A 48,629-nucleotide genomic window follows, 5' to 3' on the forward strand; every position below is an offset into this window, starting at 1 on the left:
TAGTCATTGGAACTGGTTGATGACCAATCCCGTTTTTGATTGGATTGGTTCCAGAAGTTATGAAATTTATGTCTATCAGCTGCCTGTCTTTATCCTTTTCGAGGATAAATTCAAAAATGTTGCCAATCATCAGTTGTTATATGCCGTTATTGAAATTCTACTGATTATTGGTATTTCCGAGATATCGTATCGCTTTGTTGAAGTTCCATTTGGCAAATATGACTACAAAATCCTTTTTAGTAAACTAATTGAATTCATGAGTCACACTAAAATACGTGAAATCATTCTCAGTGTACTTGCAATAATCGGTGGAATTGGTATTCTTCAATCCACTACCATTAATCCTAAACAGGCTAATCACACTCAGCTTGCCAATAAAATTCAAAAGAACGCCAAAACCGAAAAAGAAAATAACAAAAATCTCGCTAAAGAAATCAAGAGTGGTAAAAAGGTTAAACGATCTACCAAAGACCAAAGCCAATTAGAAAAAAATGGCTTAACTGCCGCACAGGTAAAAGAAGCTCAAAATCTGTCCGGAACTGCAGTGGGTGACTCAGTTATGTTAGCTGGTCATGACGATTTACAGAAGATTTTCCCGCGTTTCTACATTGATGCCCAAGTTTCACGCCAACCAGCCGCTGCCGTCCCTGATATTAAAAGTTTAGCCAATCAAGGACTACTAGGCAAAAACGTTGTCATTGGACTGGGGACAAACGGTAACATTTCACCGGAAACGATGAAACAAATTATGGAGATTGCTGGTCCTAAGCGTCACGTTTTCTGGATTAACGTCCACATTCCAACTGAAACTTGGCAAAATTCCGTGAATGCCATGCTGAAAGACTCACAAAAGAAGTATAAAAACTTGTACATCATTGATTGGAATGACTATATCAACAAGCATCCGAACTGGTTATACTCCGATCAAGCCCATCCAAATAATCAAGGAGCCCCAAAATACGCAACTTTTGTAGCTCAAAATGTTTTAAAGAACGCCATAAAATAAATATAACTAAAAAGGAACTCCCAAATCTTTCGACTTGGGAGTCCTTTTTGGATACCTAACGTTAGAGTGTCTTACATATAATGTGACTTATTAGTTTTCGACTTATTTCGTTAGATACCACTATTCAGTAGAACTACGTAATCGTGACTTAATTTGCTTCTGACTACTTTCGTTTCTTCTTTTGCATACCAGCACCATTGACTAACCTGTCAATTCGCTCAAATGTCTCGCAGATTCCACCTGTTACTGGGAGTGTTATTGGCCGTGAAACCTGCTTAAGCAATGCATTTCCCACCACCCCGCGCAAACCGAAAAAACTCCAACAATCGCTACCAAACTAATCAGTGACAGCAATCCTACTATTAAAACAATCAGGCCATAAATGCCCAATTGTCGGTGATTGATATACATCTTCCACAAGTATTAATTCCGAAATGGCCCACCCGAAAATTAACTCATTTGATATTAAAGAAACCGCCAGGATCTTTTTATCATTATGTGTTTAATATTTATTTATGTTTATATCCCTCAATACTTGTGGCCTGACATGTATACATACGACAATCTAAGTTGTTGTTATTAGTTATTTTTGATTAATATGAAATACTTTTCTCACATTCAAAATTACCGCAAACGAAACTTGATTTATCTTTAATTATAGAGATGAAACCACCTTCTCAATCTTTAATTCCACAAGTTATTTCATAAATAACGGCCTTTTATGGCGTAAAAATCTGATTAATTAAGTGGTTAAGCGTTTGCGCAAATTGTTTAAATTAAGTTGATCAATTACAGCTAAAGTCACTCAAACTTCTTGACCCCTTCTACAAGCGATACATGTTATTCAAACTGTAAACAATCCCACTAATCTTTAAGAACGGTTAAAAATAATGGCCCCGTTGCCTGTCATACCAGCCCTTCAATTGATTTCATGTTTATTTTTTAAAATAAACATGTTTCTCATTAATCCTCATACAGGCATGCTCGGTTAACCGTTTTCTCAATTTTATAACAACAATAACCTTAATTTCAATCTTAATTGAGATCGTTTTGCTTTTTATAATTTTATTAGATATGATAATTCCATGCAGTTAGCAGTTATGAAATAAAATTTGAGGAAATGAGAAATGAACAAAAAACGAGTCACCATTAGAGAAGTTGCCAAACACGCCAAAGTTTCAACGGCCACCGTGTCACGGTTCTTAAACAACCATTTGAACTCAATGTCCAAGAACACGGCGAATCGCATTAAACGATCAATCAAACACCTCGGGTACGTTCCTAACTCAATGGCACGTGGCTTAAGCCGCCAAAATGACAGTGGGAGCATCATTGCGGTGGGAGTATCAGACATCGAGGATCCCTTTTCAATCAGAATGTTTGAGGGAATCCAGGACCAACTGTCCATTTACAAGTACATCCCCTTACTGATTAATTCCGCCAGTAAGTACAAAAACGAACGCGACCTCTTTCTAGCCTTAGATACTAGCCTCATCAGGGGCGCCATCATTCATCCCGTCAACAGCCACATCAAGGACATTGCCGAACTTTTAAAACCGCGTTTCCCCGTTATTTTGACCGATAAATCCATTAACGATGGCTTTTTTTATAATATCGTCATCAACAACTTTGCGATTTCTCAGAAAGCCGCCGCCTACTTTAAAAACAACCTGGGGCTTTCCAAGTTAATCTTAGTTACTAACGCCGAAAGCGAGATGAAGGTCGTCAGAGAGCGCGTTGCCGGGATTAAATACGTCTACCCCGAACCTGATATTACAATTGTCAAGCCCGGTTATTCCAAAACGTCACTTCATCGTGCCTATCATGAAATCGTTCGCCAATTAAAAAAGCAACCCAACAGTTTGATTTTCTGTCTAACGGAAAAGTGGCTGTTAAGCTTTTTGCCCCGGTTGTTGCGTAACAACATTATTGACCGCGACAAGATTCCAAACATCACTGGATTTGTGAGTTCCAACATCGTTAACCTAATTCAGCCAAAAACGAAGTGTATCAGGACAGACGCATACACCATGGGAAAATACGCCGCGCAACTCATGTACGACATCTTAAACAAAAAAGTGGACCCAAGTAAAAAACGCTACATGGTCCACGCCAAATTTGAATAATATCTGTAACCGACTAAGTCCATGCTTAGCCGGTTTTTGTCTAATAAATAAAAAGTGCCACTTCTGAGAAGCAGCATTTTTTGGAGTTTGAAGCTATGTGTGCTCCAGAAGTAGGAAGCATTGTGAAAGTATCTTTTTTGGAGCGACTAAAGAATAACACGGCCAAATGCCTTACCAGATGTCGTTTAAAACCCACTCAAAGTAATAATGAAAGATTTACTGCCAAAACGCCACCCATCACGTTTAGTTAATCGTTTACGAAACTTATCTTAAGCCTAATTTTGGCTCAAAAAAACTTTAGACCAGCGCCAAGCTCATCCGCGCCAATCACTTCCGCTATCCTAACTCTTGTTTAATGATTATTTCAAAATCATAATTAGTCTCTTTTTATTATTTTGGTGATATACTCCTCTCATCGACTAGTTAAGAAACATTTTTATCGGACTCCCTAACTAATATAGATACTTTTTAAACCTCGATAACTCACAAGCGTCAGGCATCCACAAACTAATGTACTGTCAACTTAACTAGCCGAATCTTCCTAATTGCTCTGACTTCTTCAGCGAAGCCAGGGTTTTTTCTTTTGGATTTTTGGTAATACTTAGATTATTCTATTTAAGGGAGGAAATTAAATGATAAATTGGTTTGATTTATTCTTTATGATTGGTACTTTGTTGTTAACAGTACTTCTAATTTTACTAGTTATCTTAGTACTATACTTGTGTATCCGCTTAGGAATAAAACTAAATAGGTTCTTAAATAGAGCGAAAGAGAATCATGGAAAAAAACATTAAATTATTAGTCACTAGTGTTATGCCCTTAGCTTCTGAATCAAAACTAGCAAATTATTTATAAATATAATTTGCTAGTTTTTTTGTTTATTTAAAATACTCTTCAGCGAACGCCCTGGTCTTATTAACGTAGACCTGTCCCTCTTTGTTCAAAGAATCGGCGTGTGTCGCGTGGTTCACAATCCACAATTTCTTAGGACCGTGGTCGTTTTTATAATTGATATAGGCGTCCTTTACGGGAACAAACTTGTCGGCATTGCCATGAATGATAAATAGCGGAATCCTGTTGTGTGCCAGGGTCTGCTTCGTGTCGGCATCGTAGAAGTCGTACTTAGCAAAAATATCACCGTAGATGCGGGCAATGGGCAGAATTGGGAAGGTCGGCAGGTGAAACAACGTTCCCAGTTCATATTTCAACTCGTCATAAATACTGTTATAACCACAGTCGGTAATCGCAAAGTCAACGTTGTGCGGGACCTTTGGCAAGGTAAAGAGAACGGCAGCCGCTCCCATACTGACACCAAACATGCCAAGTCTTCCATTCGGTATTTTCTGGTTAATCATGTTCATCCAGGTCACAATGTCAGACCGATCTTTCCATCCATAACCAGCATATTCCCCCTGACTGCGCCCAAATGATTCGTCATCGGGTGCGAGAACATTATAACCATCGTCATGAAACATTCTAATGTAGTTATTCATCTTGTGCCCAGTACTTCCGTAACCGTGGATTACGATCACGGTCTTATTCGTCGCTTGCTTAGCTGGTAAGTAGTAGGCCGTGAGTTTTAGGCCACCCTTGTTCGTTTGGTCCCAAATCTGGGGCTTTTGTTCTTTAATCCAAGTGGTGTTAACCTTTTCGCCGACCTGCGTGCTGTATCCACCCCGCTTAAACGCGAAGTTAAACAGGAAGTAGGTTCCCACAAAGATTAAAATAATCACGGTAATTACGATGGCAATCGTAACTTTGTGCCAACGCTTCAGCTTTCCTTTTTTCATAATTTCGCTCCTTTTTGCAACACTTGCCATTATACGGGCAGAGCGATTCAAATCATGATTAATTTTTAAGCGTCGCGTGGTACCGGTAACTAGCCAGCTTCAGACGAGTTACAGATTAATTTGAATGTCATTATATTAATCACAAATCGTTTTAGTTTGCTTCAAGCTAACTTTCAACTAAAATGTAAGATATAACTAACTAATAATAAGTAGGGAGTAATTAAATTGAAAACAAGTCCAATAACTAAAATGCTTGGAATTAAGTATCCAATCATTCAGGCGTCACTCAACTGGCTAACTGACGCTAAGTTTGTCGCCGCGGTCTCAAATGCTGGTGGTCTGGGAACGTTCGGACCCAATGCCGGTAAGACCAGTCCCGATCAGGATGCCACGGAAACGCTGAAAAAACAGATTAAAGAAGCCAAACAGCTCACCGACAATCCCTTTGCCGTCAACATGATTGTCGGAAGTGAAGATGAGTTTGATTACCCAGATAAGACCTTTAGAGCTGCTTTTGACGCTGGGGTTAACATCTTCATCATTTCTGGTGTCATCAATTCAAAACTTTTTAAAGAAATCAAGGATTCAGGGAGTACCTTAATCTTTCGCGAACTTAATCCGTCCGTTAAGGGCGCTCAAAGAGCCGAAGAATTAGGCGTCGACATCTTGATTGCCACTGGTTACGATGAAGGTGGGATCATTCCAACGACCGGCCTTGGGACGTTTACCACCATTCCACGCATTGTGGATGCCGTCTCCATTCCTGTCGTTGGCGCTGGTGGTATCACGGACGTTCGTGGCGTGCGCGCTGCCTTTGCACTGGGTGCTCAGGGAGTCTACGTTGGAACTCGGTTCATTGTGACTGACGAAAACCGGACTTCAGACGCTGCCAAACAAAAAATCATCGACTCGACGGTTGATGACGTAGTACTAGTCTCTTCTAACCAACGTTCAATCAAGAATCCACTAGCTGATAAGTGGGCCAAGGAGTTTCAAAATGGCGTCAAAGACACCTACGAACAAACCCGCAAGGCCGGTGGCGTTCGTCCTGCCATGCTTGACGGCAAACTTGATGACGGTGTCATTTCAATTGACGTTGGTATCAACAACATTCACGACGTCAAGAGTGTTCAAGCAGTAGTGGATGAAATGATGCAGGATTTTCAAAAATAAATCTTAATAAAAAGCTTCAAGTGGCGTGTCTATCAGCCATTTGAAGCTTTTTTATTCTGCTTTGCTAATTCTTAATGTGATAAGATGTTTCCTATGTGATAAATTACATAAATTCTTACAAAGGAACGTTCAATTTGAAAATCATTAAGAAAATTCTCAACATCTTTAATACCCGCATCGGGTTCTTCTTGTTACTAGTGGCTCTGTTCTGGTTCAAGACCGTCTACGCTTACTACCACGTCTTTTACCTCATCCCAGCGAGTCGCATGCAGCACATCATTTTACTGATAAATCCGATGGCTGCGATTATCATCACGCTAAGTCTGGCGTTGTATTTCAAGCCCGCGAAGCTCTTTTATCCCTTTATCATCTTCATTGACTTCTTAAACACCGTTTTACTGTACATAAACATCGTCTACTTCCGGGGATTTCTGGGCTTTATGACTGCGGACACGATGACGACCGGTCATTCCAACTTAAACGGTGGATTAATTACCAGTGCGACCGCCCTTATCAACAAATGGGACGCCTTATACTGGATTGATTTAATCGTGATTATCCTGTTACTGGTATTTCGTGTTATTAAAATCGACAAAAAGCCTTTGAAGCTTAAGTTTAGCTTACTAACCACCCTGGTTGGCGTTCTCTTTTTGTTTCTCAACCTTTTTCTTACTCACATCGATAATCCCAACCTGTTCGCTCAGTCAAGTACGCAAAGCAAGCAGAATGACATCGTGAAATACATCGGAATTGACAACTACACCGTCTACGACTGGACCAAGTCCATTCAGACCAACATTGCGCGCTCGACCGCCAAGAAGTCCGATTTAAATGACATTTTAGGCTTTACGAGAAAACACTACGCTGCCCCTAATCCAGAAATGTACGGGAAAGCGCGCGGAAAAAACGTGATCGTCATTCACCTTGAAAGTTTCCAGCAATTCTTGATCGACAAAAAGGTCAATGGCAAGGAAGTGACGCCTTTCCTGAATAAAATCTACCATAGTCAGTCAACTGACTCGTTTGATAACTTCTACCACCAAGTGGGACAGGGACGAACGGCCGATGCCGAAAACATGCTTGAAACCAGCACATACGGTTTGCCGGAGGGCTCCTTGTTCTCTCAATATGGAAACGACAATACCTTTCAGGCGGCTCCCGCCATTTTGAAGCAACAGCAAAACTACACGTCCGCCGTTTTCCACGGTAACGACGCTAATTTCTACAACCGTAACAACACTTACAAACGGCTCGGCTTCCAGTACTTCTTCAGTTCCAAAGATTACAACATGAAGGGCGATCGGACCGAAGGCATGGGCTTAAAGGACAAGTATCTGTTTCAAGATTCCAACAAGTACTTAGAGAACCTTCAACAGCCCTTTTACGTCAAGTACTTGACGGTCACTAATCATTTGCCATACGTTCTGGACCAAAAAGACCAAAAGCAGATGCACTTTAAGACCACCAACACTGACAATCCGGAGGTCAATAACTACTTTGTCACCGCCCACTACCTCGACCAGTCCGTCAAAGAATTTTATGACTACCTGCATCAGACGGGTCTCGACAAAAACTCAATGATCATCATCTACGGTGACCACTATGGCTTAATGGACCAGGATGAACGTAGTCTGGCACCGCTTTTAGGCGTCAAACCAAACGATTGGAACACTTTTGACCACAGCCAAATCCAAAAAGTTCCGTTTATGATCAACATGCCAGGAACCACCGGTGGGAAAATCCACCACACGTACGGCGGTGAGATCGACGTGTTACCAACGGTTCTCCATCTTCTCGGAATTAATTCCAAACCATACGTTCAGTTTGGAACCGACCTCTTCTCCAAGCAACACGACCAGGTGGTGGCGTTTAGAAACCGTGACTGGGTCTCACCCAAGTACACCTCCACGAACGGCACGGTTTATGATAATCAGACCAAACGTCAGCTTCATCCAGATCAGAAGCAGCAAAACCAAATCAATCAGAATCAGCACCAGGTCAACCACGAACTGGAACTGTCGGACAAGTTAAACAAGGATAACCTGTTGCGTTTCTATCATCCCAAGGGCTTTAAGCCAGTTAATCCAAAAGATTACCACTATAATCATGAATTGAACCGGGAAAAACAACTTGAGAAGCAGTTGGGCCAAAAGTCAACAAGTCTAGCTTCCCTAGACAAATAACAATAGCACTTAACTCACATGAGTTAGGTGCTATTTTAGTCTTTTATTTATTTAATACCTGTGAAATGGCCGTTGCCATCCGTTTAATTCCTTCATCGATCTCATCGTCATTCATGTTGGAAAAGTTTAAACGGAAGGTCCCTGGTTTTACCTTACCCGCGTAAAAGGAGGACCCAGGAACAAACACCACGTTGTTTTTTAAACAAGTCTGATACAGTTCCTCCGTGTTCACTCCGGGAACTTCAACCCAGATGAACATCCCACCTTCAGGATGACTGTGGCGCACGTTCTTTGGGAAGTACTTATCAATGCGGTCCATCATCAGATTAGCCCGATGCTCGTAGGTATCGGTAATCTTCTTGATGTGGTCGTTAATATCCACGTCATCTAAGTACTGGGACACGATGTACTGGGTTAAGTTATCCGTATGTAAATCGGCATTTTGTTTAAACAAGATGAACTTGTCCATAAAGTTTAATGGTGCATCGATCCACCCCAACCGGAGTCCTGGTGCTAAAATCTTGGAAAAAGAGCTCAGATAGATTACCCCACCGTCGTGGTCAAAGTGTTTGAGTGGTGGTAAGTACTTTCCTGCGTAACGAATGGCACCGTATGGGTCGTCTTCTAGGATTGGAATCCCAGCCTCTTTACCAATCTGAACTAACTTCTTCCGCCGCTCTTCCGTCATGGTCCGTCCGGTTGGATTCTGGAAATTGGGAATCGTGTAGATAAACTTGGCCTGCGGGTATTTTTTGATTAACCGTTCTAAGGCATCTGTCTCCATCCCGTCCTCGTCCATGGGAATGCCAACGATTTTGGCACCATAGGACTTAAAAACGTCGATGGCTGAGAGGTAGGTTGGATCCTCGGTCAAAACCACGTCACCAGGATTAATCAACATCCTGGAAACAATGTCAATGGCCTGTTCCGAACCCGTCACGATCCCAACGTTAGCAACCGTTGTGTCAACGTGACGTTCTTTCATAATGGCCACAATCTGCTGTCTTAGTTTTTCGTAACCAAGCGACTGCGAGTACTGCAGAACCGTTTGCCCATACTGTTCAAAAACCTGGTTTGCGGCCTTTTGGATCTCTGAAACCGGGAATAACTCCGGAGCTGGCATTCCACCACCTAATGAAATCACCTTGGGATCGGAAGCCGCCTTAAAAAGATCTGAAGTTACCGTACTAACATGAGCTGGCACACCGCTTGCGTATCTAAATTCCATTTTAATCGCCTCACCGTACTAAACATTTGGTAGTTATTATTTAAAAGTTCACTGTAATTAAAGCATTACACTATTAGTATAGTACATTCAGCTTAAATGCGTCGCTATCACGTATCTAAATGACCTAATGCGTGCGGTGTCTCAAACCTTAGATTCGTTGGGATTTTTCACCCAATCATTTTCGTCATGGCCTACGCCGTTAATGAGAATTCCATTGGTAATGACCCGTTCCAGCCGAAATCCAGCACGTTTTGCAACAGCATTACTCCGCTTATTATCAACGGCCACTTTAACATGGATCTGATTCAACTGATAATCACGAAAACCTAAGCCAATCATGAAGTTAAGCGCCCGGTAAACGATCCCCTTCTCGGTAAATTGATTGCCCAGCCAGTAACCAATCTCCGTGCTTTTTTGGTCATGATCAAACGAATTAAAACTGATCATCCCAGCAATTTGATCCTGATAAATAATTAATAAGTTAACTGACTTTCCTAACCGATAATGGGTTAAAGTTTGGTGTAAAAATTGCTGCTCATGTGCAACTGATTGCATCGCATCCGCCCATGGCAACCACTTTGAAAGGGTTGTACGTGAGTCTTTTACTAACTGATAGACCAATTTTGCGTCTTCTGGCTGGTCAGGAAGGCGTAACTCAATCTCACTGTCAACACGTTCCGTCCTCATTTCATCACTTCCCTACTTTCCGGCCTTTGAAATTGAGCCGTTTAAATCGTCGTATTCATTCTGACTCAGTTGGCCGGTCTGCCTGGCGACTCGCAAGCAGTCCACTTCTTTTCCGTGGTCAACGTTTGTGAGGTAATTACTTTCACCACGAATCGTATGGTCGTATTTGGCAGCCGTCAGCTTTCGTTTTAAAATGGACTGCGTAAAATCGTAGACACGATCGTATCTGATGTGATGATAATCAAATTGGCACTGATTAATCTGAAACTTCAAGGCGCCATCTGGAACGCCGCTTACAAACGTCATCTTTTCAATCATGGCTTGAGAATAGCGACTGTCTGAGAAAGTACCAGCCACGTTTCTAAAAATCATCAATTCGTTCCCGGTGGTGACCAGAACGGTCGTCTCGGAATCTTCCTGATTAACCAGTAAGCCTCTGACCCGTTTTCTTGCCAAATGGTCCATTAAATATTGGTCAAACTCTGGGCCAATCACCGCTTTTAATCCATGAAACTGATTTAAACCAATCCGCATTTGCGTGTCCCTTCTATCCATACTTTTCTGTCACGCCTTTAACCATAAGGAGATCGTCATGAAAATCGAAGAACAACTCTTTACTAATCTAAAACCCGACGTTTCTAAACTAATTCGTTTTGGCTTTAGGAAACAAAACAACGTCCTAACGTACACCACTCACCTCCCACAAACCAACTTTTCGGTCACCATTACCGTTAAGCAAAATGGCGAGGTCAGTGGCAAAGTAATCGACGATGATTATCACGCCGAATACACTAACTTTCGGGTTGACAACCCAGAGGGCGGCTTCGCCAGCACCATCAAGCAGAGATACACTGCCATCTTAAAAAACATTGCACACCAATGTTTTGACTACGCCCCAGTTAAAACGGGAAAGAAGTGGCTCATCCCTGCCAATCCGAAATACTTTGACTTAGAAAAAGACTTCGCCCAAAACGGCACCATCATGTGGAAACAAACCACTCACATTCACGTTGGTGACCTAGTTTACATCTATGTGACGGCACCAATTTCAGCCATCACGTATAAATGTGTAGCCATCGAGGTGAATCAGCCGCACTACTACCACGATAAAAACATCACCATGCACTACGTTATGTTACTTCATTTACTTAGCAGATTTAATCCCAATGAATTTAACGTGGCCGTCCTAAAAAAGCACGGTGTCAAAGCCGTCAGAAGTCCGCGCCACGTTCCTCAATCTTTAAGTCGGATTCTCAAATAACCGCAACATTAATACTGAATATTTTGGTCTGCGACAATTGACTGGTAATTCATCTTTTCAAGCCATTTTGGTAAACTCAGGTTCTCCATGATGTTCATGTCAACGTCTGGAGTCAAAATCGAACCGCCAGGAACCGCATCAACTGGAATCGAAAAGTAGGGTCCAACGGTAATCGCGTTACCAATCTCACCCGGTTTCATCATGACGTGGGCAAAGCCAATCCACGAACTGGCAAACGAAGTGCCCGCATCTTGACCACACTGGGCAATCGAGCGCGCGATGGCTTCTCTTCTTCTGGCCAAGAATTCGCCGAGGTCGTCCTCGTTGGGCGTGTTCCAGGTTCCAGCATCCTCAATGAACATGGAGGAATTATGAACGGGATCCTTCGCAATTGAAATGGCAATGGCGGACCAAACGCCGTAACTTTCACCCGGTTTTAGCGGGCGGTCTTCAATTGGTCGTTCGGCAGTGACGCCCTTGTTAGCACAAATAATGAAACTCCCCGGAGCTGGATAGTGCCGACGATTGTCAGCCGTTCCAAAGAATTCTACCAGCGAATCCTGCAGTGGTTTCCCATCGTAAATTGGTAGTTTCGAACCATCCCACTGGGTCACCTTAAACAACGGTTGTGCCCGATCGACTTCTGGATTTCTCAGGAGATCATATCCCAGAATGTGGCCCTGAACGCCCGTAAAGCTGGACGCCGTCATCATGTTAATCTGGCCAATGTAGGCGTTCTTACACTCGGCTCGGTCGTAAGACACGATTCCATCCAAGACGCCATCGTCCGTCTTTTCGCGGGTCCCAGCGTCAACTTTTAGGCCAGTAACATAGCCTGTTCCGAGGTTCCCTGGCTCCATGTAACCCCGCGAATATTTTTGATAGGGACTAATCGCAATACGATCAACCCCCTCTTGATTTAAAATTTTGTCAATTTTAGCCATTTTTTGCCTCCTATAAGCGGAAAATTTATTTTGCTTTTGAGACTACGTTCATAATCGCCTAACTCAAAATTACTTGCAAGGAACATCACTTATTAATGCCCAAATGACGGTACTAAAACGATTTTATCTCCCTTTCTTATCAATCAATAAATATTTTATTAAAATTTCCTCATAAAAAGAGTGACACAATGTCAGCATTAGCGTTAAAATAATGTTAAGATTTACACAATAATAGGTGTGTATTGAAAGGAGATCCTAATAATGAAAAAAGTCTTAATACTAGGCGGTGGATTCGCTGGATTAAGGGCTTGCAAGCTTTTAGCTAAGAGTAAGACCAATCTAGACATTACCTTGGTTAATAAAAATGCTTATCATTATGACTCGACCGGCCTCTACAAGGTCGCATCAGGAGATGAAGCACCAGAACGACTCATGTTTAGAATTACCGACATGATCAATCCTAAGATTCATTTCATAGAGGATGAAGTTATTAAAGTAAATGGTAAAGATAACACGGTCCAAACGAAAAACAACGGAGATTTAAGTTACGACTACCTGTTCAATGCGCTTGGATTTGAACCCGAAACGTTTGGCACCCCGGGTGCAGACGAGTTTGGGCTTCAGATCAGTGACATTGATAACTCAGTCGCTGACTACAAGAAGATTCAAACCACCTTGGATGCCTACGATGAGTTTAAGGATGCTAAGCTCTTAAACCTTGTGGTTGTCGGTGGTGGTTTTACTGGCATCGAACTTTTAGGGGATCTCGTGCACATGGTGCCAAAATGGGCCAAAAAGTATGGTTTCAAAAAAGAAGAGTTCAAAATTACCTGTATCGCTCCGGGCTTTTTGCCAATGTTTAACAAAAAACTCGGTGACTACGCGCAACACTTCCTTGAAAAGAAGGGCGTTAAGTTCATCATGGGTGACACGGTGTCAAAGATTACGGCAGATGGTGCTTACTATGGTAAAGATAACAAGTTTATCCCATCTCACTTAGTCTTCTGGACTGCTGGAGTAAAGGGATCTGACGTTATTCCCGATTCACAGTATCCAAACGAGAAACGAAACCGGGTCGCCGTTAACACGAACATGAGCTTAGACGACTTTCCTAACCAGTACATCATTGGCGACGTCTCAGCCGTTAAAGATGACAAGTCCGGTCGGATGTTTCCAACGACTGGTCAGATTTCCATCTACGAAGCGGACGTTGCCGTTAATGATTTCTTAAACAAACTAAATGGTAAACCCGCCATTAAGTTCGACTACAAATCAATGGGAACCGTTTGTTCACTTGGCCCATACAGTGGAATTGCCGAAATTTACATGTTCGGCATGACCTTTAAGTTAAAGGGATGGATTGTCCCAATCTTTAAGAACATGATCTTCAAAAAGAACGGACTTGAACTCGGAAACATTCGGACCATGTTAGAAAGTTAAATTGATTTAAGGAGGAACTATTCACAATGCTTAATTTAGGTTTAAGTGTTTTGCCGCTAGCGCGGATTCAGTTCGCTGAAACCACGATTTTCCATTTCTTCTTCGTCCCAATGTCAATTGGATTGGCATTGATCGTTGCAATCATGGAAACCTTCTATGCGGTGACCAAAAAACCAGTCTATAAGACGATGACAAGATTCTGGAGTAAGATTTTCTTACTTAGTTTCGCGGTCGGAGTTGTAACTGGTTTGATTCAAGAATTCCAGTTCGGGATGAACTGGTCTGATTACTCAAGATTTATGGGTGACATCTTCGGGGCGCCGTTAGCCATTGAAGCTCTGTTGGCCTTCTTCTTGGAATCAACGTTTATCGGAGTTTGGATGTTCACCTGGGACAAATTAAAACCTGCTTGGCACGCCCTGATGATTTGGTTGGTCTTCTTTGGTTCAGCCATTTCAGCACTTTGGATTCTATCAGCCAACAGTTTCATGCAACATCCAGTTGGTTACCGGATTGACCCTAAAACCGGTCACGCTTTAATGACTAGTTTTAGTGCCATCCTTACTAACCAACAACTCTGGTACGAATTTCCCCACGTGATTTTCGGAGCTTGTGTTACCGGTGGTTTCATCGTCGCTGGTGCATCGGCTTGGATGATCTTTAGAAAGAAGTGGCCCGACTTCTTCAGAAAATCAATGCGAATTGGTTTAGTCGTTGGTTTGATTGCTGTCTGCGGTAGCTTCCTTAGTGGAGACCAACAGATGCTTTACTTAAGCCATCAACAACCAATGAAATTCGCCGCTGCTGAAGGTGAATTTGAAAACGTTAAAAGTCCAGCTGCTTGGACGGCCGTTGAATTCGCTCATACTAACGAACACCGTGCTAGTTTCAAGATTGAGATTCCATACATGATGGACATCTTGACCTACCACAAGCTAAGTGGATCGGTTACTGGTATGAATGAAACTAATGCAAAATTACACAAGAAGTGGAATAGTCAGTTTGGCAAAGATATGAACTACTACCCACCAGTAAACACCTTGTTCTACTCATTTAGAATCATGGTATTTGGTGCAATGACACTAGCTTTCTTAGCCATCTGTGGACTGTGGTTCTCAAGGAAAAAGAAGAATACGATTGGGAAGCAGTGGTGGTTGACGCTACTGCTGACGGTTGGAACATTTGGACCGTTCATTATTAACACCTGTGGTTGGCTGGTTACCGAAAGAGGTCGTGACCCATGGGTTGTCTACGGATTACTGCCAATTGCCAAAGCGGTTTCGCCAAGTACGACGGCGGCTTCCGTGCTCTTTACCATTATTATTTACTTCTTCTTATTTGCCACTTTGGGTGTCTTCATGTTTATTTACGCACGAAAATCACTTTACAAGGGGCCTGAAGGTGTCGGCGATCACGAGAGCTACGATACCGAAGATCCATTTTCAAAGGAGGCTTTTGAGAAATGAGTTTATTACAACTTTTATGGTATTTCTTAATCGGATTACTGTTCGCACTGTTCTTAATTCTCGATGGAGCTGATTTTGGGGCCGGAATGTCAACAAGACTGCTGGCTAGTAATTACGACGAAGCAGCTTTGGTACTTCGAACGATTGGACCCCACTGGAGTGGAAACGAAGTCTTCTTGGTTGCCGCTGGTGGTTCAATGTTTGCGGCCATGCCAATGTGGTACGCCTCGTTGTTCTCCGGATTCTATCTCCTGCTGTTCTTTATCCTGGTGGCTCTAATTTTTCGGGGAGTCTCGTTTGAATTCTCCGAAAACGCAGAGACCAAAAAGGGCCGAAACCGATGGATGTGGGCCAACTTCTTCGGAAGTGTCTTCATCCCCTTCCTGTTCGGAATGCTTTTTACCGACATGATTCAAAGTTTGCCAATGGACGGTCAGGGTAACATCTACGTCACCTTCTTCGACGTTGTTAACCCACTTTCAATCCTTGGTGGAATCACGGTAACTGCCTTATGTCTCTACCAAGGCCTTCACTACATTTCCTTGCACACGGCGGGCTTAATTCGATACCACGCCTCAGCAATGGCATCCAACCTGTACTGGTTGGCTTACCCAGTGGAAATCCTAGTTGTGATTGCCTTATATTTCCAAACCAACTTTTTCGAGACACATTTGGTCTCAACTGTAGTAGTATTAGCATTAATCGTTGCTACAACTATTTGGGGTCAAATTGCTAGTGGCTCTGGTCATGAAGTACAAGCTTATCTTGCAAGTACCAGTACCCTCGCCTTACTAGTAATCCTGATCTTTATTGGTTTATTCCCTAACGTATTGGGTGCCAATGATCCAGTTCACACGATTTCAATCGCAAATGCTTCTTCATCACCATATACGTTAGTTGTAATGACCATCGTGGCATGTATCCTCCTACCGCTCATCGCGATCTACTTTACCTGGAGTTACGTCTCACAATGGCATCGCATTTCGCTTAAAGATATGGAAGATGCCAATTCTGGATATTAAAAATTAAGGATTGATAAAACATGTTTGATAAACAACTTCTATCAATTCCTGGGGTCAAAAAATTAATTGCCAAGCTAAGTATTCTAGCAGTCGTTCAATCGGTCGCTATCATTCTAGAAGCCCTTTTTCTCTCACAGGCAATGGTGCTTACTTGGGAACAAAAAAAGATAGCAGCGTTAACCATACCTGTGCTATCTTTTTTTGTTGCTTTCGCATTAAGATACCTGATCACAAGAATTGAAAATCAAATTACCGATAAATTTGCCAGTCAGGCTAGTAGTCAGTTAAAAGAACAACTCCTACAAAAAGAATTCGAACTAGGACCCGCCATGGTCTCAAACATCGGATCCGGTCACATGGTAACGCTCGCCCTTGAGGGAATTGACAAGGTCGAAAACTACCTTAACCTCATCCTGCAGAAGACCATTAACCTGGCAATCATTCCATGGATCATCCTTGTGTACTGTTTCTTCGTTAACTGGCTCTCAGCGGTCGTGATGTTGCTGGTCTTCCCGGTGATCATCTTGTTCATGATTATTCTAGGACTCGCCGCTCAGGCTAAATCTGACCGACAGTACTCCGGCTTTAAAGAGATGTCCAATAACTTCATCGACAGCATGCGGGGACTTAAGACCCTCAAACTCTTTGGCCTCAGTAAATCCTACGGAGATAACATCTATCGGGTTAGTGAAAATTACCGAAAGAGCACGATGAGCGTGTTAAGAGTCGCTTTACTATCGACGTTTGCCCTCGACTTCTTTACGACCATGTCAATTGCCATCGTGGCCGTCTTATTAGGTGTGAAATTAATTAATGGAACGGTGACATTGCTTCCGGCCCTGATCATCCTAATTCTCTGCCCGGACTACTTCCTACCGGTCAGAGATTACGGAAATGACTACCATGCCACTTTGGACGGCAAAAATGCCCTGATTGACATTAACAAGATTCTGGATTTACCAAGTCCAACCAGCAAAATTAAACTAACCAACTTTCACAACTGGACTAAGGACAGTACCTTAAAGGTCAGTGACTTAAACTTCAGTTACGACCAAAAGGAGGACAATATCGCTGATGCCAATTTCAATCTGAACGGATTCGTTAACATCGGAATCGTGGGTCGATCTGGTTCAGGGAAGTCCACGCTTTTAAACCTCCTTGGAGGCTGGCTGTCTCCAACCAACGAAAACGGTCATCTCCCATTCAACGTTGACGGTCAAGCAGTTGACAGTCTCGCTCAATCGGAATGGCAGAAGCACATCAGTTACATCCCCCAGGATCCATACATCTTTGCCGGAAGCATTGCCCAAAACGTCGCCTTTTATAAACCCGATGCTAAAGCTTACGCCATTGACTCGGCCATCGAAAAAGCGGGACTATCCAAGTTTGTTGCCAGTCTCCCAGATAAGGCGAACACCAAGATTGGTGAAGGTGGCAGAGGAATTAGTGGCGGTCAGGCCCAACGGATTGCCCTGGCTCGAACCTTGCTTGATACCGAGCGAACCATTCTCCTGTTAGATGAACCAACCGCCCATTTGGACATTGAAACTGAATATCAACTAAAACAAACCATGGTTCCGATCTTCAAAAACCACCTCGTCATCTTTGCGACCCACAGACTTCATTGGATGAACGAAATGGACTACATTCTGGTCATGGAAGACGGCAAAATCGTTGAACAAGGAACTCAAACTGAATTATCCAACCAAAACGGAGCCTACAAGCAATTGATTAGTGAGATTCGAGGTGGAAACAATGCGTAAACTACTTAAAAACGATACGTGGATTAAACCATACCTGACCAAGTACAAGGTCCTGTTATTCTGGGTTTTCTTTCTCGGAGTCTTGACCTTTGGGTGTGGGATTGGATTGATGTTCGTTGCCGGCTACTTAATTAGTCGTTCGGCCACTCATCCCTACAACATCCTGATCGTTTACGTCCCGGTCATCTTAACGCGGGCCTTCGGAATTGGCCGACCGGTCTTTAAGTACTTAGAGCGACTAAACAGTCATAACTGGGTCTTAAAGGTAACGTCCGCCCTTCGAAAACGGCTCTACACTACCCTAGAATCATCCGCCCTTTTTTTGAGTGAGAAATTTCAGACCGGTGATTTACTAGGCGTCCTAGCCGACGACATTGACCACCTTGAAAACCTGTACCTGAGAACCATATTTCCAACCCTTGTGGCCTACATCACGGGTATCATCATCATTGTGGCCTTAGGCATCATTAGTTGGCCCTACGCCATCTTCATGTTCGTTGCGTTTACCATCATTTTGTTCTTTGTCCCACTTGCCTCTGAGGCCATGCGGGGGGCTTCTAAGGAATACCAGAAGTCGCTTCTCCACCAGTCTTATGAAAATCTGACGGATTCAACCCTTGGAATCGCGGACTGGATGATTTCCGGTCGAGAAAAGGGCTTTCTTAATCATGTCAGAAAAAACGACCCGAAGATTGCCAAGTCTAACGATCAGACCCACTTATTTGAGTGGAATCGTGAATTTCTCATTAAAGTGGTCTTCGCAATCGTCATCATTGGGACCCTGCTTTGGTCTAACCTGTACTTCAAGGGGTCACAGGAACTCGTTAACTACGCGGCCGCCTTTGTCATGGGAATCTTCCCGCTGATGGACGCCTTCGTACCGGTCTCTCAAGCCTTAGAAGAGTGGCCAATGTACAGTGATTCGGTGGTCCACTTGAATCAACTTTCAGACGAAGAGAGGAAACCGTACGTCTCAGACGAAAAGTTGCCCGTACCAGCTGACTTTAACTCCATTAAACTCGATCACGTGACTTTTCACTACCAGGACGACGCAAATGACATCATCAAAGACGTCTCGTTTAAGATTGATAAACACCATAAGTTAGCAATCATCGGACCCAGCGGAGTTGGAAAGACGACCCTCTTGCAGCTTTTAACCGGAGCGCTTACGCCAACGACTGGACACGTCTTAATCAACAACATCGACGCCTACAAGTTTGAGTCTGACAGCTATAAATGGTTCAGTGTGCTGGATCAGAGTCCGTTTCTATTTGACACGTCGGTCTTAAACAACGTCCGAATCGGAAACGAAACCGCTACTGACGAAGACGTCAAAAAAGCCATCAAGGCCGTAGGATTGTCTGATTACATTGAATCACTACCAGACGGCTATGAAACGAACGTCAAGGAAAACGGAATCAGATTCTCTGGCGGACAACGGCAACGAATTGCGCTCGCCCGCATCCTCTTGCAGGACAATCCAATTGTCCTACTAGATGAACCCACGGTGGGACTGGACCCGATTACCGAAAATAACCTGATTAACACCATCAGTCGAGTTTTAAAAGACAAAACCATGATTTGGGTTACCCATCACCTTCAGGGCTTAGACGAAATGAATGAGGTCATCTTCCTTGAAAACGGCGTCATCAAGATGGAAGGAAACCCGCAAGCATTGTATAAAAATAACGCCCGTTATCGTAGATTGTACGCAATGGACGTTGGGAAATAATTATTCGGTTATTTAGAATACTGAAACAATTCCGAAATGATGGTTTTAAGGACAGCGGTACTCTCAGATTGTGGTAATTGCGCAATTAGGTCAAAAGCGTCGTCTAAATACTGAGTATAAATCTGACGCGCCGCTTGCATTCCGCCACTGTCACTCACAATTTTAGCAATTTCTTTTAGATCAGCTTTTTTAAGCTGGTCTTTTTTTAGGATTTTTTTTAACTTTGGACCGTCAGCGGTCTTGAAAGTCTCAATGACGGGCAAGGTATACACGCCCTCACTGGCATCGTGCAGGGTGGGCTTTTCGGTTTCAACGTCTGGCTCAAAGTCCAGGAGGTCGTCTCGAATCTGAAACGCCATCCCAAAGTTCAAACCAATCTGCTCAGCAATCTGGACGGTGTTATTGTCAGCCATTGAAAGGATGGCGCCCTCCCCCATTGCCACTTTGAAGAGTTCCGCCGTCTTTCCCTGAATTGAATCAAAGTAGTCCTGTTCACTTCGGTCTAAATCATACTTACTTTCGTCTTGGGCCAACTCGCCAAATAGGACGTCCTTCATGCTTTCAACGTTGTAACGCAAATTATCAAAACTTGGGGCATAGTCCAAAAGCATTTCAAAGTATTTCGTGAACAGGTAATCACCCAGGTAGATGGCTTCGCGCTGGCCAAATTGAGCGTTTAACGTATCTTCTCCCCGTCTTAGGTCCGATTGGTCAATGACGTCATCGTGGACCAAAGAAGCCAAATGAATGACCTCAATTGAAGCGGCGGCCTGGAGGAGTTTCTCTCGCTCAACTGCTTCTGTGCCAAAGTTACCCGCGATTAACAGGAGCGCCGCCCTTAGCATCTTGCCGTTTCCGTTAATTAGTTCTTCGATTCCCCGTTTAAACTCGGCCTCAGGAACCTGAATCTCTTTACTTATGAGTGATTGAACTTGAACCAGTTCAGATTCAATTTCAGGAAATTTATTCCAAATGGTTGTTTTCATGTCTTTTCCTTTTTTATGGTAACCTTACGATATTTTCATGGTACTATAATAACAGCATTATCCTTAATAATAATAACATTAACAATGACTTTCGGAGGCAAAACAATGAAGTGGAAATACTTTTATCAACTAACCGAGATGTACACCACCCCAGTCGACGTCTTAATCCTACTGTTCTGTGCCAGCTTTTCGTACTACTTTTACGGTTCTTTTAACTGGCTATACGCCATCTGGGCCTTCTTCATCGTGTTCTTGATGCACCTGTTTTTAAACCTACATAACAACCTGGAAGACTACGAACACGCAACCGACGTGACCGACTACAAGCACGCCACCAGTATCATTGGTAAGTACCACCTAAGTACCCGGATGATCTGGAAATGGGTCGTAATAATGGGGATAATTGTCGCCGTCCTTGGACTCACGCTCGCATACCTCACTGGTTGGCCGACGCTAATCATCGGCATCATCGGCTTTGGCCTCGGACTAGCCTACTCGGCGGGTCCGAGACCAGTGGACTCCACCCCATTTTGTGAACTCGCAACCGGAATGCTCATCATGTTTTTTGACCCGCTGGTCTACGTCTATCTAGGAAGCATTCATCGCTTTCGCTTCTCCTGGGACAGTGTCGTCGACGTCTTTTTGGTCACCATGTTCCTGTTTGTGCTTGCCTACATCACCCAACTCGCCAACAACACCTGTGACCTAAGAGAAGACATCGGAAATCACCGTTACACCCTGGTGTATTACATCGGACCATCAGACGCAATTAAATTATTTACAATTGTTTTCTGGTTGACAATCTTAATCATACCAATTTTATCCTTCTTTGGATACGTTCCAATCATTTCAAATTTAATTATTTTGGCTTATCCGCTGGCCTGGAAGAAAGTTAAAGTTTTTCAAACCAACCAGAACAAGCAAGAAGTCTATCATCAAATCGTTGGTGGGGTGACAATGTTAATGGGGTTGTATATCATTACTTACATGATCGGAACCATCATCAAAATCTTTCTTTAATTCATTTACACTGGAGGTAAATCATGACCTGGAAGTATTTTTATCAACTAACTGAGATTTACACAACACCGCTGGACGTGACCTGGCTCATACTTGCGGCTAGTTTTTCTTATTATTACTACGGCTCGTTTAACTGGCTGTATGCCATCTGTGCCTTCGTGATTGTCATCGCCCTGCACCTCTTTTTAAACATGCAGAACAACCTCGAAGACTACGAACACGCCACCGACAAGACGGACTACAAGCACAGTACGAGCACCATTGGGAGTAATCATCTGAGTCTCACGATGATTCGGCACTGGTTGTACGGTTTTGCCGCTTTCATTATCATCGCTGGTTTGATCCTCAGTTACTTTACTGGCTGGCCCACGCTGGTAATTGGTGTGATTGGTTTTCTATTGGGACTGGCGTACTCGGCAGGACCAAAGCCTTTAGACGCCACCCCATTCTGTGAGTTAGCGGTCGCCACGTTAATTCCGTTCTTTGTTCCGCTGATTTACATGTACATGGGAAGCATCCACCGATGGAACTTCACCCTTATGAGTGTGCTGGACGCCTTTTTGGTGACACTATTACCGTTTATCCTCTTCTTCATCATTCAACTCGCAAACGACACGTGTGACCTCGAACAAGACATTGGTAATAACCGTCATACACTAGTCGACTACATCGGGAAAAAGAACGCCATTAAGGTGTTTGACTCGGTCTACTGGCTCTCAATCATCGTCATTCCAATTCTTTCTTTGGCAGTCGGCATTGTTCCCTACTTTGCCCTACTGACCATTCTAATTTATCCTTACGTTTGGACCAAAGTCAAAGTGTTTAACTTCAATCAAAACAAGGGAGAAATTTATAACGTCATCGTTAAAAACGTTTCACTGATCGTTATGTTATACATTTTGACGTACATGATTGGCACCATCATCATCTACCTATTTAAATAAACCAAAAGCACTTCTTTAAATAAACTAAAAGCACTTCAGAATTTTCTGAAGTGCTTTTTTAGGTTTAAAACTAGTGATGATTACTAACGTACCACGCTAGTTGATTCAGTAATTTATTTTGGTACTCATCATACAGACTTCTCAAGGGATGCAGATGATCCACCTTGACAATCCACGGCTTATCGAAGTTTGTGTAGTGCACAATGACGGGATGATCCAACGCTTCTACTTGAGAACGCTGACCGTCCGTCGTCTCACTTTTGCGGTACTTGCCCTTAATAAGGTTACTTTGCACGTTGTACTTGGAGGGTAATGCCTGCCAATCACCGTTGAAAATGGCATTTAAGGCGTCCTGATCCTGAAACCGCAACATTTCTGGATGGTCATTTGCAAGTCCGCGTGCTTTTTGAGAAATACCGGAGCTACGCCATTTTTTGGAATCAATTAGTAACAAGCCGGCGTTAAAGTAATGACCAGTTTTCTCACTGACTCCCATCTCACGTAAGCGGTCCAAATAACCAGCATTTTCAACGGCGCCAATTACTTTCCCATTTAAATCAGCGTGATAAAGTTCATCAATGTTTCCCACACAAATCATATCAGCGTCAAGATAGAGAATCTTGGGACGGTCAATTTCTTCTGGAATATCAATGCGGTAGTAAGTATTGCGCTTGATGATGCTGTTTGGGGCGTCCGTGTTGGCCTTCTGGTAGCGGTCCTCGTGGGGCTTTAAAAATTTCACCGTTCGACAGTTTCTAAAAAGCTTCGGGAGGGTAGCAATTAAGTTCTGATTTTTGGGACTTAAATGATCGTTGACGACAAAAAACTCAAAATCCGCGTCCGGATTGTTTAAAAGGATAGAAGTGTAATTAATCGCTAGTGGCAGTGCCATGTTGTTGTCAGTGGTGGACGCAACCGTGAGCGGATGAGCCACTTCAGTTGGTTTTTCCACTAGGCCCAGTCTCCGTTACGAAAGACGGGAACGACCGTCCCATCAGCCTTAACACCGTCGATGTTCATGTCGTCAGAACCCATCATGAAATCAACGTGTTCTTGACTGCTGTTCAATCCGGCCTGGTCTTGTTCTGCGGGACTCATCTCGGTCCCACCAACAACACTGAATGGATAAGCAGCACCCAGGGCCATGTGATCACTGGCATTTTCGTCGTACAGGGTGTTGTAGAAGATAATGCCCGATTGTGAAATTGGACTGGGATCCGGCACCAGTGAAACTTCTCCGAGCGAACGAACTCCCGGATCGGTGGCAAGGAGGTGGTCAAGTGTCTTTTGCCCCTTCTTGGCGGTAGCCTTTACGACCTGTCCGTCCTTAAAAGTGAACTCCATGTCTTCAATTAAAGTGCCAGAATAGCTTAACGGCTTCGTCGAAGTGACGTGACCGTTAATCCGGCGTTTGTCAGGAGCGGTGAAGACCTCTTCGGTCGGCATGTTGGGCATGAACTTAATGCCATCAACACTGGTACTGCCAGCCCCGACCCAGACGTGGTGCTTGGGCAATCCAACCTCCATGTCAGTTCGTGGGGAATGGTACTGCAACGTGTCAAACTGTTCCTCATTTAACCAAGCTGCCTTTTCTTGGAGTTGGTCCTTGTGGTCCTTCCAAGCCTGAATGGGGTCGTCGTTATCAACTCGAGCCGTTTTGAAAATCTCGCGCCACAACTTGTCAACGGCTTCGTCATCCGGTAAGTCAGGAAAAACCTGTTTTGCCCAGGCTGTGTCAGCGGCACCCACGACCGTCCAGGTTAAGTCGTTATTCTGCGTAGCAACCCGGACCGCGTTTGTGGCTTTTCCCATAGCCGCCGTGCTTTTGGCCACTCGTTTGGGATCAATATTGGCAAAAGCAGCAGGGTCCTCAGACAAAACTGAGATTCGAGCAGCATGCTTGTCAACGATGTAGTTGGCCTCATCAACCATGTACTGGGGAATGTTTTCCAACCGTTCGTCACTGGCATGTTCTAAGAACTGCTTAGAAACAAAGGTATCGTCCCACTTAACCATCACATCGGCGGCCCCAGCTTTATAGGCTTCTTTCACAATCATGTGGGCCAAGTCCTGGTGATGATCAGAGATATACAGAACGACCGTCTGGCCCGGTTGGACGTTTACTCCGACCTTGACAATCAATTCCGCATACTTTTTTAAATTACGATCTAATTCTTCCTTCTTCATGTAATCATCCCTTCTTCTCTCGTTGCATCCATTCTATTGATTTTTATTTTCAATTACAATTAATAAGTGTAACGCTTTGCAATCAAAATTTAACTTACGGAATGTAAGTCCGAAGCCACGGCTTTTCAACTTATCTGACTTCACAATTTCTCAAAATGAGACTGGAGCGAGCGCGTGATACCGTGCTAAAATGGATGATATTACTTAACGAAACGGGAGGGATCGACGTGTCAAAAGCTGCCAAACGAGCAATTTTCATCCTGATTATTGCGAACTTTATCATTTGTTTAGGGATGAGTCTGGTAATTCCAGTCGAACCCTTCATTAAAAACGAATATCATTTAACCACCGCTCAGATGGGAACCATGACTTCGCTGTACGCCTTAGCGCAGTTCATCGGATCGCCGTTTGTCGGTCGGATCTCTGACAAGATTGGTCGGGCACCAATTCTGGCTGGGGGTCTAATCCTTTATTCGGTCTCGGAAATGATGTTTGCGGCCTCTAACACGCTGCTGTTATTCGATATTTCCCGACTAATTGGTGGAATTTCAGCCGCCATGGTGGTGCCAACGTCCATGGCAATGGCCGCTGACCTGTCGTCTTCAGAACAACGGGCCAAGGTCATTGGCCTGCTCTCGGCCGCTTTTAGTGGTGGCTTAATCATCGGTCCCGGGATTGGTGGTGCACTTGCCAAGTTTGGGTACAAAACGCCGTTCTGGTTTGCGGGCGTCCTTGGCATCATCGCCGTCATCTTCTTTGTCGTAGGACTTCCCAAGCACATCAAACAGACCAATCAAAAAAATCTCGTCGTGGAAGAAGTCCACATTACCGAAAAGGGCTTGAAATCCATCCTAAACGGGGCCATGATTGCCCTCTTCGCCATGATTTTAATCTCATCATTTGGCCTGCAGGGCTTTGAAAGTATCTACACGATCTACGTGAACCAGGTCTTTCACTTTACCCTTGATAACATTGCTGTCGTCCTAATCATCAATGGGATGATTTCCCTGGTCCTTCAGGTCGTCTTCTTCGACCGCTTGGTCCGAATGCGCGGTGAACTTGGGCTGATTCGTGACTGTTTCATCCTCAGTTCCATCTGTATCGTCTGGATTCTGTTTGCTCACAGCAAAATCGAAGTCATCATTGCCACCCTAGTGGTCTTCTGTGCTTTTGACGTGTTAAGACCTGCCATTACAACACTGCTGACTCGTTTTGGCAAGAATAACCAGGGATTAATCAACGGCTTAAACATGTCACTAACCAGCGTTGGTAACATCATCGGACCCATTTTTTCCGGGGTTCTAATGGACATTAACCCGCACTATCCCTACACGATTGTCGCCATTATTTTGCTGTTTTCGGCGTTCATAACATTTGTAGTTCGTTACGAAATGCGTCACACTAAGGGCGTCAAAAGTGATGAATAGAAACGGAGGAATTGCATATGGCAAAAAAAGTACTAATCTTAGGTGCCGCGGGACAAATTCCTAGCATCGTAATTCAAAAGTTATTAAAGGATACCGACGTTGACATGACCCTACTAGCTCGTAACGCTAAAAGTCGGTTAACTGTCAGTGACCCCAAACGAGAAACTGTCGTTGATGGCGACATCAATGATGATGAAACCTTGACCGACGTGATGAAGGGTCAAGACATCGTCTTTTCGGATGTCCCCCACGCTGAGGCAATGAGTTCCGTTATCAAGGCCATGGACCAGGCAGACGTTAAACGTTTAATCGTAGCTGGTCTCCTCGACGTTGACGATACGGTCGTTGGGCCATTTAAGAAGTGGAACAACGAGATGATTGGCAGTACCTACGCTGATCCCAAGAAAGCCTATAAAGAACTGCTTGACTCCGACATCGACTACACCTACTTGAAGATGACCTGGCTTTATAACGACAAGAACAACGAAAAATATGAAGTTATTCCCGCTGGCAAGCCATTTAAGGGTGCGCAAGTCACCAGGGAAGCCATTGCTAAGTTAATCGTTAGTATCATCGAAGACCCAAGCAAGTACCAACGTGAAGACATTGGTGTGGTTGAACCCGGTACTGAGGATCTTTCCAAGCCTTCATTTTATTAAAAATTAAATTCTAACAGTTGGCACGAAGTCAGCTGTTTTTTATTTTCACCATTTCTCACAAACTACGTTATAATTGACCACGTAATAGCTTTAAATAAAGGGAGCGTTTTATATGTTTAATGAAAAAGAAAAAGGTTTTGATGGATGGGCCTTAATTGCGGGAATTATCTTTGTTGCCGCTGGACTCTTTGTCTTCATCAAACCATTTGCCACACTGCAGGCACTAGCCGTTATTTTAGGAATCGTGGCACTCTGCATTGGCCTGTATCACTTGGTGCTTCATCATCAACTGCAAAAGAACTTTGATGTTTCGGGATATTTGATTATCATTAATGGAATTATCGATATCATCATTGGTCTGATCCTGTTATTCAGCCGATCATTTGGCTTCTACCTCATTGCCATCGCCTTTGCCATCTGGTTCATCGTTGACTCTGGTCTAAGCATCTACTCGGCAACCAAAGCACAACAGAAGTCAGCCAAACGTTACTACTGGTTAATCGTAACGGCCGGTATTATCGGAATCATCATTGGAATTATCCTTTTGTTTACCCCATACCTATCAAACGCCGTTGTTATTATCTTCATCGGGATCTATTTCATCGTTGAAGGAATTAAGTTGTTGGTAATGGCATTTTAGCTAAAAGAGTCAAACCAAAAATGACCTCACGTACTCAAATACGTGAGGTCATTTTACTTTGTCAATTTTATTTAAATTAATGAGTTTCCCAAAAGCAGCATGATAAACACAAGCACTTATTTTAAACAAACTTACTTGTATTATCTAACTAATAAAGATACAATTAATGTAGTTAAATGGTAAAGCGATTTAAGTAAAGAGAGGTATATAATGACACCAGTTGTAAATACTAAAATATCTAAACAAGGTCAAGTTACTATTCCTGCTAGCGTACGAAAAGAATTAGATATAACGGACAGTACAAATATTTGTCTTACAGTTAAAGGTAACTCAATCGTAATTACCAAAAGAGATAATAAATCTGTTTGGAATAACATATTAAATCAAGTCCCCGCCAAAAAAACTAAAACCAATGCTAAAGGCGAGATTGTTATTAATGATAATACTGATGATCAAGCATTAGTCGACTGGGGTCTCAATGGTTGATCAATTTGAAATTTATATTGCACGAGTAACTTTCATTACCCAAAATGGATTTAAAGATAGACCACTTCTAGTGTTGGGAACATTAGACAAAAACAAAATTGGATACTTTCCAATAACTTCTAGATATAAAACAAAGTCAGCTACTATAAAAAAGTCTTATTATCCTATTGTCGAATGGAAAATTGCAGGATTAAAAAAGCAATCATATGTTGATTGTGGAGTTTTAAGATCAATTGATAAAAAAGCAATCATAAATAAATCACCCATAGGAAAACTAACTGCTATAGATGCTAATGGAATAACGGACTTTGTACAAAAATTAAAGAACTTACATTAAACCCAAAAATGGCCTCACGTACTCAAATACGTGAAGCCATTTTCTTTTGTCAATCTTATTTAAATTAATGAATTTCCTAATAGCAGCATGATAAACACGAGCACTAGGTCCAAGTAAACGAAGCTACTTACGACCTGCCACTTGCCCATTGTATGACTTGACCAAATCGAATTAATGATAATAAAGACCAGTTCGATGTAAATTAGCAGGGCAATCAAACTACCGCCGACCATTGTGAAACCACCAATGACGGAATGCGGACCAAGGTGAAGGTGAAACGGTCCAAATTTCAGCCAGAAAACCACGACCGCCGACTGAATGACCAACAGAACGCTCAACACCACGTTAATCCAGAACATGATGCTGTTTTTGATGAGTAATGGTTCTAATTGTCCATGAATCAAGAAGTAGCCGATTCCCGTCAAAATCACCATCACTAACAGGGTAATTCCAATAATTTCAAGATTAGCGCTCAAAAGTTGCTTATGACTCTCGGTCACAATGTTAATCTTGCGTCCCGTCCACGTGATGATGTCGCATCCCAAGATGAACACCATCCAGTAGATTAACATCATCCAAAACTTAGGATACAGACTAATCGGGTGATAAATCATGAAGGCGTAGACGGCAGTGAAGAACAGCACGGCTAACACAAAGTACGGTCGATTCATCACCGAAGCGGCTGCTCCACAAATCAAGGTCGAAGCCGCGAGCCACGACCACTGATAACCCTTCCCCTTTGACTCAAAGAAAGCCATTGGAACCGCCATAAAAATGAAGATTAGACCAATCTCAGCCGACAGGTGAAAAGCTTCATAATAAAGTAAGTCTAGAATGACGAAAGCATACGCCACGAACTCCAGCGATAACGTTTTGAATTGACGCGTCTTGACAAGTTTTTTTAACATGAAATTCCCCTTTATTAGTTCTTCTGGTATCTATTTTACACCCAATTAAACTCAATTTTCTAAATGTTTGTACTATCGTGAGCGTTTGGGTATGATGAAATTGAGCCCAGGAGGTGTATAAAATGGAAGACATTGATATTGATGAACTCAATCCCACCACGATGGTGGAATACTTTGAAAATGAACGGAAAAACAAATTCGACGTTGGTTACATTTTAAAACATAACGACAAGTATGCGCTGATGAGGACCATTGACCTCGAAGGTCGTCTTGATAACTACGAATTAATCGATCTGACGAAAGAAGTTCCGGTTTTTAACACGGGAACTCCATACTTAAAACAGATGATCGAGTATCGGACCCTTGCGACTGAATATGGGCTTAAGGATACACCACAAATTAAAACAATTGAAGACCTTCCTTTTAAAAATCCACTTCAGGAGGTCCTTGATTATCTGTCACGGAGTGAAGTGAATTTTGAAGTCGTCACAATTAACAAGAAGAACCAGAAAAAAGACCGCATCGGCTACATGAAAAATCGAGAACCGTCCAATTTCTCACTGATTTCACGAGCCGTTGACGATCCGTTTGACCCCATTTTAAATGAGGAACACAAGATCAAACTCAAAAAGATCGAGATTGTGTGTTTCAATTCATGGGAGCTCATCTTTTTGACTGATCTAATCAAAAATGATTAGGAGGAGATTTATGTCCAAGTCAACTAAGATTATTATTGCCATCGCTGTTGTACTTGTAATCGTACTACTCGTCTGCATGGCGTTAGTACTGTTAATTCCCGGTCCAATTGGTGAAATTTCAAACGCAGTTTAAGGTTCAAACTAAAAAAGGGTGATCACGCGATTCGATCGTGTGGTCACCTTTTCGTTAATAACAGTATTTAAAATCATTCTAGAACCAAACTAATCCTGCCGCTCCTTAAGCTTCCCCCGAAAATCAGACAACTGATGGTAGCCCTTGTGAAGCATGATATCTGTCAGTTCAGAATCCAAACGTGAAAAGATTTCAGGGCCTTCCTTTAAAAGAGCGGTTCCGACCTCAACCACATCAGCACCACACAAGATTAACTCAAAGGCATCCTTTCCGGTGCTAACGCCACCAGTTCCGATAATCTTGATTTCTGGCTTCAAACGCTTTCTGAAGGCTCGTACGTTTGCCAGTGCCACGGGCTTGACGTATGAACCACCGATGCCGCCAAAACCACCCTTGGGGGAAATGACTGCTGATTCGGTGTCAGTGTCCACAATTAAGCCGTTACCAACACTGTTAATGGTGTTGATGTAGGTCAGTGGGTACTGGTTTAAAATCTTACTTATGGCATCGTATTGTTGTAAGTCAAAATACGGTGGTAACTTGAGGCCCAGTGGCTTGGTGTAAAAACTAAAAATGGCTTCCATGGCCGCATGAACGGCCGCAAAATCGTAACCAATCTGAGGCTTGCCAATCACATTCGGACACGACAAGTTAAGCTCACAGAGACCAGTAAAGCTACTGTCTTGAATTTTTCTTAGAGCCGTGATGTTGTCACCAAGGGAGGTTCCCGAGATTGATAAATCGATTGGCTTATCAATCTGATTCTGTTTAATGTAATCGAGATAGTATGTCAGTCCCTTGTTTGGCAGTCCCATGGAATTGATACTGCCAAATTCTGTTTCGGCATAGCGCGGCTTGGGATTTCCCTCACGTAGTTCTAACGTGGCACTCTTAGTCGTCACCCCACCAGCTTCGGATTTCAGAATTTGATTCATCTCTTCGGCGGTTTCGTCAAAGACTCCGGCGGCATTTAAAAAGGGATGGGCAAACGTCTCCTTACCGATCTGTGCTGCAATTGAAATGTGATCCATTATAAATAACTCCTTCGGTATATAAAAAGTCACAACTCCTAGTGGGCATTCAGAGAAGTTCCCACTAGTCATAGTTGCGACCGCGATTAGTTTAGTTAGGATGAATAATCTTTTGGATTCTCTGAACCAATTAAAGATTGATTGTCATTATCATAACGACCCCCACCCTCAATTGTCAACTTAGAAAACCTGCCTAAAAAATAATTGACTTTCTACGTCAATTTAGTTAGAGTATTTATCAAATAAATCGAGACTACTTTAATTCAATCCAGAGAGATTGAAAAGTTAACTGGTTATGTCAAAAAATGGGCGTGCTACGTTAATTTGTAGTAGGCCCTTTATTTATGCAATTCAACCAAGTGAAAATCTAGGAGGATCAAATGGCATATTCATACAAGCATGACTTAGTGACGGTTTCTGACATGGATGAGGAACAGGTTTTACATAAGATTAAACTGGCGCAACTCTTCAAAGAGGGCAAATCGGTGCACCTAAACCGCCCCACCTACGCAATGAACCTCTTCTTTGAGAACAGTACCAGAACGCACACCAGCTTTGAGATGGCGGAACGCAGACTCGGAATCCAGGTCCTCCAGTTTAACGCTGATACCAGTTCGGTCACCAAGGGTGAGACCCTCTCCGACACCATCAAAACGCTTCAGGCGATTGGCGTTGACATCGCGGTGATTCGGCATCCCGAAAACGAGTACTACCAACAACTACTGGACGACAACCTGAAAATTAGTGTGGTCAACGGTGGTGACGGAAGTGGCCAGCACCCGTCGCAATCACTGCTTGATATGATGACCATCTACCAGGAATTTGGCACCTTCAAGGATTTAAACGTCGGCATCATTGGCGATTTAAACCACTCCAGAGTGGCTCGTTCCAACATGGAACTTTTAACTAAACTCGGAGCGCACGTGTCGTTTTCGGGTCCTGACCAGTGGTACGACCCGAAATTTGAGGAGTACGGTAAACATTTAACCGTTGACGAACTGGCCCACAATTCCGACATTGTGATGTTACTCAGGGTGCAAAAGGAACGCCTCGGAAAAGAACTGGCGAACTTTGACGCCACCAGTTACCACGAACAATTTGGCTTAACTAAGGAGCGCTACCAAACGATGAGGGATAACGCCATCATCATGCACCCCGCTCCCGTCAACCGGGGAATTGAGATTGATTCCGACCTCGTTGAAGCTGACAAGTCGCGAATCTTTAAACAGATGACGAACGGGATGTACATGCGCATGGCCATTTTGACCGACGTCCTCGTTAATAAGGGCATTGTGAATAAAGCAGATATTGAGGGAATTGACGAACGATGAAAATTTTAATTCAAAACGGGCAAGTATTTCAAAATCAAGCGCTCAAACGGTGTGATTTACTGTTAGATGATGGTGTTATTAAACAAATCAAACCTCAAATTGAGCCGACGCAGGCCGAGAAGGTCATTAACGCCATGAATAAGGTGGTACTGCCCGGTTTGGTGGACGTGCACGTTCACTTCAGAGACCCCGGTCAAACAGATAAAGAAACCGTCAAAACCGGTAGTGAAGCGTCCGCTCACGGTGGTTACACGACCGTTTGTGCCATGCCAAACGTCATGCCCGTCCCCAATACTCCTGATAAACTAAAATCAATGATTGAACATAACCTACAACAGGGCGTTGTCAATGTGAAACAGTTCGCCCCCGTGACCTACAACGAACGTGGTGACCAACTCGTAAACTTTGCCGAGATGAAACAGGCTGGAGCCGTAGCCTTCAGTAACGATGGGATTGGGATTCAGAGCGCCCAGACCATGTACGAGGCCATGAAAAAGATCGCTCAAACTGGATTGCCTCTGGCTGCCCACGTCGAAGACCGCTCGTTAATGAACGGCGGCGTCATTAATGAAGGATTAACAGCTAAAAAACTAGGCCTAACGGGTATTTCCGAAGTGACGGAAACCAGTCAACTAGCCCGCGACCTTGAACTCGCACGTGTGAGTGGCGTCCACTACCACGTCTGTCACGTCTCAACAGCGCGCAGCGTGGAACTGATTCGACGGGCTAAAGCGGATGGCGTGCACGTCACCGCTGAGGTCTCTCCCCATCACTTGCTATTAGACGATTCCATGATTACCAGTGACAACCCCATGTACAAGATGAATCCGCCACTGAGAACCAAAAAAGACCGGCAAACGTTACTAGATGGATTGCTTGACGGCACCATCGACATGATTGCGACCGACCACGCTCCTCACACCGTCTCTGACAAGGGGAATTCTTTTAACGATGCGGCTTTCGGGATCACCGGCACCGAAACGGCCTTCCCACTGCTGTACACCAGACTGGTTAAAACCGGCCAGGTGACTCTGAGTCAACTATTAGAATGGATGAGTAGCAAGCCAACCGCCTCCTTCAAGCTCTCAAAAGAAAACCAAATCAAGGTTGGTAATCACGCCAATTTCTCAGTCTGGAATTTAAATGCGCCGCATCAAATTACAACCAAAAACATGAAATCAAAGGGAATTAATTCGCCGTTTATTGGCAAGCAAGTCGACGCGCAGAACCTCATGACCTTTGTTAACGGCCAAATCGTTTACCACCCATAATTAAAAAATGCTTTACGTAATTAAATACGTAAAGCATTTTTACTATTGCTAGTTTAAATTAAGTCTTCGACAATGGCAGCGTTGAACTGATCCAAATCATCCGGTGTTCGACTCGTAATCAAGTGATGATCCTTTACAACCGGTTCATCTTTCACAATGGCACCAGCGTAGTAAATATCAGTTTGAACCGTCTTATAAGCGGTCATGGTACGACCCTTAACTAGTCCAGTTTGCATGAACAATTGGGGACCATGACAAATCGCAAACGTTGGCTTGTCAGCTAACAAGAAACTTCTCGCAAATTTAACAAACCGTGGGTCACCCCGCAGTTGATCTGGTGAAAAGCCACCGGGAACTAGCAAAGCATCAAAACTTTCCGGCATAACATCGGCAATTCCAGCGTCAACCTTGGTCTTGTGTCCGTGTTTACCAGTGATCTCTTCGCCAGCCTTCTTATCGATGATCGTAATATCGTGACCAGCTTTTTTCAATGCTTCGACTGGTGAAGTCAATTCAACATCTTCAACGTCATTAGTTACAAGTACAGCTACTTTAGCCATTTCTTATCACTTCCTTACCTATAATTTTACATGGAATGAAATTTCAGGGAAAATATTTTGCTTAACAATTTATCACAACTTTAGAACCAATGAAACTTAACGGAAATTTGATTTACACTTCTCACGGAAAGCCGCTATAATTAACGTAACTACATTTTCCAGAATTCGAGGGTATTTTATGAACAAGTCCAAACATGACGTCAACCTAGTTTGTGTGACGGTTGCATCCTGCATCATCTTCGTCTTAGTGATCCTGATAGGATGCCTGTTAGTCTCAACTCATCACGCCAAGGCTAAAAACCAACAACTTATGACCAAGATTAGGACAACCCGGCAGGAAACCAATACGTTAAACGCCAAAAAGACCGCGCAAAAAGTTCAAAAGCAGCACCAGACTGGTGTCGACATCACGGCCATTCAGAAAAATAACGACCAGGTCTACCAAAAGGCCATGAAGATGGCATACACGGCCAAATCAAGCAAACAGCGCCAAGCCGTTAGCAAGCAGTTCAAAAAGGATCGTTTCGATCCAGCCTTTACTAAAACGGTTCTAAGTACCAAGGGACACAATAAAAAATACCTAAACCAAAAGATTGAGGACGTCTCCGTCAACAACGCTCGTTACGACAGCCAGTCTCAATCCTACAACTCGATGATCACCATTACCTTTGCCTCAAGGAAGAATAAGAAGCCAAACGTCTTGAATTACGTCGTTAACTACAACGTTAAGAAACGAAAGACGACCCTCGTTGGGACTTCATGGACCAGCACGTTCGTGGCGTTAGGAGGTCAAGAAATCAATGGCTAAAAACAACAAATTTCACCTCAATAAAAACGTCAGTGTTCTAGCAATCATGTTCGTAATCATTGTCGTCTTGCTCCTCGCCATCTTCACCCTGATGATTCATAATGACACCATTAATACTCAGGTTAAAACCAATCAGGCCACTCTTTCTGCCGAGCAGAAAACGTACAACCAACGGTTTAACTCCCTAAACAAGCGTTATAAGAATCGCCTTTTAAACACCGACAATCAAAAGGCCGGCAGTATTCTGCAAAACCAACACATGGCTGACACGACCTACAAGAACCTAAACGAATTCTTCCAGATTTTCTATACCTACGACAACGACGATCAATTTCTGGCACGTCCCCAAGTCCTAAAGGAAGCTGGACTCATCGGACCCAATTACGCCAGCAACCAAAGGGTCTTTGGTAAACAAGGTAACAAACAGACCAAGGATAAGGTCAAAAGCATGGGAGTCAAGAGTAAAATGGTCGGACTACAGATGTACGACAATCCCAACAGTCCCGAAACGATTAAAAAGATTCGCGTCATCGTCACGTACGCAACCAAGTACAACCAAAACGGCGGTGACAACGTCGACAAGCTGGGTGACGTGCTGTATAACACCAAGACCAATCAAGTCTTAAGTTATCAACCAATCGTGACCGTGGGCCACTCGCTAGTGACGAAGTGGGCTCAATGAAAATAGCCTTCAGGAAATTCCTGAAGGCTATTTTTTTGAACTAATTTACTTTAATTAAACAAATTTTTCAAACTTCTCGTATTTAACAATGATACCGAGTTATTTGACCCGATGTTTTAAATCATGAAGTGCCAAAGCCATTGCTGAAACAATAAAGCCAAGACCGATTAACTCGAGAATTAACGAGTCGTTCTCACCAGTTTGTGGCAAGTTCTTGGAATTCTGCTTAGCATTCTTTTCTGAAGAATTGAAAGCCTGATGAATGGCTTGCGTACTTTGCGGTTCGACTACTTGGCTACCGTTCTGCTTCGTTGAAGCTTCTGGTGTACCGGTCTGACTGCCATTATTTGGAACTACCGCAGATCCACCATTGTTAGTTGGTTGACCTGGCATGACAGAATTGCCACTTGGTTGGTTTGGAGTTACCGAACTGCCACCATTACCGTTGCCACCGTTATGACTTGGTGTAATCGGGTTAGTGCCGTTACCACCATTGTTGCTTGGATGGTTCGGGGTTGGTGCATTCTTAGCCAAAACCGTGACCGTTACTACCAATGTGTCCCCGTTTGAAGCGGTAATGATAACTTTGTATTGACCAGGAACTTGGTTATTAACTTTCGAGGTGTCAATGCTTGTGATCGTTGCTTCCGTACCATCAGCGTTAGTTGCTCTAGCACCGTAGGCAGCGGCATTGGTAGGAACTAGATCACCAACGTGAATGGTGATTCCATGACCCTCAAGGGTTGTCTTATCAGCTAAGACGGTCACTGTTACTACCAATTTCTTGCCATTCGATGAAGTAATGACCACTGGATATTGACCCGGCACCTTATTATTAACCTTGGAAGTATCGACGTTAGTGATACTTGCTTCTGTACCGTCTGTGTTAGTGGAACTGGCACCATAAGCTTGTGGGTCAGTTGGAACCTGATCACCAACGTAAATGGTTAATCCGTGTCCCACTAACGTTGCTTCGTCAGGGAGTACTGTAACCGTGACACCCAGTTTTTCACCATTGTTGGCGGTAATCGTTACCGGATAAACGCCAGGAACCTCATTGTTTACTTTGGATACGTCAATGTTTGTGATCTGGGCTGGATTGCCGTCGTAATCAGTTGCTTGAGCATCGTAAGCTGCTGGGTCGGTTGGAACTTTTTGACCAACGTAAATCTTGATGTTGTTAGCACTTAAGCGCGTGTGATTCTTTAAAACAGTAACCGTGACAGTGATACTTTCGCCATTATCTGAAGTGATGGTGACTGGATAATCACCAGGGATTTGGTCATTAACCTTTGAAATGTCAATCTTGGTAATCTTAGCGGGCTTCCCGTTTTTGTAGGTTGCTTTAGCACCATATGCACTTGGCCACGTTGGAACCTGTCTCCCAATTCTGATGCTGGTTCCATGAGCGGCAATGCTAATCCGACTTTTAACGACCGTGACGGTGACACCGAGTGTTTCACCATTATCAGCGTGAATCCAAACTGGATATACTCCAGGGACCTGATTATTTACCTTCGACACATCAATCTTAGTGATTTTAGCCGGATTACCATCATAATCGGTTGCCTTAGCGTCATACGCAGCTGGGTCAGTTGGAACCTGGTCGCCAGTGTAGATAGTCAGGTTATGCGCACTTAAACTCGTGTGGTTAAAGAGTACGTGAACGTAGACCGTCTTGGTTAAACCGTTTGACGCACTGATAACAACCGGATAATCTCCCGCCTTAGTGTTATTGACTTTAGAAGTGTCAATCCCAGTAATCGTTGCTGGACTGCCATCTGGGTTCAGAGCGGTCGCACCATAGGATTTAGCGTCGTCTGGAACGGCTTGCCCAATTCGAATGCTGATATCGTGACCGGTAATCGCGTCAGCGGGAATGGGAACAACGGTGACAGTTCTATTGAGTTGCGGACCATTAGGATCACTAGTACCCATTATTATGACGTGATAAGTTCCTGGCTTGTTGGCATCTACACCACCATAGACACCCCAAATGGCCATGCTAGGCCATGTTGGGTTTCCCATAATTGCGTCATAACTATCTGGATCGGAAAAATCAATATTAGTTGGATTTCCTTGATAGACGACAAGATTATTAGCGGTAAAATTAACCACTTGGACAATTCCAGTGGTCCAAACACTTCCATCAGAAAGGGTAAAACCATACTTGTATGTTCCAGGAACCTCATTATTAACATCTGAAACATCGATGGAAGTAACCGTTAATGGAGTGCCATTTACACTAGCAGTAATACTGTAGTCAGCGGGATCAGTCGGAACCGGCTGACCTTTCATAACATCAATGGCACCCGCCGTTATGTTATAAACCTTATCGCTAAACTGAACGTTTTTAGTTATCTGTTTTGCTTGTTGATTAATTACCGCTGGTTGGTTAGTTTGAGCATTATTGGTGGTTTTCGGTGCTTGCTTTTCTGGAGCAACTACTTGTTTATTAAAATTGGCACCTTGATTATCAGTTTTTTGACTAGCTTGATTAGCGGGTGCTGGGGCAGTCTTTTGGTCAGTTGCGTTTTGTTGGCCGTTATTTGGCTCTGGTTGAGTCGATTGATTTTTGCTTTGCGCATCGTTCTGACTAGCAGTGGCTTGGTTGTTAGTCGGTTGTGAATTTGTTTGAGCTGCTCTTTCGGTTTGACCGTTACCATTCTTTGCTGACGATTGGTCCACCTGCGCAGTGTTAGTCGTCGGTTTAGATGAATCAGTTTGTCCTGGTTGAGCACTGACCATTGGAGCTGTCCCAGTGGTCTGATTAGTATTAGCTTGAGCCGCATTATCCTGCGTTTGAGTTACGGCTGGATTCGACTTACTTTGATTTTCTGGTTGCGATTGAGCAGACGTCGTGACTAGGTCACCCTTTACTGGTTGACTGGACGCTGCCTTTTGAATAATTTGTATATTGTGATTATTATTATTAGATTGACCGTTAGTATCAGCGCTTGCGCCAACCGTCAATCCTCCGACGGTAGCGACGGTCACAATGGCTGCGACCATCCACCGCTTTCCGGCTTTATACATCTTGTAATGTTTCTTGGTATTGTTCTGCATAAGGTTTCCCCTCTCGTTCTAAAATACATCTTGTGAATTATCAGAATATATAGCAAAACTGCTGTTTATATATTCACAATTGACATTGTAAACACGCTGATGTCAGCAATCAACCTTTTAATATGTTTCACAATGTTTGTAAAACGTACTAGCAGAGAGGGTTTATAAAATAATAATTACTACGTAAAAATAGCGTGCGAAATCTAGCAACCCGTAATTTTTATCGAATTTCCGATATTTAAATTTCCTCTTACGAATGATTAGTCAATTTATCATTGATTTGCCGGTAATTATAGCTAATATTGCCAAAAAACGTTTCTTATTTAATTAATTGATTAAAATAACACAAGTCTTATCCAATCGTTCACAATTTATCTACTGTCAATTCTTTTTTTGACCGATTTTGTGTGAGTAAAATTCACAAAAATATTTGCAAAAATTTTTTTATTCCCGCACCAAATTAATTTTAAAAGTTTGATTAAACTCGGCTTTTGTTAAATAACTTTTCATAAATTAGCCATAAAAAAATGGCCAACATCCATTTCATAGATGTCGACCATTCAATTTAAAGCTTATTTGGTTTCTTTTTTATCTTTAAACCATTTCCCTAATCCAAAGATACCAAGAATTGAAAGTAACATAATTCCAATGACACTTAGGAAACTGTTATCTTCTTGACCAGTTTGTGGCAACTCACCCTTCTTATTAGTGTTGGTTGCATTTTCCTTAGCTTCATTAGTCTCATGTTTTTGTGACTTAACATGGGGATTATTTTCTGAAGTAGAGGATTCGGGGGCGGTTGTTTCTGAAGAATTCGAGTTGTTCTTATTTGAACTTCCATTACTTTCAGGAACCGCATTGCCATTGTGATCATTTGGTGTCATTGTACCATTTCCACCATTGTTGTTTGGTGTATTTGGTTCAACGTTGTTCTCACTTTCACCATTGTTTCCATTAGTTGGATTCTCTGGTTCCGTTGGGTTTCCACCATTGTGGTCCTCAGGATGATTTGGTGTTGGGTTAATTTCACCGGTTTGTTCCTTAGAATAAATAACTTCTCTTGAAGTATCATCACCAGCAGCAATGGTCCCACTAACTGAACTTTGAGCAGGCGTCATGTTAGCAACACTTGGTGACTTAACATTGTAAGTGTTGTTATCACTCGTCCAATCGTTCCATGTGACTTCACCCGTTGCCAAATCTTTGGTTCCAGTTCGAGTGAAGTGAGCCGTAATCGTCTTTGATGGTGCTACTTGATTGCCATCTTGGTCCAAGTAGTTAATTGTAACTTGACCAGTTGTTTCATCCGAAACTGCCTCAGTATTATGAGTATAAGTAACGTTAACTGAGTCATTTTCTCCACGAGCAATCGTGCCACTAATCGAGCTTTGGTCAGGCGTCATGTTAGCAATTTTCGGTGAATTGACACTGTAAGTATCATCATCACTAGTCCAATCGTTCCATGTAACTTCGCCAGTTGCCAGATCTTTGGTTCCAGTTCGAGTAAAGTGGGCGGTAATCGTCTTTGATGGTGCTACTTGTTTTCCATCTTGATCAACATAATTAATGGTCTTTTGACCAGTAGCTTCATCTGTTACCGCTTGGGTATTATGCGTGTAAACAACGTTTACTGAATCATTCTCTCCACGCACAATCGTGCCACTAACTGAATTTTGGTCAGGCGTCATGTTGGCAATCTCTGGTGAAGCAATATCGTAGTTAGGATCACTATAGCTGGTCCATGCATCCCAAGTAGTTTCACCAGTCAACATATTCTCAGTTCCATTACGAATGAATAAGACATGAACTTTCTTTGACGGAGCCACTTGTTTTCCATTTTGATCAACGTAGTTAATGACCCTTTGACCAGTTGCGTTCTGAATTACACCTTTCATTTGTGGATAATAAGTAACGTTAATAACATTATTATCAGTTGGTAACAACGTACCACTAACTTCAGTTATATCTGGATACATGTTAGGAATAACAGGTGACTTGATATCAATATGTGTGTCATCAGTTGTGGTCCATTCTCCAAATTTAATAACCTTACCAGTCACTGCATCCTTAGTAATCGTTCGGGTATAGTGAGCCGTAACAGTCTTTGATGGAGCTAATTCCTTTCCACTTTCATCAACATAGTTAACGGTTTGAATTGCATCCGTTGATTCCGTAGTGGTTTCAGTATTATGAGCGTAAACAACGTTTGCCGACTTATTTTCGTCAGGACTAATGGTTCCGCTAACTGACTTTTGATCAGGAGTCATATTGTCAACACTTGGTGATGGAATGTCATAAGTGTTATCGGTACTTGTCCACTTATCCCAGCTAATAACCTGATTTGTCAATGGGTCTCTTTGACCAGTCCGGGTGAAGTGCGCGATAATGACCTTATCTGGTTGGAGGGTATTACCATTTTGATCAACGTAATGAATGGTAAATGTTCCAGTAGTTGAGTCTGTAATTGCTTGACTGAGAACGACCGTGACACTAACCGTCTTATAACTCGTCAATCCTTTCGAATTGGTTGTCTTATAAGTCACGTTATAGACACCAGCTTGCTTGTTAGTAATGGCTTCTCTTAAAGCGGCATCATCGGAGATTTCAACTTTATCGCTGGTTCCGTCTTGAACATCACTTGAACTTACACCTTCTAACAAGTAGCTGTCTAAGTTGTTAATGTTGAAGGTATCAGCATTTAATGACTTATCACTGGCCGTGATGGATGGGAAGAAACCTTGTTGGTCATTAGTTTGGTAAACAAAACCCATGGGAATACTATTATTTCTCGAAGTTCCCTGATCATCATGATAACCAAAGTTAACGGAATATCTGCCACCAGTATTAGGAGCAATAAAATTACCAGTAAACTGTAAGTATTGAATGGTTACCCCATCTGGGAAAGTAATCGATAATCTAGCATGGTTCGCATCAATTTGGTCAACTTGAACCTGAACGCCAGGCAAGACTTGTCTCAACTGGTCTAGCGTAATCCACTGACCAGCATACTGTCCGGCCCATCCAGGTGTATAAGGAGTTCCTGCCTTAGGAATTCCAAACCGAAGTCCGTTTAAATCAAACGAAGCCCCGTCACCCTGAATGTCAACGGTCCAGGTTCTGCCAGTTAGGTTATTTAGATTAGGGTCTGGATCTTGATTGGGATAAAGGATATTAGTAAAGCTAGGTTGATCACCCTTGGCTGGATCATAGATTGCATCACCATAAGTAGGAACTGAAATCGGATTATTAGCAGTAGGTCCATCATAATTTGGACCAACACCAGCAAATCCAACTCCACCTATTCCTGCTCCCAAGTTGGGTGCCTGAACACGGTCAGGTGATGGTTGATTATTATTAGAAGCAACGTATCCATAGTAAAATTTGTTTATCAAATAAGTGGAATTACCCTGCTGAAACTCAGTTGAAAAGTTAACTCCAACTAGTGGAACAGTTGGGTCAGCTTGAAACGGAATGTTCAAAGTAAACGAGAACGAACCCGTTGTGAAAGCAATATTCTTATCGAAAATGTAATAAGCTTGACCCGTGTTAGGATCAAATTCTAAGTGACCATATTCCGATCCACCAGTCATTGTAATTTTATTCCAATCAATAACCTTTTTCATCATGACATCACTACCCGGATCAGTACTGTTGGCAATGTTAAAGACGATTCTGTCACCAGCATTGATGGTAGCGTCAGCATCGGTAATATTAATGTCGGTTCGAACTGACATACTCCCAAACTGGTTAAAGTTAGTATTGTCCGGAGATTCGTCACTTGTGATGTTGATACCTTTTGGTAACGTACTACTGTCACTGGTGGTGTCAGTGTTCATTTGTTGATTATTTCTGGCAACATCAGGATTAGGTTGATTAGCCTTTTTGGTGTCATCGTTTTTAGCCTGATTAGTATCATCTGGTTTGGCTTGGGTATCAGTTCCTTGATTCTTCTGATTATCAGTTTTTGTCTGATCAGTTTGTGAATCGGATTTAGCTGTTGCATCATTTTGGTTTGATGAATCCTGGGTCTGATTTTGATTATCAGAAGTATCACTTGGTTGGTTCTCAGTCTGCTTCTTTACATCACTGGACTGGTCAGTCTTCGATTGATCAGTTTTACTATCTTGTGATGATTGCTCAGTTTTCTGGTCCTGAGTTGCTTGATTAGAATTATTCGTGGATGATTGTGATTCTTGTTTACTATCATCCTGTTTCGACTGGTCATTTTGCGTCTGAGTTTGTGAATCAGTCGCTGGTTGAGTTGCTTGATCCGCCTGCTTTTGCGAATCAGCTGTTTGACTCTGGTTATCCTTTGTCTGACCATCTGTTGCACTGACAGCTTGGTCTGAACTACTTGGATTGACATCATTTTGATTAGATGATGTGGTTCCCCGTTGCGTCGCCGTACTCGTCTGGTCTGCTTTTTGTTCAGACGGAACGGTTCCTGCATTGGCCTGAGTAGCAGTGGTGTCGGCGTTTGCCCCAAGTGTCATTCCACCGATTGTGAAAGTGGTGACAAGGGCGGCAACCATCCACCGTTTCCCAGACTTATACATCTTAAAATGTTTCTTTGAATCCCTAAACATAAATAAACACTCCTTAGTACCCTGGCGGTTACAAAATAATAAATCACAAACTACACTTATTATTCATTATTACGGAGACTTATTATACATAAAAAATACGATAACTCAATCATTCTGTTTATCAAACTCGTCAATTAATTAGGTAATTCAGGTTGTGAATTTTCAAATCTAAATCACCTTATGCTAGTACCAACACGTTTTCAGCAATTTATTTATTTCTTAATAAATTGCTGAATTTTTTAATTATTAAAAATATATAAAAAGGCTAACACCCAAAATGGATGTTAGCCTTTAAACTTATTAATCTCGCATATTTTTAAATCACAAACTTACTTGGTTTCTTTTCGGTCTTTAAACCATTTCCCTAAGCCAAAGAAGCTGAGAAGTGACAGCAGCATGGTTCCAATCAGGCTTAAGAAGCTATCAGAACTTTGACCAGTTTGTGGTAACGTCGTCTTCTTTTCAGACTTTTTAGCTGGCTTAGCTGCTGGAACTTGCTTTGCTTGTGGTTTAGCTGGTTGAGCCGGTGCTTTAGTAGGAGTTTGTGGGGCCTGCTTAGCCTTCGGAGCTTCCGGTTGTGCGGCCGGAACTTCCTTTGGTGCACTTGGCTTAGTTGGTTCCGGTTGTACTGAAGGTTTCTCTGGTTTGTTTGGAGTTACCGGAGTTTCTGGTTCAGCATTCTTCACATAATGAATTGGGGTATCTTTCCCTAAATCATTGTGATCAATCGGATAAGGAGTGCCAGGTACCAACTTGTTCCCGTTCTTATCAACTGGAGTGTATCCAGGAATGTCAGGGATAATTGGGTTACCGGCATCACTTGGGTTGTTTGGATCATTTGGATAAATGATTGGGTTACTGCCCGGAACATCAGGAACTAAGTGACCTAATGCGTAGTAAACGACCGTTACTTCGGAGTCGTTAGAATCGGCGTTAACCGTTTCTTGACCAACTGAAGCAGTGTTAGTGTAGTAACCATTGATAACTGGCGAGTTAACTCCACTCAATACGTCACTCTTAGTCGTCCATGCGCTGTAAGTTACCTTACCAGTAACTTGATCAAACGTTGCCGTTCTAGTAAAGGTAGTTGATTGAACCACATCATCAGCTAACTTGTTACCATTCTTATCAACGTAGTGAATGGTTCTAGTAACGTTCTTAGTGAGATCAGTCTTACTAGTTCCATCAGGATACTTCGGTCCAGTTGGATTGTTTGGATCAACTGGTTGACCTGGAGTTCCTGGATTGTCTGGAGTAACTTCCTTAGTCTTGTGTTTGAGCACAACCGTAAAGGTTGGACCATCAGTATTAAAGGTAAAGCCATCACTTGGGTAACCGTCGGATACTAATTCATATCCTTGAGCTTCTAACTTAGCGATTTCATCTTTCGTACTGTAATCGGCCTTGCTACCAAACTTACCGTTAACGGTATCACTAGTGATAAGGGCATTACCTTTATCCTGGTCAACGTAGTTAATGTGAACAACTTCATCGTTGGCGTTGTAGGTAACCGTGACACTTGAATCTGGCGTGTCAGCCGTGGCAGTTTCTGAACCAACCGTTGCCTTATCAGGGGTGTATCCGGTAATTGTTGGTGAAACAATTGAACCAAATACAGCGTTAGTTGAAGTCCAGTTACTGTAAGTTACCTTGCCAGTAACCTCATCGAAGGTTGCGGTTCTGTTGAACGTAACCGTTTCAATGCGGTCTTCTGAAGCCTTGCTACCATCAGCGTAAACGTAGTGAACCGTTCTCGTAATGGTCTTGGTCAAGTCATTCTTGCTGGTTCCATCAGGATACTTTGGTCCCGTTGGGTTGTTTGGATCAACTGGTTGACCTGGGTTTCCTGGGTTATCAGGTGTAACTTCCTTGGTCTTGTGTTTCAAAACAACCTTGAAAGTTGGGTTATCGGTATTGAAGGTGTAGCCATCACCTGGGAATCCGTCAGATACAAGTTCATATCCTTGGGCCTCTAATTTAGCAATCTCGTCCTTCGTACTGTAGTCCGACTTAGAACCGAATTTCCCGTTTAAACCATCAGTATGAATAACCTCGTTACCATTGTCTTGGTCGATGTACTCAACTTGAGCCTTTTCATCGTTGGCATTGTAGGTAACAGTAACACTTCCGTCTGGTGTGTCAGCAGTGGCAGTTTCGGAACCAACCGTCGCTTTATCAGGAGTATATCCCGTAATGGCTGGTGAATCAATTGAGCTAAAGACAGCATTCTTAGTAGTCCAGTCACCATAACTAATGATCTTGCCAGTTACTTGATCAAAGGTTGCAGTTCGAGTGTAGGTAACTGTCTCAACTTGATCGTCAGCAGCTTTACTACCATCAGCGTAAACGTAGTGGATGGTTCTTGTAATGTTCTTAGTCAGATCATTTACACTAGTTCCATCTGGGTACTTCGGTCCAGTTGGGTTATTTGGATCAACTGGTTGACCTGGTTGTCCCGGATTATCTGGCGTAACCGTCTTCATCTTGTGTTTCAAAACAACGGTAAAGGTTGGATTGTCAGTGTTGAAAGTAAAGCCATCCGCAGGGTATCCGTCGGATACTAGCTCGTAGCCCTGAGCTTCTAGTTTAGCAATTTCGTCCTTCGTAGTGTAACCAGACTTACTACCAAACTTACCAGTTAAAGCATCGCTATAAATAAGCTTGTTACCTTCGTCTTGGTCGACGTAGTTAACTTGTGCTTTTTCTTCGTTAGCGTTGTAAGTAACGGTAACACTTCCGTCAGGTGTATCAGCGGTGGCAGTTTCAGAACTAACACTAGCTTTATCAGGGGTGTAGCCCGTAATGGCTGGTGAATCAATTGAGCTAAAGACCGCATTCTTAGTAGTCCAGTCGCCGTAGCTGATAATCTTGCCAGTAACTTGGTCGAAAGTTGCCGTTCTTGTAAACGTAACCGTTTCAACTTTGTCATCGGAAGCTTTGCTGCCATCAGCATAGACGTAGTGAATCGTTCTGGTAATGTTCTTAGTCAGGTCATTTACACCAGTTCCATTAGGATAATGAGGTCCATCTGGATTATTTGGATCCACTGGTTGTCCTGGGTTGCCAGGGTTGTCCGGCGTAACCGTCTTGGTCTTATGCTTAAAGATAACTTTGAAAGTTGGGTTGTCGGTATTAAATTCATACCCATTTGGATAACCGTCAGTGACTAATTCGTAACCTTGAGCTTCTAGTTTAGAGATTTCATCTTTCGTACTGTAGTCTGACTTAGAACCAAATTTACCAGTTAAGTTATCAGTCTTAATAACCCTATTGCCATCATCTTGGTCAATATACTGAACGTGAGCCTGTTCATCGTTAGCAGTGTAGGTAACCGTATCAGTTGAATTCTCTGAATTAGGGGAAGTGGTGAGTGAACCAACAGTTGCTTTATCAGGAGTAAATCCCGTAATTTCAGGAGAATCAATTGAGCTAAAGACCGCATTCTTAGTAGTCCAGTCGCCGTAACTGATAATCTTGCCGGTAACCTGGTCAAAGGTTGCGGTCCGAGTGTAGGTAACAGTCTCAACTTGATCGTTAGCGGCCTTACTACCGTCAGCGTAAACGTAGTGAACTGTTCTGGTAATGTTCTTAGTCAAGTCATTTACACCAGTTCCGTCTGGGTACTTTGGTCCTGTTGGGTTATCTGGATCAACTGGTTGTCCCGGTTGTCCCGGATTATCTGGCGTAACCGTCTTGATCTTGTGTTTAAAGATAACTTTGAAAGTTGGGTTGTCGGTATTAAATTCGTAGCCATTTGGATAACCGTCAGTGACTAACTCGTAACCCTGACTTTCTAAATCAGCAATTTCAGCCTTAGTAGAGTAATCCGACTTAGAACCAAATTTACCGTTTAAGCTATCAGTTTTAATAACTCGGTTGTTGTCATCTTGATCAATGTACTGAACACGAGCCTGTTCTTCATTGGCATTGTAGGTAACGGTTACAGATCCGTCTGGCGTGTCGGCTGTGGCAGTTTCGGAACCAACACTTGCTTTATCTGGAGTGTAGCCCGTGATTGCTGGAGAATCAACTTGTCCAAAGACAGCGTTAGTTGAAGTCCAGTCACTGTAAGTTAACTTACCAGTTACTTCGTCAAAGGTGGCCGTTCTTGTAAACGTAACCGTTTCAACTTGATCATCAGCTGCTTTACTACCATCAGCGTAAACGTAGTGAACGGTTCTTGTAATGTTCTTAGTCAGATCATTTACACTAGTTCCATCTGGGTACTTCGGTCCAGTTGGGTTATTTGGATCAACTGGTTGACCTGGTTGTCCCGGATTATCTGGCGTAACCGTCTTCATCTTGTGTTTCAAAACAACGGTAAAGGTTGGATTGTCAGTGTTGAAAGTAAAGCCATCAGCAGGGTATCCGTCGGATACCAACTCGTAGCCCTTAGCTTCTAAAGTGGCAATTTCATTTTTGGTTGAGTAACCAGATTTACTACCAAACTTACCAGTTAAGTCATCAGTATGAAGAACGGCATCACCGTTATCTTCGTCAACATAGTTAACTACTGCTTTTTGTTCGTTTGCATTGTACGTAACGGTAACACTTCCGTCAGGTGTATCAGCAGTGGCAGTTTCGGAACCAACACTTGCTTTATCTGGAGTGTAGCCCGTGATTGCTGGAGAATCAACTTGTCCAAAGACAGCGTTAGTTGAAGTCCAGTTACTGTAAGTTAACTTGCCAGTTACTTCGTCAAAGGTTGCCGTTCTGGTGAAAGTAACGGTTTCTACTTGATCATCAGCTGCTTTACTACCATCAGCGTAAACGTAGTGGATAGTTCTCGTAATTGACTTGGTTAAGTTATCTTTACTAGTTCCATCAGGATATTTTGGTCCAGTTGGGTTATTTGGATCAATTGGTTCACCTGGGTTTCCTGGATTGTCAGGGGTAACCGTCTTCATCTTGTGTTTCAAGACAACCTTGAAGGTTGGATTATCGGTATTAAATTCATACCCATTTGGATAGCCGTCAGTGACTAATTCGTAACCTTGGGCCTCTAAGCTGGCAATTTCGTTCTTTGTACTGTAATCAGACTTAGAACC

General features: G+C 42.9%; 37 protein-coding genes (1 of these 37 cut by a window edge). 23 read left to right on the top strand and 14 right to left on the bottom strand.

All coding sequences use genetic code 11. The features are described from left to right. Positions 1 to 1,006, top strand: the 3' portion of a protein-coding gene (locus AC6UDB_RS01805) for an acyltransferase family protein (RefSeq protein WP_500708999.1). Its footprint begins 623 nt before the window's first position; 1,006 of the gene's 1,629 nt are visible here — the last part of the coding sequence; the start codon falls outside the window, past its left edge; its stop codon occupies positions 1,004 to 1,006. 1,127 nt (positions 1,007 to 2,133) lie between these two features. Continuing rightward, positions 2,134 to 3,132: a LacI family DNA-binding transcriptional regulator gene (locus tag AC6UDB_RS01810; RefSeq protein ID WP_500693285.1), complete on the top strand. Its 999-nt coding sequence runs from the start codon at positions 2,134 to 2,136 to the stop codon at positions 3,130 to 3,132. Positions 3,133 to 4,010: 878 nt separating this feature from the next. Here the strand turns inward: AC6UDB_RS01810 and AC6UDB_RS01815 are convergent. Further along, positions 4,011 to 4,922 (bottom strand): alpha/beta hydrolase, encoded by a 912-nt coding sequence (locus tag AC6UDB_RS01815; protein WP_500709000.1) that lies wholly within the window; start codon positions 4,920 to 4,922, stop codon positions 4,011 to 4,013. A gap of 225 nt (positions 4,923 to 5,147) precedes the next feature. Here AC6UDB_RS01815 and AC6UDB_RS01820 point away from each other — a divergent pair, with 225 nt between their 5' ends. After that, positions 5,148 to 6,095 carry an NAD(P)H-dependent flavin oxidoreductase gene (locus AC6UDB_RS01820; RefSeq protein WP_500709001.1) on the top strand — a complete coding sequence of 316 codons (948 nt, stop codon included), beginning with the start codon at positions 5,148 to 5,150 and terminating at the stop codon, positions 6,093 to 6,095. Between the two features lie 134 nt (positions 6,096 to 6,229). After that, positions 6,230 to 8,278, top strand: a complete 2,049-nt coding sequence (locus AC6UDB_RS01825; RefSeq protein WP_500709002.1) for an LTA synthase family protein — start codon at positions 6,230 to 6,232, stop codon at positions 8,276 to 8,278. A 43-nt stretch (positions 8,279 to 8,321) separates the two neighbouring features. Here AC6UDB_RS01825 and AC6UDB_RS01830 read toward each other — a convergent pair whose 3' ends face one another. The 3 genes from AC6UDB_RS01830 to hdcB all read right to left on the bottom strand — a co-directional run bounded on the left by AC6UDB_RS01830 (position 8,322) and on the right by hdcB (position 10,727). Then, positions 8,322 to 9,506, bottom strand: a complete 1,185-nt coding sequence (locus AC6UDB_RS01830; RefSeq protein WP_500693281.1) for an aminotransferase-like domain-containing protein — start codon at positions 9,504 to 9,506, stop codon at positions 8,322 to 8,324. A 141-nt stretch (positions 9,507 to 9,647) separates the two neighbouring features. Next, complete coding sequence (locus tag AC6UDB_RS01835; protein ID WP_500709003.1) at positions 9,648 to 10,193, bottom strand: GNAT family N-acetyltransferase; 546 nt, start codon at positions 10,191 to 10,193, stop codon at positions 9,648 to 9,650. 12 nt (positions 10,194 to 10,205) lie between these two features. Next, positions 10,206 to 10,727, bottom strand: a complete 522-nt coding sequence (gene hdcB / locus AC6UDB_RS01840) for a histidine decarboxylase maturation protein HdcB (protein WP_500709004.1) — start codon at positions 10,725 to 10,727, stop codon at positions 10,206 to 10,208. Between the two features lie 58 nt (positions 10,728 to 10,785). Between hdcB and AC6UDB_RS01845 the strand changes: the two genes are divergently transcribed. After that, on the top strand, positions 10,786 to 11,454 hold the full coding sequence (locus AC6UDB_RS01845) for an MmcQ protein (RefSeq protein WP_500709005.1): 669 nt from the start codon (positions 10,786 to 10,788) through the stop codon (positions 11,452 to 11,454). A gap of 8 nt (positions 11,455 to 11,462) precedes the next feature. Here the strand turns inward: AC6UDB_RS01845 and hdcA are convergent, their stop codons facing one another. Then, positions 11,463 to 12,398: a histidine decarboxylase, pyruvoyl type gene (gene hdcA, locus AC6UDB_RS01850; protein WP_500709006.1), complete on the bottom strand. Its 936-nt coding sequence runs from the start codon at positions 12,396 to 12,398 to the stop codon at positions 11,463 to 11,465. A gap of 261 nt (positions 12,399 to 12,659) precedes the next feature. Here hdcA and AC6UDB_RS01855 point away from each other — a divergent pair, with 261 nt between their 5' ends. Genes AC6UDB_RS01855 through cydC form a run of 5 tightly spaced genes read left to right on the top strand, consistent with a single transcriptional unit; the run spans position 12,660 to position 19,821 of the window. After that, a complete protein-coding gene (locus AC6UDB_RS01855) occupies positions 12,660 to 13,838 on the top strand; it encodes an NAD(P)/FAD-dependent oxidoreductase (protein ID WP_500709007.1) in 1,179 nt (392 codons plus the stop codon). Positions 13,839 to 13,864: 26 nt separating this feature from the next. Further along, positions 13,865 to 15,304, top strand: coding sequence for a cytochrome ubiquinol oxidase subunit I (locus AC6UDB_RS01860; protein ID WP_500693275.1), 1,440 nt, complete (start codon positions 13,865 to 13,867; stop codon positions 15,302 to 15,304). Next, entirely contained in the window at positions 15,301 to 16,326 is a 1,026-nt protein-coding gene (gene cydB / locus AC6UDB_RS01865) for a cytochrome d ubiquinol oxidase subunit II (RefSeq protein WP_500693274.1), read from the top strand. The genes AC6UDB_RS01860 and cydB overlap by 4 nt, the downstream gene beginning before the upstream one ends. A gap of 20 nt (positions 16,327 to 16,346) precedes the next feature. Beyond that, positions 16,347 to 18,089 (top strand): thiol reductant ABC exporter subunit CydD, encoded by a 1,743-nt coding sequence (gene cydD, locus AC6UDB_RS01870; RefSeq protein WP_500709008.1) that lies wholly within the window; start codon positions 16,347 to 16,349, stop codon positions 18,087 to 18,089. Next, entirely contained in the window at positions 18,082 to 19,821 is a 1,740-nt protein-coding gene (gene cydC / locus AC6UDB_RS01875) for a thiol reductant ABC exporter subunit CydC (protein WP_500709009.1), read from the top strand. Before cydD ends, cydC begins: the two co-directional genes overlap by 8 nt. Positions 19,822 to 19,829: 8 nt before the next feature. On the opposite strand, the gene AC6UDB_RS01880 is transcribed toward cydC, so the two are convergent. Beyond that, on the bottom strand, positions 19,830 to 20,807 hold the full coding sequence (locus tag AC6UDB_RS01880; protein WP_500693271.1) for a polyprenyl synthetase family protein: 978 nt from the start codon (positions 20,805 to 20,807) through the stop codon (positions 19,830 to 19,832). A gap of 105 nt (positions 20,808 to 20,912) precedes the next feature. On the opposite strand from AC6UDB_RS01880, the gene AC6UDB_RS01885 reads away from it, so the two are divergent. Both AC6UDB_RS01885 and AC6UDB_RS01890 read left to right on the top strand, forming a co-directional pair. Beyond that, positions 20,913 to 21,827 (top strand): prenyltransferase, encoded by a 915-nt coding sequence (locus AC6UDB_RS01885; RefSeq protein WP_500709010.1) that lies wholly within the window; start codon positions 20,913 to 20,915, stop codon positions 21,825 to 21,827. A 23-nt stretch (positions 21,828 to 21,850) separates the two neighbouring features. After that, positions 21,851 to 22,771, top strand: a complete 921-nt coding sequence (locus tag AC6UDB_RS01890; RefSeq protein ID WP_500709011.1) for a prenyltransferase — start codon at positions 21,851 to 21,853, stop codon at positions 22,769 to 22,771. Positions 22,772 to 22,841: 70 nt separating this feature from the next. On the opposite strand, the gene AC6UDB_RS01895 is transcribed toward AC6UDB_RS01890, so the two are convergent. After that, positions 22,842 to 23,723: a glycosyltransferase family 8 protein gene (locus AC6UDB_RS01895; protein ID WP_500709012.1), complete on the bottom strand. Its 882-nt coding sequence runs from the start codon at positions 23,721 to 23,723 to the stop codon at positions 22,842 to 22,844. Further along, positions 23,723 to 24,958 carry an aminopeptidase gene (locus AC6UDB_RS01900; RefSeq protein WP_500709013.1) on the bottom strand — a complete coding sequence of 412 codons (1,236 nt, stop codon included), beginning with the start codon at positions 24,956 to 24,958 and terminating at the stop codon, positions 23,723 to 23,725. Before AC6UDB_RS01900 ends, AC6UDB_RS01895 begins: the two co-directional genes overlap by 1 nt. A 227-nt stretch (positions 24,959 to 25,185) precedes the next feature. Between AC6UDB_RS01900 and AC6UDB_RS01905 the strand changes: the two genes are divergently transcribed. The 5 genes from AC6UDB_RS01905 to AC6UDB_RS01925 all read left to right on the top strand — a co-directional run bounded on the left by AC6UDB_RS01905 (position 25,186) and on the right by AC6UDB_RS01925 (position 28,507). Then, positions 25,186 to 26,385 (top strand): MFS transporter, encoded by a 1,200-nt coding sequence (locus tag AC6UDB_RS01905; RefSeq protein ID WP_500709014.1) that lies wholly within the window; start codon positions 25,186 to 25,188, stop codon positions 26,383 to 26,385. A 17-nt stretch (positions 26,386 to 26,402) separates the two neighbouring features. After that, entirely contained in the window at positions 26,403 to 27,044 is a 642-nt protein-coding gene (locus tag AC6UDB_RS01910; RefSeq protein WP_500709015.1) for an NAD(P)H-binding protein, read from the top strand. Positions 27,045 to 27,156: 112 nt separating this feature from the next. After that, entirely contained in the window at positions 27,157 to 27,684 is a 528-nt protein-coding gene (locus tag AC6UDB_RS01915; protein WP_500695492.1) for a DUF308 domain-containing protein, read from the top strand. Between the two features lie 210 nt (positions 27,685 to 27,894). Further along, positions 27,895 to 28,170, top strand: coding sequence for an AbrB/MazE/SpoVT family DNA-binding domain-containing protein (locus tag AC6UDB_RS01920; RefSeq protein WP_500696326.1), 276 nt, complete (start codon positions 27,895 to 27,897; stop codon positions 28,168 to 28,170). Next, positions 28,163 to 28,507, top strand: a complete 345-nt coding sequence (locus AC6UDB_RS01925; RefSeq protein WP_500696325.1) for a hypothetical protein — start codon at positions 28,163 to 28,165, stop codon at positions 28,505 to 28,507. Before AC6UDB_RS01920 ends, AC6UDB_RS01925 begins: the two co-directional genes overlap by 8 nt. A gap of 59 nt (positions 28,508 to 28,566) precedes the next feature. Here AC6UDB_RS01925 and AC6UDB_RS01930 read toward each other — a convergent pair whose 3' ends face one another. Next, the gene (locus AC6UDB_RS01930; protein WP_500709016.1) at positions 28,567 to 29,415 is read right to left on the bottom strand and encodes a hypothetical protein; all 849 of its coding nucleotides are present in this window, start codon (positions 29,413 to 29,415) and stop codon (positions 28,567 to 28,569) included. Positions 29,416 to 29,537: 122 nt separating this feature from the next. Here AC6UDB_RS01930 and AC6UDB_RS01935 point away from each other — a divergent pair, with 122 nt between their 5' ends. Together AC6UDB_RS01935 and AC6UDB_RS01940 are read left to right on the top strand one after the other, a co-directional pair. After that, positions 29,538 to 30,113, top strand: a complete 576-nt coding sequence (locus AC6UDB_RS01935) for a hypothetical protein (RefSeq protein ID WP_500693257.1) — start codon at positions 29,538 to 29,540, stop codon at positions 30,111 to 30,113. A 10-nt stretch (positions 30,114 to 30,123) separates the two neighbouring features. Further along, on the top strand, positions 30,124 to 30,246 hold the full coding sequence (locus tag AC6UDB_RS01940; RefSeq protein WP_500693256.1) for a hypothetical protein: 123 nt from the start codon (positions 30,124 to 30,126) through the stop codon (positions 30,244 to 30,246). A gap of 89 nt (positions 30,247 to 30,335) precedes the next feature. On the opposite strand, the gene AC6UDB_RS01945 is transcribed toward AC6UDB_RS01940, so the two are convergent. After that, positions 30,336 to 31,277 carry a dihydroorotate oxidase gene (locus AC6UDB_RS01945; RefSeq protein WP_500709017.1) on the bottom strand — a complete coding sequence of 314 codons (942 nt, stop codon included), beginning with the start codon at positions 31,275 to 31,277 and terminating at the stop codon, positions 30,336 to 30,338. Between the two features lie 380 nt (positions 31,278 to 31,657). On the opposite strand from AC6UDB_RS01945, the gene AC6UDB_RS01950 reads away from it, so the two are divergent. After that, on the top strand, positions 31,658 to 32,608 hold the full coding sequence (locus tag AC6UDB_RS01950) for an aspartate carbamoyltransferase catalytic subunit (RefSeq protein WP_500709018.1): 951 nt from the start codon (positions 31,658 to 31,660) through the stop codon (positions 32,606 to 32,608). Beyond that, entirely contained in the window at positions 32,605 to 33,879 is a 1,275-nt protein-coding gene (gene pyrC, locus AC6UDB_RS01955; protein ID WP_500709019.1) for a dihydroorotase, read from the top strand. Before AC6UDB_RS01950 ends, pyrC begins: the two co-directional genes overlap by 4 nt. A 53-nt stretch (positions 33,880 to 33,932) precedes the next feature. On the opposite strand, the gene AC6UDB_RS01960 is transcribed toward pyrC, so the two are convergent. Further along, positions 33,933 to 34,439, bottom strand: a complete 507-nt coding sequence (locus AC6UDB_RS01960; RefSeq protein ID WP_500695500.1) for a type 1 glutamine amidotransferase domain-containing protein — start codon at positions 34,437 to 34,439, stop codon at positions 33,933 to 33,935. A gap of 178 nt (positions 34,440 to 34,617) precedes the next feature. Between AC6UDB_RS01960 and AC6UDB_RS01965 the strand changes: the two genes are divergently transcribed. Together AC6UDB_RS01965 and AC6UDB_RS01970 are read left to right on the top strand one after the other, a co-directional pair. Then, positions 34,618 to 35,247, top strand: coding sequence for a hypothetical protein (locus tag AC6UDB_RS01965; RefSeq protein ID WP_500709020.1), 630 nt, complete (start codon positions 34,618 to 34,620; stop codon positions 35,245 to 35,247). Then, positions 35,240 to 35,929, top strand: a complete 690-nt coding sequence (locus AC6UDB_RS01970) for a hypothetical protein (RefSeq protein WP_500709021.1) — start codon at positions 35,240 to 35,242, stop codon at positions 35,927 to 35,929. Before AC6UDB_RS01965 ends, AC6UDB_RS01970 begins: the two co-directional genes overlap by 8 nt. A gap of 99 nt (positions 35,930 to 36,028) precedes the next feature. On the opposite strand, the gene AC6UDB_RS01975 is transcribed toward AC6UDB_RS01970, so the two are convergent. The 3 genes from AC6UDB_RS01975 to AC6UDB_RS01985 form a co-directional block, all read right to left on the bottom strand. Continuing rightward, entirely contained in the window at positions 36,029 to 38,995 is a 2,967-nt protein-coding gene (locus AC6UDB_RS01975) for a KxYKxGKxW signal peptide domain-containing protein (protein WP_500709022.1), read from the bottom strand. Between the two features lie 572 nt (positions 38,996 to 39,567). Beyond that, entirely contained in the window at positions 39,568 to 43,581 is a 4,014-nt protein-coding gene (locus AC6UDB_RS01980) for a mucin-binding protein (protein ID WP_500709023.1), read from the bottom strand. A gap of 329 nt (positions 43,582 to 43,910) precedes the next feature. Then, the coding region (locus AC6UDB_RS01985; protein WP_500709024.1) for a mucin-binding protein at positions 43,911 to 48,629 on the bottom strand (4,719 nt) is incomplete at its 5' end.

This window comes from Fructilactobacillus sp. X3R2C1, assembly GCF_059901235.1.

Coding starts and splice junctions, on each gene's coding strand:
- AC6UDB_RS01915 (WP_500695492.1), top strand. CDS start 27,157: ATGTTTAATGAAAAAGAAAAAGGTTTTGATGGATGGGCCTTAATTGCG.
- AC6UDB_RS01945 (WP_500709017.1), bottom strand. CDS start 31,277: ATGGATCACATTTCAATTGCAGCACAGATCGGTAAGGAGACGTTTGCC.
- AC6UDB_RS01880 (WP_500693271.1), bottom strand. CDS start 20,807: ATGAAAACAACCATTTGGAATAAATTTCCTGAAATTGAATCTGAACTG.
- AC6UDB_RS01860 (WP_500693275.1), top strand. CDS start 13,865: ATGCTTAATTTAGGTTTAAGTGTTTTGCCGCTAGCGCGGATTCAGTTC.
- hdcA (WP_500709006.1), bottom strand. CDS start 12,398: ATGGCTAAAATTGACAAAATTTTAAATCAAGAGGGGGTTGATCGTATT.
- AC6UDB_RS01845 (WP_500709005.1), top strand. CDS start 10,786: ATGAAAATCGAAGAACAACTCTTTACTAATCTAAAACCCGACGTTTCT.
- cydC (WP_500709009.1), top strand. CDS start 18,082: ATGCGTAAACTACTTAAAAACGATACGTGGATTAAACCATACCTGACC.
- AC6UDB_RS01885 (WP_500709010.1), top strand. CDS start 20,913: ATGAAGTGGAAATACTTTTATCAACTAACCGAGATGTACACCACCCCA.
- AC6UDB_RS01900 (WP_500709013.1), bottom strand. CDS start 24,958: ATGAAGAAGGAAGAATTAGATCGTAATTTAAAAAAGTATGCGGAATTG.
- AC6UDB_RS01920 (WP_500696326.1), top strand. CDS start 27,895: ATGACACCAGTTGTAAATACTAAAATATCTAAACAAGGTCAAGTTACT.
- AC6UDB_RS01925 (WP_500696325.1), top strand. CDS start 28,163: ATGGTTGATCAATTTGAAATTTATATTGCACGAGTAACTTTCATTACC.
- AC6UDB_RS01810 (WP_500693285.1), top strand. CDS start 2,134: ATGAACAAAAAACGAGTCACCATTAGAGAAGTTGCCAAACACGCCAAA.
- AC6UDB_RS01980 (WP_500709023.1), bottom strand. CDS start 43,581: ATGTTTAGGGATTCAAAGAAACATTTTAAGATGTATAAGTCTGGGAAA.
- AC6UDB_RS01950 (WP_500709018.1), top strand. CDS start 31,658: ATGGCATATTCATACAAGCATGACTTAGTGACGGTTTCTGACATGGAT.
- AC6UDB_RS01890 (WP_500709011.1), top strand. CDS start 21,851: ATGACCTGGAAGTATTTTTATCAACTAACTGAGATTTACACAACACCG.
- AC6UDB_RS01970 (WP_500709021.1), top strand. CDS start 35,240: ATGGCTAAAAACAACAAATTTCACCTCAATAAAAACGTCAGTGTTCTA.
- AC6UDB_RS01855 (WP_500709007.1), top strand. CDS start 12,660: ATGAAAAAAGTCTTAATACTAGGCGGTGGATTCGCTGGATTAAGGGCT.
- cydB (WP_500693274.1), top strand. CDS start 15,301: ATGAGTTTATTACAACTTTTATGGTATTTCTTAATCGGATTACTGTTC.
- AC6UDB_RS01965 (WP_500709020.1), top strand. CDS start 34,618: ATGAACAAGTCCAAACATGACGTCAACCTAGTTTGTGTGACGGTTGCA.
- AC6UDB_RS01935 (WP_500693257.1), top strand. CDS start 29,538: ATGGAAGACATTGATATTGATGAACTCAATCCCACCACGATGGTGGAA.
- AC6UDB_RS01940 (WP_500693256.1), top strand. CDS start 30,124: ATGTCCAAGTCAACTAAGATTATTATTGCCATCGCTGTTGTACTTGTA.
- AC6UDB_RS01910 (WP_500709015.1), top strand. CDS start 26,403: ATGGCAAAAAAAGTACTAATCTTAGGTGCCGCGGGACAAATTCCTAGC.
- cydD (WP_500709008.1), top strand. CDS start 16,347: ATGTTTGATAAACAACTTCTATCAATTCCTGGGGTCAAAAAATTAATT.
- AC6UDB_RS01930 (WP_500709016.1), bottom strand. CDS start 29,415: ATGTTAAAAAAACTTGTCAAGACGCGTCAATTCAAAACGTTATCGCTG.
- AC6UDB_RS01830 (WP_500693281.1), bottom strand. CDS start 9,506: ATGGAATTTAGATACGCAAGCGGTGTGCCAGCTCATGTTAGTACGGTA.
- AC6UDB_RS01835 (WP_500709003.1), bottom strand. CDS start 10,193: ATGAGGACGGAACGTGTTGACAGTGAGATTGAGTTACGCCTTCCTGAC.
- AC6UDB_RS01975 (WP_500709022.1), bottom strand. CDS start 38,995: ATGCAGAACAATACCAAGAAACATTACAAGATGTATAAAGCCGGAAAG.
- AC6UDB_RS01960 (WP_500695500.1), bottom strand. CDS start 34,439: ATGGCTAAAGTAGCTGTACTTGTAACTAATGACGTTGAAGATGTTGAA.
- hdcB (WP_500709004.1), bottom strand. CDS start 10,727: ATGCGGATTGGTTTAAATCAGTTTCATGGATTAAAAGCGGTGATTGGC.
- AC6UDB_RS01815 (WP_500709000.1), bottom strand. CDS start 4,922: ATGAAAAAAGGAAAGCTGAAGCGTTGGCACAAAGTTACGATTGCCATC.
- pyrC (WP_500709019.1), top strand. CDS start 32,605: ATGAAAATTTTAATTCAAAACGGGCAAGTATTTCAAAATCAAGCGCTC.